This is a genomic window from Sphingobacterium sp. B29 (assembly GCF_001952815.1).
GTDB classification, from domain to species: Bacteria; Bacteroidota; Bacteroidia; order Sphingobacteriales; family Sphingobacteriaceae; genus Sphingobacterium; species Sphingobacterium siyangense.
On sequence record NZ_CP019158.1, the window covers coordinates 3,171,929 to 3,229,599 of the forward strand.

Sequence of the window (57,671 nt, forward strand, 5' to 3'; positions counted from 1 at the left end):
TGGGCGATAGCGAGATTAAGATAATTCCTGAGGAACGCAAGATTGTCGGGTATGTGCATAATGGGCGTTTTGTGCCCGAGCATATGAAAAATTATTTTGTGCTTACCTTCGATCAGGATTTTAAAGCTTACGGCACCTGGGAAAATGTCAAGAGCACAATCCAGGCCGGGCAGCGCTATGATGCCGGGAAAGGTAAAGGTGGATATCTGGAATTCCGCCCTGGGGCAAAAGTGGAAGTGAAGATTGCTTCATCCTATATCAGTCCGCAGCAGGCAGATCTTAATTTTAAACGCGAACTGGGCGGACACAATACTTTTGAGGTGAGTAAAAAGAAAGCTTTTGATACTTGGAATGCATTGCTGAACCGCGTGCGCGTAGAAGGGGGGACGGAAGCGGAGATGGCAACATTTTATTCCTGCATGTTCAGGGCCAATTTATTTTCACGTAAGTTCTATGAAATGGATCCGGAGGGCAGTCCCTATTATTTCAGCCCTTATGATGGTAAGATTCATAAAGGGTACATGTTTACGGATAATGGTTTTTGGGATACTTTTCGTGGTCAATTTCCGTTAAGCAATCTCCTGCATCCAATCATCAGGGACGTTATATGCAGTCCCTGCTGGATGCGCAAAAGCAGGCCGGATTTTTTCCGACCTGGTCCAATCCTGGAATGTCGGGCGTGATGATTGGCAATCATGCCATCTCGTTATTGGCAGATGCCTGGGTGAAGGGGATCCGAACCTTCGATGCCGACAGTGCTTTGGCAGCCTATTACCATGAGGCGACCAATAAAGGATTGTGGGGTGGATCAAATGGGCGCGAAGGGTGGAAGGAGTATTTTACCAAGGGGTATGTTCCTTATGGCGATATTCACGAAAGTACGGCAAAGACATTGGAATATGTCTACGATGACTTTTGTGCTTATCAGCTGGCAAAGGCGACGGGCAACAAATTCTATGAAAATATCTTTGCCCGGCAGATGTACAACTATAGGAATGTATTTGATCCTCAGGTAAACTTTATGCGCGGCCGACTGGACAATGGGCAATGGCGTGAACCCTTTGATCCTGTAGAATGGGGTGGACCTTTTACCGAAGCAAATGCCTGGCAATATACCTGGTCGGTGATGCACGATGTGAATGGCTTGATCAACCTGATCGGTGGGGTGGATAAGTTTAATGCAAAACTGGATACGTTCTTCACCATGGAGCAACGTGTCAACTACGGTAGCTATAAGCAGGAAATCCATGAAATGCGTGAAATGTTGTTGTCAAAAATGGGGCAGTATGCGCATGGCAACCAGCCGACGCAGCACGTCCCGTATCTGTATAATTTCAGCGGTCAACCCTGGAAAGCACAAAAATATGCTCGTATGGTGACATCGCGCCTTTATAATGCGACGGAAAAGGGGTATCCGGGTGATGAGGACCAAGGGCAGATGTCTTCCTGGTATGTACTGAGTGCTATGGGGATCTATAGTGTCTGTCCCGGAACCGATGAATATGTGTTTGGGAGTCCAGTATTCAAAAAAGTGACCATCAGTCTCGATAATGGGAAAACATTTACCATCAAGGCGGATAACAATAGTCTGGAACATGTCTATATTCAATCAGCTACACTCAATGGAGCAGCCTACGACAAAAATTTTATTCGTTATGAAGATCTGCTGAAAGGGGGCGAGCTTCATTTTGTCATGGGGGATAAACCCAATTATGAAAGGGGGATTTCTACGGCTTCGAGGCCATTTTCCCTAAGTTCGATCGATTAGATCTTTTGAAAAAATTAATGTCAGCGGGCTAGGCTCGCTGACATCATGATAGCATAACCAATTATTTTACTGTTTTACAAAAAATTATGAACAAAAGCCAATTGACATTTTGCGCACTGGCCTTCCTGGCCTTTGCGGCTTGTAGTAAACAGGGATTTTTAGATCAGACGCAATCATCAGATCTGAATGAAGAGGTCGTTTTTTCAGATAGTACGTATACCATTAACTTCCTGTCGGGAATATATGGTGATATTGGATTTGCGACTTGGCCTAAGCGCTTTGGTGGGGGTGGGCTTGATGCCAGTACAGATGAAGCGGAAGGCGCTGGACTCGGCAGTATCAATACCTTTATCCAGTTTGCCACGGGTACCGTCAACTCCAATATTATCACCAATGATGCCTGGGCAAAACCCTATACTAATATTCGTAGGGCAAATATTATGCTTAAAAACCTGCATAGGGCACGCTTCGGTACGAATATTAAGGTGCGGGTAAAAGCCGAAACCCGCTTTCTAAGAGCTTATTATTACTTTATTTTATTGGAACATTATGGTGGTGTGCCACTGATGGGAGACAGTGTTTACGCAGCAAGTGATGTTATCCCAGCTAAGCGTAATACGTTCGATGAATGTGTGAGCTATATTGCAGCTGAATGCGATGCTGCCGCACAGGATCTCCCATGGGAACATGCAGGCGAAGATTATGGACGGATCAGTAAAGCAGCTTGTTATGGGTTGAAATCTCGCTTACTGCTTTATGCAGCGAGCCCGCTATTCAATGGCAGCCCAGTGACAACAGAGGGGGCGTTGAAGGATGTCGTTGCCTATTCCGTCGTGGATGAAACACGCTGGCAGCGGGCCGAAGCGGCAGCAGCGCAGGTCATTGAATCTGGACATTACAGTTTGTATGTCAACAACGATCCCGAACCTGGATTTGGCTTCTATCAGCTGTTTCAGCTGCGTAAAAACTCAGAATATATCCTCGCCAAAATGCAAGATTCAAACCGGGATCTTGAAGGTATCTGGAATCCGCCAACTTTTGGCGTAAGCAACCCCGGCGCTTATCCGTATCTGGAAACGGTGGATGCTTTTGGAATGCGTAATGGTTTGCCTATTAACGATCCCAATGCTGGATATGATCCGAAAAATCCCTATAAAAACCGCGATCCCCGCTTAGCGAATACCGTAACTCGGGATCAGTCTCTGGTCATTCACCGCGATGGATTAGCCCGGAGGCCAGTCAATATCTATATCGATAAGTCCAATCCAAACAATGTGACTTCGGGGCAGGATGCCATTTACCGTGGCACGCCTACGGGGTATTATACCTATAAAATGGTCAATCGGGATGTAGCCGCGGATTGGTTCAATACCTACACGCCGCGCTGTCTGCCAATTATCCGATATGCGGAAATTTTGTTGAACTATGCTGAAGCACGCAACGAATCGCTCGGGATCCCGGATCTGAAGGTCTATGCAGCGGTGGAGGCTATCCGAGAAAGGGCAGGGTTGGATCCTTTTGTATTGCCGACTGGCCTAAACAAGGTCGCCATGCGTGAGATAATCCGGAATGAGCGACAAAAAGAACTGGCCTTTGAAGGACATCGTTTTTTTGACGTACGCCGTTGGAAGTTGGCTGAATCATTGGAAAATAAACAGCTGCACGGGACTGAACCCGTTCGTACAACAGCGGGAACAATCTACAATACCATCAACGTACGAAAACGTGTCTTTGACAAACGCATGTACCTCTGGCCCATCCCGCAATCTGAGGTAGCGAAGTCCTTAGACTTGATTCAAAATCCAGGATATTAAAAAAACTAAACGGATGAAAATATACAAGATACGCTCATGGTCCTTGATGCTGGTCCTATGTATGGGAATAAACTCCTGTAAGGATGAGCTGGGCAATATCCCCACCGAAGAGGCCGAAAAAGATATTACCGGAAAATGGCAAGTAACTCAGCTGACTCGAAACGGGGAAGACCTGAGTAAGCGTTTGAAATTGGAAGATTTTAAGATCGATTTCAATGCCGATGGAACCTATACCATTGCTGATAATCTACCTTTTGTAGTCAGCGGCTCGGGAAAGTACCGTCTGGATGATCCACAGTATCCCTTTAGTGTTGTGCTTAGTCCAACCGAGGGTAAAGAGGAGGTGGTCCTCAAATTTCAATTCCCTGTAGTCAAGGGCAAACGCCAGCTCAGCTTAGTGATGAGCCTGGGTTGCAGCAGCAACACCTATCAATATGATTGTGAACGTTTGAACGGTGGAATATGAAATATCTGGATATTCTATGTGGCCTTTAAAGAACAAATTATTTATACATGAAAAAGAACACACATTATTCGACATATATCTTCTGGGCAATGGGGCTATTTTTGGCCATATTCTTAGCTCAATGCGGTCTTAAAGCCATCTCAGTAGCTGTGCCTACATCTGCAAAAGCAAATGAAAGGGTGACGTTCACGATGAAGTGCGGGGCCGAGCCCCGTATCCAGGGGGGAGGTAATTATAGCACCCAGCTAGTCGCGGGTATAATGGTACCCAAGGGATGGAATGCGCGTAAAAACCTGACCATGTCCTTTACCAGTCCAAAGGGAGATGGCACCATGCGTATTATTCCGGACAGCGAACTCGAACCTGTATCGGGACTGAGCTGGCATCAGGCCGCCAAGAAAATGTTCGGTATAGGCCCCAATCTGGTGGATGATATGGAATGGATTGTTTTTAGAAGTACACAGGCCTATTCCTTTGTCAATAACGAAGATATCGATTTTACGGTGAAGGCCGAATGTAACGTGGGAGCCGAAAATATGTTGCTGTCTTTGGGATTCTATATCGGTTCTTCAATCGAAAATCTGCGTCCGGAGGATACAGATTATAAAAAGTTTACGTTCTCAAATGCTTTCGAGGTAACCGATGGTGAGGGCGATCTGATCGATTTTATCAACCCACAGTTGGGTACGGTACAACCGGTCAAAAGTCTGGACAATGATATCATTACATTGACTTTTGATGGTGGGGTTACCAATACGGTGCTGGATCATGAGCCTGCCATCTATCTACATGTCAGGGCAATGGATGAGTCAGGAAAGCTTATTGCTGAAATCAGGAAACAGACAGCAGATACCAAACTGACGGACGTCGGTGGTAAAAAGTACCTTATTGATATCTGGCCACGTGGATTTTTTAAGGTCGATAAAGATGTACATATCGCCCGGCTGGAATATTTCTATACGGACATTACGGGAACCAAAAGTGTCGGTTATGGCAATACGGATGAGCCTTTTAAATATACCTTCCGCTGTGAGTGATTGCTAACCTAATAAACGAATGACAAATGTTTAACCATTATATAAAATTAAGTGTTGTCGGTGTATTGTTGGTGATTGCCGATAAACAGACCGCGCAGGCCAGCTGGTATCCACGGCTCCGCGAGACAGCCTCAGGGAATGAGGAGCGGGCGATAGGGAAATTTCCGAAAATTGTAGATGAATATGGTAAGCCGATTTCAGGTGCTAAGGTCTATGACGCCGGGCGGCAGCTTGTCGGTGAGACTGATGAAAATGGAGATTTTTCCCCGTCAGGCCATCTTACGCATGAAGTCTTATGGGTGGAATATCCGGGATATTATAGAAAGAGGATAAAGGGAGGTGCCGAAAAACTGGTGTCTTTGGTGCCGGCCGTACTTCAAAGTGCAGACTCCTTGCGTATAGGCTATGAAAAAAAGAAAAGTTCGGAGCTCCTTGGATCCGTTTCGGTAGTCTATAACAGTCAGATCAAAGATGTACCGACATCCTTGTATTTGAATGCGCTTACAGGCCGGTTGCCGGGGCTGTTTACGCAGGAAGTCAGCGGATTTCGTTCACCGAGCATGACCGCAATTACCGCTAATGATCTGGCGGGATCTCTTCCCTCGGATGCCGTGAAATACCGTTCCAGCATCGGTGATAATACTGAAATCGGCTTCAACTTGAGGGGACAAAGTCCGGTGACTATGATCGACGGTGTACAGCGGGATATCTATTCCATTGATCCCGAAAACATCGAATCGGTGACCGTGGTCAAAGATGCACTTTCCAGCATTTTATTGGGACAACGGAGTTCCAGAGGGATATTGCAGGTAACGACGAAAAAGGGACAGGCAGGACCACCAAGGATCAGCTTTACAGCACAAACAGGAATTCAGCAATCGCTTAAAATGCCACAGCCGTTGAACGCCTATCAGTATGCCTATCTCCACAACGAAGCACTTCTCAATGCAGGGCGGCAACCCGTGTATAGTTCGGACGATTTTAAAGCCTTTAGGGATGGAACCAATCCACTGTTTTTCCCGGATGTCAACTGGTACGATGCCGTCGTAAGGGACAATAACCCGACCACCAAATATAACCTTGGTGTGAAGGGTGGAATCAAAAATGCACGGTATGCCCTTTCGCTAAATTACCTGAACCAATATGGTTTATTTAAATCGGATGATAAGTTTGACTATGAGACCAACGTACAGCATAAACGTTATCTCATCAATAGTGCCATTGATGTGGATGTAACTGATGACTTAACAATTGGACTACAGTTTTTTGGAAAGATACAGAATGGCAGACAGCCGGGGGCAAAAACAGGAACGATCTTATCAACCTTGTACAATACACCGAATAACGCGTATCCAATTTTTAATCCCGACCAATCTTATGGTGGTTCCTCCGTGTACCGGAGCAATTTGTACCAGCTTGCGACGGGATCGGGTTATCTGTTGGACAATACGAGGGACCTGCTGGCTAATCTGGATTTTAATTACAAGCTTGACAAATTTGTTCCCGGACTGTACGCAAAGGGTAAGCTAAATGTTTCATCAACTTCGTCGAGCCTCATTGACCGCAATCGCCAACAGCCGGTGTATGACTTAAGCTATAACGAGCAAAAAGAGCTCGTGTATGTACGGTATGGAACGATAGCTGACCAGCCTAATTCATTTGCAACCACATCGACAGCAAACTTTTTCTATTTCCAGGGGGCACTGGGGTATGATAGACAACTGAGTGGGAAACATCGTGTCGGCGCCAAACTGTTTATGGACAGGCAAACGGCCAATTATCAGTTTGACTTACCTGCGATCTACACCAACTTTGCGGCGACAGCAAACTATGTCTATCAGGATAAGTACTTTGCTGAAGTAGCCTTAAATTATTCAGGATTCAATCGTTTTATGCCGGGAAACCAATATGGCCTGTTTTATGCTTTTGGGTTGGGCTGGGATATGATGCAGGAAGACTTTCTGAAGGAAAAAGCGGATTGGCTTTCCCAACTGAAATGGCGCGCTACATTTGGGCGGACGGGAAATACCAACGAAGCCGCCCTAGGTTATTACAGCTGGCGAGCTTCTTATGGACAGGACGGAGCGAACGGCTATGATTTTGGCTCAGAATACGCTTACACCAATAGCTTGATTGAAAAAGGGCTTGCCAACATTGAAGGAACCTGGGAAAAGGGAAATAAATTTAACATCGGTTTGGATGCTGCCTTTTGGCATTCAACACTGAAATTGACAGCCGACTATTTTAGAGATACTTATTTTGACTTATTGCAACAGCGCGGATCGACCATTGACTTGATCGGTATTGGGTATCCGAATGAAAATATTGGTAAAAACCGTTATGAGGGGCAGGAAATCACTTTGACCTATCAAAATAATTTCGGTGAGTTTAACTATTTCATTACCGCTAATGCCTCAAGGATGAAGACCCAAGTGCTGTATATGAACGAGGTCTTTCAGCAATATAACTGGAACAGGCGCACGGGGATGCCCATAGGCCAGACATTTGGTTACCGTGCGGATGGGCTGATCCAGACACAGGATGAAGCCGATCATGCACCATTACTATCGGGGAATAAGGTGTATCCTGGTGATGTCAAACTAGTGGACCTGAATGGAGACGGTATCATCAACCAGTACGATCAAACGGCCATTGGCAATACAAAACCACTCGTATATTTTGGTACTACCGTAGGATTCAATGTTGCGGGGTTTGATTTCAGCGTATTGCTTCAGGGGGTATTGAACCGTAGTTACCAGCAGACGGATTATTCCTTTGGAAATACCGGCGACGGACAGGGATTTGATTATATGCTGGGACGCTGGACACCGGAGACCGGTACTGCTGCAACCTATCCAAGGCTGACGCTGGGACCCGATCCGACCAATACACAAAATATTTCTAGCTACTGGACCCGTTCGGGGGAATATCTTCGGGTAAGGAACCTGGATGTCGGCTATACATTGCCCTTCAATTGGACAAAGCGGGCGAAGCTATCCTCGGTACGCATCTTTGCAAACGCGCAAAACCTGTTCACTTTTACCCCCTATGGACGTCTGGATCCTGAAATCTCATCAGGTACAGCTTATCCAGCACAGCGGATCATAAGCTTTGGTGTAAAAGTGAAATTATAAACCTTAGAAATCGACAATGATGAAATATTCTTATTCAAACCACATACATGCTGAGGAGCGTGAGGTATCTTGCAGAGCGTCTGAAATTAAATCCGCGTCTGACATGGGCCGAGGCTTGCAGATGCCTTTTAAAGCACAGCTCATTCGTATAAAATATAATCGGCTTAAATGGATGTTCCTGGTTGGAGTCACACTTGGGATCTTCTCCTGTAAAAGCGACCTGGAGGAAGAGCCTATCGAGTTGCAGACACTGGATCAGGTGTTTGACCGAAGGGATTCGGCCGGCGTAAATGCAAACCGGTTTCTGACCGATTGCTACCGTTATCTGCCCAGCCTGGGCAATCGGGTTGGTGGAGATTTTCTCGACGCAGCTACGGATGATGCGGTTTCCTCCAATCCGACCAACACATCGGTGCAGCAGTTGGCAGCAGGTTCTTATACTTCGGATAATTATCAGGACAACCTGTGGGCATCTTGGTATCAGGGGATTCGAAAGACCAGCATTTTTATTCAAAATATTGATCGGGTACCAGTTAAAGGGAAACTGGAGAATGGTACGCCTATGCCGCGCGTATGGAAAGCCGAAGCAAAATTTATGCGTGCCTTATTTTATTTTGAATTGGTCAAGCGGTATGGCGGGGTGCCACTGATGGGCGATAAGGTATACCAGCTGAACGATGATATTGAGCTACCACGTGCGAGCTTCGAAGAATGCGTCAACTATATTGTGAAGGAATGTGACGCAATAAAGGATAGTTTACGTACTGATCCATTTAATCTGGCTTTTTATGGAAGGCCTACTAAGGCGGCAGCCATGGCGCTAAAATCCCGTGTGCTCCTGTATGCTGCCAGCCCATTGTTCAACGGTGGAAATATAGATGGGCAGAATATTCTTACTGGGTATACGGCATTTTCCGCTGGGCGATGGCAGTTGGCCGAGAACGCGGCCAAAGACTTAATGGATCTAAACCTGTTTAAACTTGAACCGCAGTTTAAAGATGTCTTTATCACACGCAACAATGAACGGATCTTTGCGAAACAAGGTGGCAACAATACCAGTTTTGAAAATAACAATGGTCCTGTGGGTTATGCCAATGGAGTGAACAATGGTCGAACTAGTCCGACCCAGGAACTTGTAGACGCCTTTGGGATGAGCAACGGTCTTAAAATTACGGACGAAAATTCAGGTTATGATCCAAACGATCCTTATGTAGGGCGCGACAGCCGCTTTTACGCAACTGTTTTTTATAATGGTGCCCCTTGGTTAAATCGACCTGTACAAACCTTTGAGGGTGGATCCGATAAGCCAGGTGGATCCAAGCAACAGACAAAAACGGGCTATTACCTCCGCAAGTTTATGGGAAATTTTGAATCCCTTGCAAACTATAGTAATGTAAACCATGACTTTATCCTGTTCCGTTATGCTGAAATATTGCTGAATTATGCGGAAGCACGAAATGAACGTCTGGACAGACCTGATGTCAATGTCTATCGTGCTGTTGAACAAATACGACAACGGGCAGGACTGAGTCCCTATCAACTTCCCGAGGCATTGACCAAAGCAGAAATGCGGGAGCTGATCTACCTCGAAAGGAGAAAGGAGCTGGCCTTTGAGGAGCATCGCTTTTACGATGTGCGAAGGTGGAAAATAGCCGAAGAGGAGTTTAATAAGGAGCTTCATGCCACCGTCATTTATCAAACGGGAACCGGGGTGATCAGGCAATCAGTTCCTATTCTGAAAATGACATTTGAAGCAAAAATGTATCTGGCTCCAATTCCATTCTCGGAAGTGATCAAAAACCCAAAAATGGTACAAAATCCAGGCTGGTAATTAGTCTATTTACGCAAACCGAAGCGGGCAGTGTGAATGGCTTTAATCATGAATAAATAAATATAAACGGATGAAAAATAGCATATATCTGTTAACAATAATGGTTTTGACGCCATTTATACTATTGGCGCAATCCATGGTGAATGGTATTGTCAAAAATAGTTCGGGTCCCTTGTTGGGGGTATCAGTGCAGGAGAAAGGCGGTGGAGCCACACAAACAGATCAAAATGGACGATTTAAATTGGCCTTACGTGGTACTAAGGTTTTGGTATTTACAAGTATAGGATATAATACCCAGCAACGTGATGTAAAGCAGGGGGAAAATATCGAAGTGATTATGCAATCAAGTAGCCAGGATATTGATGAAGTGGTGGTGGTGGGGTTTGGTACGACCAAAAAACTTACAAGTACAGGTGCAGTCAGTTCAATAAAAGGGGCGGATATCCGTCAGGTGCCAACGTCGAGTGTACAGAATGCATTGGCTGGAAGATTACCGGGATTTGTTTCGGTACAACGCTCCGGACAACCCGGTAAAGATGCTTCGGATTTTTATATCCGCGGTGTCAGTTCATTGAATCCAGAAGGAAACCAGCCCCTGATTATTGTTGATGATATTGAATATACATATGAACAACTTTCGCAGATCAACGTCAATGAAATCGAAAGTATTTCGATCTTAAAGGATGCATCGACGACGGCTGTTTTCGGTATCAAGGGGGCAAATGGTGTATTAGTTGTCAAAACGCGGCGGGGTGAATCGGGGCGGCCAAAGATCAATGCGCGTATCGAGTCAGGTATGCAGAGCCCAGTCACAAAATTGAAGTTTTTGAATGCCTATGAAAGTGCGCTCTTATGGAATGAAGCGATAGCAAATACGCTGGGCGACAATTCCAATCAACCTTTTAGTGAAGCAGATTTAGCACATTTCCGTTCCGGGGATGATCCTTATGGCCATCCGGATATCAATTGGTATGACCGGATCTTTAAACCGTCGAGCCAACAGTACAATACAAATATTGATATCACTGGTGGCGGCGAAAGTATTAAATATTTTGTATCAGGTGGGGCTTTCTCCCAAAATGGAAACCTTTACAATTTTGAGAATGAAGGTGACAAGGTCAACAATAACTATTATTATCGTCGTTTCAACTTGCGATCGAATCTAGATGTACAAGCAACGAAGACGCTCAAATTACGATTGGATTTCCGGGCAAACTTCAATCGTATCAATTCACCGCGGGCGGGAAATGTCGTTGGTGAGGTGTTCAATTTTAATAAGATAAGACCATGGTCGGCACCTTTTATAAACCCAGATGGTTCGTTCGCCTATGCCAGTGATACGCAGGAGTTGCTACCGACGATCAATGCACGCCTGGCAGCGTCTGGATATAGCTTGGATCGACGTAACGATATCAATATTTTATTTGGCGGGACTCAGGAACTGAATGCTTGGTTGAAGGGGCTTTCATTTTCTACCCGTGTAGCCTATGCCAGCGTGGAGTCGAATGGTCGAGAGCAGGCCCGCGATAAGATACCTGTGTATCGTTATGACCCGAGTTCGAACGGTTACCAGCTGAAAGGTGGGGCACCTTATGTGCTGGGCAATTATACCTTGCGGGCCTACCAGGGGGATTACAACAGTCGGGTGAATGTACAGGCCAATTTCAATTATGCGCGAACTTTTGGGGATCATGGGGTGACAGCACTCCTGCTGTATAATCGGGAATCCTATAAAACAAAGGGGGATAAGAAAACCAACTGGATTCCACAGAATTTTGAGGGCTATACCTTTCGCGCAGGGTACAACTTTAAAGAAAAGTTCTTATTGGATGCAACAGCAGCATACAATGGCTCGGATCGTTTTCAGGCGGCACAGCGTTATGGCCTTTTTCCGGCGGTGTCGGCAGGATACAATCTAGCAAAGGAATCGTTTTTCAAAGATGCATTTAACTTTGTAGAGTTATTCAAATTGCGGGCTTCCTATGGAATCGTGGGTTCTGACAAGGTCGCCGGTGACCGTTATCTTTACCAGCAGGTATACAACGAGGGTGGAAGCTATTCTTTTGGTGAAACCCATCAGCCTTCACTTATTATCACGGAAGGAAATCTGGGAAATAATAATGTCACTTGGGAAAAACAAAAGTCATTTGATGTAGGGCTTGATGTCAATCTATGGAAAAACAAATTTTCCATGACCTTTGACTATTTTAATAACCTGCGGTACGATCAGCTCGTCACTTCACAGTCACTTTTCCAGCACATCGGTGTAGGGGTCTCACCATCAAATATTGCGAAGGTACGGAACAGGGGTGTGGAGTTGGAACTGAATGTTAACAACAATATCGGTGCATTTAATTATAATATTAAAGGTGTATTGACGTATTTCAAAAATAAGATTTTGTTTCAGGATGAACCGGCACCAGCTTATCCTTGGTTGCGGCTGACAGGGCAGCAGATCAATCAACCATTGGGTTATCTGTACGATGGTTTTTATACCGAAGAAAATATCGGTGCAAGCCTAAAACCATCGGGAGGGTATGAGGTGCAGCCCGGCGATCTGCGGTATAAGGACCTCAATAACGATGGCGTGATTGATGACTATGATCGGACTGTGATCGGTAAACCCAATATACCGAATACCAGCTTTGGACTTACCTTGGGGGGAAGTTACAAAGGATTTAGTTTCAATGTGCTGCTACAGGGAACTACCGGGTACAGTTTTAGCGTTCAGGGAAGCGGTATTGAGCCCTTCCAGAGCCAGTTTCAACCGATCCATCAAGAGCGATGGACTGCGGAAACGGCCTCTACAGCTAAATTTCCACGCTTAACCACTAATCCGACAACGATTAATAGCCCGTCAACCTATATGTCTGACTTCTGGCTTATTGATGCGACCTATTTACGTTTGAAGACAATTGAACTGGGGTATCAATTACCCAATAAATGGCTGCCATTTAGGATTAACAATGCACGTTTATATCTGAGTGGGTATAATCTGCTGACCTGGACGAATTATTCCTTGTATCAGCAGGATCCTGAGGTGACGTCCAACAGTGCGGGCGATGCGTATCAGAATCAACGTGTTGTAAATCTCGGTATACAGATCGGACTTTAATCAGCCAGTGATGAGTTTTAAATAGTACAATTACAGGTTTAAATAATAAGCAGGGCCAAATCATTTGATCCTGCTTATTATTTTGAAGAAATTTGGACGATCCGTATCACTAGCTCAGTTTTTTGAGCAGTTAGATTATCGGTGGTAATTGATTGTACGGCGACAACGCATCGTTGGAGTTAGTATTCAGGAAATTGGCGAACTTGAATTGGCACTGATTGCAAATGCCAACTTGGAGCATGGCGGATAGCGGACTTTTACGTTACAAAGCGTAGTTAGAACATCAGGGGAATCCAGTTTGAATTTATAGTGGATTTCAACGATTCAAAACCCAAGAACAAGCGTCGTTAAATCGCTTATCCTAAGTTTCAATGTGAGGGTTACTTCTTTCGGCCGATTGAGGCTGCAGAATGGATATGTTGCCGTAAACAGGCGGCCGTTAGCGAGACAGTATCTTTGAGCAAATCGGCAACGGTACCTGTAAACACCACATTTCCGCCATACTTGCCCGCTCCGGGCCCAATATCGATAATCCAGTCTGCTTGGGCGATAACATCGAGGTTATGCTCGATAACGATCAATGTATTGCGGTTATCCACCAGGTTATTGATAAAGTTTAATAGCTTTTCGGTATCGTTTGGATGTAAGCCTGTGCTGGGTTCATCCAGCACGATAATCTTGTTGGAATTCTTAAGTTCTTTGGTCAGTTTGAGCCGTTGTCTTTCCCCACCCGAAAAACTGTCCGACCGTTGCCCCAAAGTAAGATAGCCCAGCCCCAGTTGGAGTAACATATCAAAAGACTGACGGTATAGTTTGTCCGGGAAAAAATCATAGGCTTCTGCTACAGTCATATCCATCACCGCAACAATATTTTTATCATGGTAATGATATGTTAAGACCGCTGGCTTAAAGCCAGAGCCGTCGCAGACCTCGCAGGTCTGTTCAATATCATCCATAAAGGCCAGATCAATTTTTTCGATACCGATACCTTTGCAGTTTTCACAGGCGCCGAGGCTATTTCGGCTAAAAAGCTTATCGGATACCTGATTTGCTTTTGAAAACAGGGTGCGTATCGCATCCGATAAACCCAGGTAGGTCAACAGATTGGAGCGTGCACCTGTTGAAAATAACGACTGGTCGATGATGGTGGCTTCGGGATAAAATTGGGGCAGCACTTTGTTGATCAGTGTACTCTTGCCCGAACCCGCCACGCCAGTAACCACGGTCATCACCTTTTGGGGAATGCTCACCTGGATGTCTTTCAGATTATGCAGATTAGCATGCTCGATTTCCAGGTAGCCCTTTGCCGATCGTGGTTTATGATTAATTTGAGGCCGTTTGGCAAAGTACAGGCCTGTTTTTCCTGTTGATGTTTTTAGTCCCGCAACCGTGCCGTTATAGACAATCTCGCCGCCGTTTTTTCCAGACGCTGGCCCCATATCGATTACATGGTCGGCTATGCGGATCAGATCGGGGTCGTGCTCAACAAGTAACACGGTATTGCCCTTATCGCGCAGCTGTTTAATAATTGCAGCGATATTTTGTAAATCAATGGGATGAAGTCCGATGCTGGGCTCGTCAAAAATATAGAGTAAATCCGTCAGGCTGCTCCCCAGGTTTCGGACCATTTTGATGCGTTGGCTTTCTCCGCCCGACAGCGTATCTGTCCTTCTGTCCAGGGTCAAATACTGTAAGCCGATGTTGACGATATGTTTAAGCTTATGTTTCAGTTCGGTCAGAATAACATCAAAAGCGTTGGATGGTAAAGAAGCAACAAATGCCAACAGCTCATCGATCGAAAGGGCCGTACAGTCGGCAATGTTTTTGCCCGCTATCTTACAGGACAGAATTGTATCATTCAACCGTTTTCCCTTACATACGGGACAAGTTTTGGTAACGATAATGGTATTTAAAGCCTCTTTTCGGCTCATGATTTCCTTAGACTGCTTTTTGAGGAATGCTTTTTCAATACGGGGGATAATGCCTTCATATTGGACCGTTTTTCCCCATTCCGGATCAGGACGTTTGGGTTTGTGTTCGGCTGCATACAAAAGGAGCTCCCATTCCTGTGGCGTATAGTCGTTCAGTTTTTTATTGTTGTCGAAATAGCCTGATTGGGTGTAGCGTGTCAGGCGCCAGCCCCCCGGTTGAAAGGTCGGAAATCGGATAGCCCCTTCGTTCAACGATTTTTGTCTGTCGATAAGGGAACCCACATCAATGGTCTGCACAATACCCAGCCCTTCACATGCCTTGCACATGCCCAAAGGATTATTGAATGAAAAAGCGCTTGAATAGCCTACAAAGGGTGTCCCCATGCGCGAGAAAAGCAGGCGCAGGGAAGCATATATGTCGGTAGCCGTTCCTACGGTCGAGCGTGCGTTACCGCCCAACCTTTTTTGATTGATAATAATAGGGACATTCAGGTTGTCGATTTTGTCCACATCGGGAACGCCGATGTGCTGCAGCCGGTTTCGGATAAAACTGCCCTGTGTTTCGCTGAACTGCCTTTGGGCTTCAGCACCTATCGTTTCAAAGACCAAAGACGACTTGCCCGATCCAGAGACCCCTGTAAAAACAGTAATCTTTTTCTTGGCGATCTGGAGAGAAATATTTTTGAGATTATTTTGTCGGGCATGTATGATGTGAATATGTTCCATAATCATTAACTTTGGTAATTATTAACTAAGTTAACTATTTTATTGGCGATGAACAAAACCGAACAGAAATTTTATGAAGTGTTTACCGATTTACAATGCTTCATCTTGGCAAATATGAATAGGGGCGACATCAATGGCGTTACGGCGACCCACTATAATATGATCGAATATATTTACCGCCACGATCATTGTATCGTCAAGCAGATTGCGCAGGCGTTTAATATAAGTCCGCCTGCTGTTTCCAAGCAGCTCAAATTTTTGATAGCGCATGATCTGGTCGAACAGCAACAGTCTGCTACCGACCGCAGGATTTTCAACCTAAGTGTAACGGAAAAAGGCCGTTTTATCATCGATAATTCGGAGAATTTTAGGGAAGCAGTGGCCAAAGAAGCTGCAAAAAGCTTGACGGAAGAGGATTTAAATAAGCTGACTGAATTGCTTAATAAGGTGTTGATGGCCTGCTCACCCCCCACATGCTGAGAAAATCATGAATCATTAACATCGTCTTTTTAACTTGCGTTTCAAGTATAGTCCCTTTTGAAGCGCTCTGTAGGTCAGGTATATTTTATGCTGTTTTAACTATTTTTTTTAACCACATCGACCATATGATCTAAATCAAATGGCTTTTCAATAAAGTCGTCGGCTTTACATTCTGCGGCGGTTTTTGCAATATCGCTATCTGTCGATGTCAGGACAGATGGAAGCTCTTCGGTATCTGGATCAGCTTTGAGTTCCTTGATCACTTCGGATCCTTTTTTACTTCCTTTAATATGGTCGTCCACAATAAGAATGTCGGGATCAATATCTGCAAGCTTTTCAATTGGTTCGGTCGTAAGCGATGGAATCACATCAAAACCCTCATCAACTAAGACCTCATCCATGATATTCAAGATATTTTCATTATCTTGAATAACTACAGCCTTCTTTTTTGTCATTTCTTTTGAAATTTATCGGATAAATATAGAAAAAAAAGCGAGTACAAAAAACAGGGGAACGCGCAATTTTCAGTTAGGAGAAACAGAACAAAAGACATGCTATCAGTGAGCTGATGGCAATGTAGGCTAGTAGTGGGCTTACGCCGTCATTTTTGCCTAATTTTTTAACAAAAAAAACAGATAACATGAATGTTATCTGCTGAACTTAACTTAATGAAGTTTTTAAACTTCCTACTTAATTATGCTATTCGCACATTAACTGCGTTAATGCCCTTTTTACCGTTCTCTAGATCGAATGTTACAGTATCGTTTTCACGTACATGATTGATTAAACCTGACGAGTGTACGAAAACATCTTGACCGCCATCTGTTGGTGTAATAAAACCAAAACCTTTGGTGTCATTAAAGAATTTTACTGTTCCTTGTTGCATTGTATATATGTATTAAATTATGTATTTATTAGAACGCTTTTGCAGCATACCTCTCCTTTAACCATACGCGTTGGTAAAGGATAAATCGATCTGTCAACAAAAAATGAAGTTTGTAATTTTTCGTATTGACACTATCAATCTGAAAAAAGGTAATTAACTTCATATGTTGATAACAAAATAGCAGCTGGAAAAACGAAGACTGAGAAGAAAGAGTAAACTCAAAAGTGTCAGAAGAAGTAATGGCAGAAGCCTGATTATTATTCAAATGTAGTTATAAATTATTGAAAAACAAAGTTTTTTATTTTCTTCTGCCAATGTCAGTAAGCGCTAGAGGGGAAAGAGTTGCCGTCGATGCGGAGGAGATGTTTTGCTGGCAGAGCCATTTCAACTTGATGATCGCAATGATTTAGTAGAGAAAGCGATCTAAGCTTAGTTTTGATTTTAAGGTTGAATCAAGCTACTAGGCGATTGAATGAGTTGGAAAAGCAGAAATAGGAAGCGGACCAAACTTAAGGATAGTTTGGTCCGCTAGGTTAAAAAAATATCATGCTTTAATAATTCTTACGCATGTTACACAGTAATCCTCTTTGTTATGCATTAGCTCACCTACTTTATGAAACAATACATGCTGCTGATTGTGCATGGGATGATGTATTAATCAAGCGCTATGAATGGCTTAGCTGTAACTTTCCGATGAAAGGGCGATTATCAATCGTCAGAATAGCTTCTTTAATGGAATAGCATAGCTGGTAGCTTTCGCTCAGCGCTTTTTTGCTAGCTTCTATTTTGTCGTTTTCAACTTTATCGACAATCCAGGTTGGGTTTAACGGATCTGAACTAAATTTGGTGATTAATACGGTAAATCCTTCTTTCTGAGCACTGATTAAAGTGTCTTTTGTGATGTCTACTATTTTCATAGTGAGATAATTTACAAAAAAAAATACGAAACAGGGTCTGCTTCGTTCAGTTGATGGCCTTGACAACCTCCTTACAATTGAACGAAAATAGACGCTCTTTAATGTATCCGGGCGGAAAATTGGCAGGTTCAGCGATCGGTTTAGCTGGCGTGAAGCCGATCGCAAAATAAATTAAAATGTAACAAAAGGCAGTCTATGGCTTGCATTCTTTTACATTAGAAAGTTTCTTCTTCTTACTCATCCCTCAGGCTGACAGCCGGGTTGATCAAGGCTGCTTTGATCGCATGATAGCTGATCGTGAGCAACGCTATTATTAGCGTACCCATGCCGGCAGCAATGAAGATATCCCAGGTGATTTTAATACGGTAAGTATAGGCGCTGAGCATGTCATCGGCGATATAATAGGCTATCGGAAATGCGATCAGGCATGAGAAAAGGACCAGTAGCACAAAATCTTGAGACAGCATCCTCATGATCTTAAAAGTAGAGGCTCCCAGTACTTTGTGGATACCGATTTCCTTCGTCCGGTTCTCGGCTATATAGGCTATCAGGCCATATAAGCCAAGGCATGAAATAAAAATTGTCAATAGTGCAAAAAGACTCGAAAGTGTACCCAATTGTTGAAAATCTTTAAATTTTTCGGCGTACTTGCTGTCTACAAAGGAATATTCAAAAGGATAGTCGGGATTATATTCTTTAAAAATCTGCTCCATGGCAGCAAGTGCTTCTGATGTTTTCATATGATCGTTTATGCGTATGTTCGTAACCTGAGTACCTGCATAAGCGCCCTGAATGACCATTGGAGTAATGGGACTGAAAGGCGATTCCTGAATAAAATCCTTGATGACTCCGACGATATGCCAATTCCTGCCATCGACAACCGTTTTGCCGATCGGATCATCAAAATTAAATGCCTTGGCGGCGGATTCATTAATAATCATCGCGGCAGAATCAGTTGGAAATTTAGCTAAATCAAAATCCCGCCCTGCAACTAATTGCAGCTCTGCCGTGTTGACCAAATTTTCATCGGCACCAATTCTGGCAAAAATGGTATTATTATCTTTGGGCTTCCCTGCCCAGTCCATGTAGTTGCTGCTTCTGTTCTCCGTAAGGGGGGACGAAGTCCTTGAAATCTGTGTGGCAATACCGGAAGACAATAATTTATTTTTTATGAGTAATCTATTTTTGCTGATTTCTCCCTGATCGATAATACTAACCAACCTTTCCTTGTTATATCCGATTTCTCTATTTTGAGCGTATCTGATTTGGCGCTGAATAGATAATGTTGTTATGGTCAGGATGATAGCAATACAGAATTGGGAAATAACGAGGATTTTCCGAGGGTTAAATTTCTGTTGAACATGAAGATATTTGCCTTTCAGTACTTTCGTCGGCAGGAAGGAAGACAGATAAAACGCAGGATAGCTCCCTGAAAGAATTCCGGTCACTAAAATAAATCCTGCAAACATTGCCCAGAAAAGGAGATCGTCAAATTGGATAGATAGCTTTCTGGAGACCAGATCATTAAAGTAGGGGAGCGCTATCAGTGTAATCAACAGGGATAATAGGCCAGAAATGCATGAAATCACCATGGATTCAGTCAGGAACTGACCGACCAACATGTTTTTATTTGCACCGACGACTTTTCTGACACCTACTTCCTTCGCCCGTTTTTCGCTCTGAGCCGTACTTAGATTCATGAAATTAATGCAGGCAATAATAAGAATAAAACAAGCAATGGCGATAAATGATCGTACCATGCCAATTCGTTGCGAGCTCGGCTTTCCCTGCTCAGTAAAGTTGCTATAAAGCCATTTATCGCCGATAGGTTGAATAAAATTGGCTACTTTTGTATCGGTATGCTTTCTTAGGAAATATTTTATATTTGTTTCAAATTGATCGACGTTCGCACTTTTATGCAGTTGTATGTAGGTCTGAACGGAATTATTTCCCCAATAGTCGTCTGAATAGCCTATTTTCTCCATTAATGTCCACGGTACGAGATAAGTGCCTCCTTTCATAAACGAATTATCTGGCAAGTCCTCAATAATCGCAGACACAGTTGAAATTTGGGAGCTGTCCAATCGGATGGTCTTGTTGATCGGGTCGGAATGCCCAAATAATCTTTCAGCCAAAGATTTCGTGAGAACGATCTGGTTGGGATTTTTTAATGCCTCGAGGGGATTGCCTGCTATAACCTTGTAATCAAATATTTTTAAGAATGTGCTGTCTACGAAAACACCTTGTTCTTTTGCAAGTTTTGTTTCTTGATGGGTTAAAAGAAATCCAGTGCCCTTATCCACTCTTGTAATCGTATTTATCTCAGGAAAGTCGGTTTTTAAAGCCGCAGCCATTGGCTTAGGCGTGTAAAAATGTTCGACGGCTTCGCCTTCCCACACATCTTTCATCCCGACTGCATAGATCTGATCGGTATTAGAATAAAAGCGGTCAAAGCTAAATTCGCTTTTTACCCATAGCATGATCAATATGGCAGCTGTCATTCCAGAAGCTAATCCTACAATGTTTATCGCTGTAAAACCTTTATTCTTTACTAAATGACGAAAGGCAATTTGAAAATAATTCGTAAGCATATGAAATTGTTATGGATTAACGCTTACTAATTCATTGCCAATATAATAAAGTACTGAAAATAAGTAGTTAAAGCGTTTTTTATCATCAAATGCATGTTCGAAATCGAACGATCTTTGTTCGAATGCGGACAATTGAGGAAAGATTATTGAACCTATTGATAAACTCAAAATTTTACTAACATACAGAAGCATCTTGATTGCGTTATTTTACACGTTTCATTAGAAATCCATCATAAATTGACTTTCCTAAAAATAAAGCCTAATTTTGACTGATCAACAATAACTAAACCAGCAGATGAGTGTTACACATGTCCGACAATTGTTTACCCAACTTTACGAAGAAAATTGGGTGAAGTTGTATGTGCATGTTTTCCGGATGTTAGACGATCGTGACGAAGCCCGTGATATTGTACAGGAAATTTTTACGAATCTCTGGGACCGCATGGAGCGGCTTGAAATTGAACATTCTTATCAGGCGTATCTTTTTCGTTCGGCCCGTAATCTGGTCATCAATCGTATCGCCAGCCAGGATGTGGGCCGAAAATATGAACATTACCTGGAGCATGCCGCATCAACCCCTGAAATTATGCCCGACGAGTTGCTGCGGCAGAAAGAATTGGCCAGGCAGATCGACGAGGCCATAGAAAAGCTACCGCGGAAAATGGCTTTGATCTTCAAAAAAAGTCGTTTCGAGCAGCGGAGTTATCGGGAGATCGCCGCAGAACTTGATATCTCTGAACAGACGGTCAAAAAGCAGATTTACAATGCGTTGACGGTTTTGAGAAAAAAAAATACGAACTATTTTCATTTTTTTCTACCACTAAAGGGGCACTATCCTGTCTTCTAAACGGTAAACAGGATAGAACCTATGAAACAACGATTATCGAAACAATTACTGCAGAAGTATCAGCAGGGGAATTGCAGCGCCGAGGAAATTGCACTTGTCGAAAGTTGGTACAATCAGCTCAGTCGGAAAAATAACGAAAAAGACATCCCGGAACTGGATCTCGCTGCCGAAGACGGCTATTTCCAACAGCATATATTTGGCCCCGAATTAAGGGCTAATCGCCACCGGAGTGCCTATTTGAAGGTGGCTGCCAGCATTGTATTCTTTTTGATGGCCGGTGCAGCGCTGTACTTCTTTTCCCAGCCCCAACAATCGCCACAGCCACTGCCTTTTAGTGTCGGTCAATTCCAGGCCGATCTACTGATCGGCAATGAAGTGGTTAGCCTGGACGAAAAGAAACCGTTTAGCCCGGCCTACATGGCGCAGGGGAAGGGGGATAACCTGGCGGTCAAGACCAAAAAGGGGCAAGAATTCAAAATGGAACTTCCCGATGGAACCACCGTATGGCTAAATGCAGACAGCAAACTGGAAATAGGACCGGGATACGACCTCAAGGAACGCTCGGTATTCCTGACGGGTGAAGCCTATTTTAAAGTGGCAAAAAATAAAGCCAAACCTTTTATTGTTCATGTCGGCAACACCAGCATTGAAGCCTTGGGAACCGCTTTCAACGTGAAGTTATACGCAAACGATAGTCAGCTCTTAACCACACAGCTCGACGAAGGTAAAATACGGGTCAGCAATGCGGGTCTTCAGGAGATTCTGCTACCGGGACAGTCGATCGAACTGAATGTGCTGAACGGTGCCTTCCAGCGAAAGCAGCAAAATACACAACAGGATGCTGCCAATTGGAAAGACGGTTACTTTGAATTTGACCAGACACCGCTTCCCGAGATTTTGGCCGATCTTTCCCGTTGGTACAATTTTACCTATAGCCTGGCGCCCGTCTATAAAAACAAAGTCCTTAGCGGGAAAATCAGCAAAAAAGAGTCCTTTGAAGAAGTACTCAAAATATTACGGTTCGCCGGCATAAACTATACCATCGACAAGGATCGACTTGTCCTTGTTCCCTAACCAAACCCAAACAAACGCATTTTCAATCTAAATACCCTATGAAACAATCCGTAAAAACACTGCTATTGATGCTGATGCATGTCAATGGCTATGCCTTTAGCCAGCAGGGAGACAAGGCATCTGACCATGTTCAATTTAAACAGCTCGTTAAAGCCATTGAGCAGCGCAGCGATTACCGCTTTGTGTATGATCCCCATGAAATTAACCCCGACCTGAATATTGATGTCAATTTAAACAATGCCAATATCCCCGAGCTACTTAAACAGGCATTCTCGGCTAAGGGCATCCGCTATCAAATTGTCAAAAACACCATCGTGCTCCAGGGGAAGGGGGTAGCAAAGGCGCTGCAGATGACCGTCTCTGGTCGGGTCAGCAATGCTACCGGTGCAGCGCTTGAAGGGGTTAGTGTACGGGTTAAAAATAAGGTAGCCAGTACAGTGACCGATGCTAACGGTCGTTTTAGTTTAAATGGCCTGCAGCAGGATGATATCTTACTTTTGAGTTATGTGGGCTACCGCAGCAAGGAAGTGAAGGTGGCCGACAAGGCCCTCATGGAAATAAGCCTTGAGCTAGATCCGGGTAACCTGGATGAAGTGGTGGTGATCGGTTACGGTACGTCTTCGATACGCAAAAATACGGGTTCGGTATCCAGTGTAACCGGCAGGGAAATAGAGACCCAACCGGTACTCGATCCCCTGGCTGCATTGCAGGGCCGCGTTGCCGGACTTAGTATCGCTTCTAATTCGGGCTTGCCGGGCAGTTCTTTTCAGGTGCAACTGCGGGGTGTAAACTCCCTGAGTAATGGCAGCAGCCCCCTTTACATTATCGACGGTATTCCATTTTCGGACGAAAGCATGAATCAGTTTACCGCGGCCAATGGCAATCAAAGCCCGCTCAGCCTGATCAACCCCAAGGATATTGAACGCATCGATGTGCTTAAAGATGCCGATGCGACAGCCATTTATGGCTCCCGGGGTGGGAATGGGGTGATCCTGATCACAACAAAAAAAGGAAATAAGGGCGGACTTAAAATAGACTTTAATGCCAATGTGGGCTCGGGTAAGTCCATCCGCAACTTAAAGATGCTTAACACGGCGCAATATTTGGAAATCCGGAAGGAGGGATTTAAAAATGATAACTGGACAGCGACAGCAGATAATGCGCCGGATCTGCTCACCTGGGATCAGTCCGCCTACAGCGACTGGCAAAAGGAGTTTTATGGTGCATCGGCCCCTTTCTCTACCTATCAGCTGTCATTTTCCGGGGGAAACGAAAATACCCAATACCTGGCCAGTGCCAATTTCAATCGTCAGGGTGATCCCTTGCCCGGTAATCAAAATTATCAGCGCGGTGGTGCGCTGTTGAACTTGTCTACGCAGTCCAAAGATCAGCGATTTAAACTAAACAGCAGCTTCAATCTCAACCTGGACCGTAACAATACCGTGCCGACAGATATCGCACAGTTTTACAACCTGGCGCCCAACTATCCGTTATATGATGAAAAGGGCGACTATTATTGGTTTCAGCAGAGCTTACAGAACCCCGCCGCCTATATGGAGCGCTCGAGTGTTTCGAAATCAAAATCCCTGCTGGCCAACTTTTCTGCCGAATACGCGATCTTACCCGAACTGGTCGCAAAAGTCAATGTGGGCTACAACCTCAAAAGCATGGACCAGACGCGCTTGCTGCCCAATGCGGGATTTAATCCATTGACGAGCACGGGTTCCATGGCCTCTTACGGGAATTCGGATTATCAGTCCTATATCATTGAACCGCAATTAAACTACAGCAAAACAATTGGTAAACATGATTTTAAACTGCTTTTAGGCGGAACCTGGCAGCAGAGGGTCAGCGAAGGGAAATACTTCGATGGCAGCAGTTACCCGAGTGATTCGCAGCTAAACAATATCGGTGCTGCAGGTATCCTTGTGAACCGCAACAATCAGTATGCAGATTACCGTTACCAGTCTGCATTTGGTCGTATCAATTATGCCTATGCCGATAAATATCTGTTGAATTTCAGTTACCGAAGAGATGGTTCGTCCCGCTTCGGTCCCAACAATAAGTACGGTAATTTTGGGTCGATCGGTGCAGCCTGGGTATTTAGTAGTGAAGAATTTTTACAGGATCAGTCTATCTTGAGCTTCGGGAAGCTTCGTGCGAGCTGGGGAGTGACGGGCAACGACCAGATCGGCGATTACCAATATCTGGATACCTGGGGCACAGGATTTGCCTACCAAGGCATCACGGGGCTTTATCCGACACGGGTGTTTAACCCCAATTTTGGATGGGAAGAAATTAAAAAGAAAGAACTGGGGCTCGACCTTGGTTTTTTCAGGGACCGTATCTTCCTTACTGCCAATTATTACAACAATAGATCGGATAATCAGCTGATCAATATCGTGCTCGCACCGCAGACGGGCTATAATTCTTATTTTGGTAATACCCCCGCACTGATCGAAAATAAGGGCTTGGAGTTAGAGCTGAGCAGCGTGAATATCCAAAAGGAAAAGTTCAGCTGGAAAACCAATTTCAATATCACTTTTCCATCCAATACCCTGCTGGAATATCCGGGGCTTGCAAGTAGCAGTGATGCGAGGCGATACATCATTGGCGAGTCTACCCGTATCGTCCGTGGATTTCAGTTTACGGGAGTGGACCCGCAAACTGGGGTTGCTCAATTCCGGGATGTGGATGGTGACGGGAAAATTACGGATTTCAACGATTACGTAACCTTGGGATCCCTGCTGCCCAAGTACTATGGTGGTATCGGCAATAATCTGAATTATGGCGATGTGAGCCTTGGATTCCTATTTCAGTTTGTCAAACAGGAGGGACCATCCATTGGTTACGGCCCACAGGCAACAACCATTGGCGGATTGGGCAATCTGGATGAATATATGTTGAGCCGTTGGCAGCAGCCCGGAGATGTGACCGATGTGCCACGCGCTACCGCCAATAGCGCCAACGAAGCCAACGTGGCCTTCCGCAATTACTACCGCTATTCTTCGGCCGTATGGGACGATGCTTCTTTTATCCGTTTGAAAAATATATCGCTTAGTTATGATATTTCCAAATGGACCAAGAAGATCAATATCAGCCGGGCGCTGGTACAGTTCAATGCCCAGAACCTCTTTACCTGGACAAGCTTCAGGGGAATGGATCCCGAGATGCCTGGTTTTGACCGTACCTATCTCTCGGATGTCAATCCCTTTGGTTCGGTACGGAACAGCGCCACACCATCCATGCGTACCTATACATTTGCGGTTCAGCTCACTTTTTAATGATCATAACACTAAAGACTTATCCCATGAACAAATATATCATCTACAGCCTTTTTGCGACACCACTGCTTAACATCTCCTGCAATAAATTTTTGGCCGTGGACCCACCCAAGACGGAAGTGGCGGCAGCGTCGGCTTTCAGTGATGAAAAGACGGCCACAGCAACCGTAGGTGGGCTCTATACCAGCATGAACAATTACAACAACCAATTCGCCAGTGGATTGATGAGCATTGTATTGTCCAGTCTGGCCGACGATTATAACTCGGCTTTTACAAGCTACGACGAGTACAAATACAATAAACTGAGCCCGGCGACTTCTTACCTCGATAGGCTCTGGTCGCAACCCTATAGCTATATCAACCACAGCAATAAGATTATCGAGGGTGTTGAAGCCTCGGCGCTCAGCAGTACGGTAAAGGCACAGCTTTCGGCCGAGGCCCGTTTTACGCGGGTATTCAATTACTTTTACCTGAGCAACCTCTTCAATAAAGTGCCCCTCATCACCGATACCAAAGATCTGGAAGCCAACAACCGAAAAGGTCCGGCCTCCAGGGACGAGCTCTATGCGTTTATGGTGGACGATCTGCAGAAAGCTGCTGTCGATATTGCGGATGCCTATCAGGGCAATGAGCGTACCCGCCCCAATAGAAAAGCGGTTGATGCGCTATTGGCCAGGGTCTATCTGTATCATGGCGACTGGGCCAATGCCGAAGCAATGGCCGACAAAGTTATCGCCGATAATCGGTACGAACTGTCGCGCGACCTCAATACCGTTTTTTTGAAAACGAGCAAAGAGGCGATCTGGCAGCTGCAGAGCGTTAATCTTTCTACTGCCGGGGTCAACACCTGGGAAGGTTTCAGCATCGTTCCGGCAGTAGCTACAGCTCGGAGTTACTATCAGGTGTATGATGCCACGGTAGCGGCCTATGAAGAGAACGATTTACGCAAAACGATGTGGTTAAAGCCTTATGTGGTAAGTAATAAGACGCTTTATATGCCGTATAAGTATAAGCTGCGCACGGGCGCACCTGTGACCGAATACAATACTGTGCTGCGCCTTGCCGAGCAGTATCTGATCCGTGCAGAAGCGCGGCTAAACCAGAATAAGTTGCCGGCGGCACTACAGGATATCAATCAGATACGCGAACGTGCAGGCCTTGCTGCGCTGCCACAAACAATGGACAAGGCGGGCATTGCCCTGGCCCTCGAAAAAGAACGCCAGCTGGAGCTGCTCGGTGAATGGGGACATCGTTGGTTTGACCTGGTGCGCACAAACAGGGCCCTGCCTGTACTTTCAAAGGTCAAAACAGACTTTAGTGAAAGCGATATTAAAATACCGATCGCCAGTGCTATTTTAATTACCAATGCTAACCTCCAACAGAATGATTAAGCTATTCAAATACGCATTGCTGCTGTGCCTGCTACAGGCAAACCTGCTGTTGCAGGCACAAGTGAGCATTTTGCCGCACAAAGCAACGGCCGGTGATACCGTGACCATCAGCTTTGATCCAAGTAAATCTGCTGCTTCCCAGACGGAAGGGCCATTTTTCGTGGATTTCAACTATTCAAATTTTTACGAGTTCCCGAGCCGCATGCCCATGCAACAAGAAGGTGGAGTCTGGCGTGTGCGTTTTAAACTGCCCCCCTACGCCAACTTTTCCTGCTTTACGATCGCCGACAAAGACAAGAAATTCGTACAGCAAGAAAGCGATAGCAGTCAGTATGAGATCTACGTCTATAAGCAGGGGAAACTGATTGCCGGCAATTACCTTGGGAAATCATACAGTGTACCGGTTCAGGATAAAACCTCGGATCATATCCTTGCTACCCAGGAATATTACCTCAAAAAAGAGCTGAGTCTGTATCCCGACAATTACGAGGCACGGCTCCGGCTGATTGTGCTACAGATGAAAAACGCTGGTCCGGCCCAGCAGGGGCGGCTGTTGAACAAAGGCTTGGCCGTAGTGGAAAAGAAATTCAGAAGCAATCCGCTCTTTGAAGGAAACCTCAACAAGGTGACCATGGGCTATCTGATACTTGGCCAGAACCAAAAAGTGGATTCGATCCGCCAGGTGGTGATCAACGAGTTTCCCAACAAGAAGATCGGGATTAGTTATCGGCTCAATAAGCTGTTCCGCGAGCAGGATTCTACTGCCGTGGTCGCGAAAATAGGGCAGCTTCTTTCGTTAAAAACAGCCGATAATGAAGCGGCCTATGCCAGCGCTTACGAATATCTTTTTACCTACTATGTGCAGCACGGCGACAGCATACAGGCCAAGAAATACCTGCCGCTAATTACCCGTTGGGAGCAGGATCCCTACAAATGGCGTGCATACAATCAGTATGTGCAGCTGCTCTTGAATCATAAGCTGATGCTGGAGGAGGCATCCAAACTCAATTTGTATCTACTCGACAGTGTTGCGGCCTATCCCGTGAGTTTAATACGCTATTTCCCCGAAACGGGCTATCTGGTGGCCCATGATCCAGCCAAGGCCGACAAGCTTGCTGCGGTAAAAGCAGAAATTATGGCCAATCAGGGACTTATCGCCGCTCAGTTAAACCAGCCCGAAGCGGCCCGAGACTGGTTTGCCAAAAGCATCCCTACACTCAAATCGGCGGTATTGCTCCGGTCAGTGGCCATGCAGTATCAGCAGTGGAATGATCCAAACAGCGCTCTACCCGTATTGGAGGCAGCCTATCGGTATGCTCCTTTTGACCCAGCGATCAGGCAGCTTCTCGACAAAGTGATCCTTAAAAACGGAATGGACAATGCTGCCGAACGGCAGGCTTATTTTAGCAAGCTTGACACGCAATGGAAACAAGGGTATTACCAGGAGTTTCAGAAAATCATCGGCAATACGCCATTTCCAGAAGACATCAGCATCGTCGATATGGACAAAAAACCTTTGCTCAAAGCGGATCTCCAGGACAAGATTGTCATCATTGATTTTTGGGCAACCTGGTGTAAGCCCTGCATCGCTTCATTTCCCTATTTGCATCAGGTGTACAAAAAATATGCGGATGATCCGCAGGTGAAGTTCGTGATGCTCAATTCGGGCAGTGGAAACAGCTGGGACGATGCGTACAAATGGGCAAAGGCCAATCCCGAATTTGACTTTCCATTTTATTACAACCAAGATAAAAAGCTCAGTAGTAAACTGGATATCACATCCATTCCGACAACATTGATCCTGGACAAAAAAGGGAACATCCGTTTTCGAAAGGTGGGATTTGAAGGTGAAAAGCTACTGCAGAGCCTCGATGCCATGATCGAATACCTGAAAGAACTGGAGCACTAATTTGTTGGATTCCATGTAGCTGTTCGCAAATGTGCTGTTTCATTGAGATAGTAATACGACAACATCAATGAAACAGCAATTGCTTATATCATATCGATCACAACCCCATAAATTTAAAAGGTTGTACTTTTTTTAGGTGTTCATTGCTCAATCCAGTATAGGTTTTGTTTTGTTCCACATCAAGTTTAAGAACCTGACCTTTTTCGCTCAGATCCAGATCTTTTAGATTGATCCAAAAAGTACCCGGTGTGGTTACTGTTTCAAAATAGTAAACCAAATCTTTATGATCTGCAACAGAACGCCAACGTGTCGTCGAGATATTGGGTTCTTCCTTGGAGGAAATTCCATAAGGAACAGAACAGTTGCGAATTACGCTAAACACACTTGCAACGGATTTCCTCACGTCATCGGTCTGTGGAATTGCATCAATATAAAAGGAAGCACGCACAAATCGGTCTGCCGCACGGTTGGTACCAGGCAACATGATGGTACCTGGAATTCCCCGCCAATAATTATTGAGTGCCAGCTGCTCTTCAAAGATCGGCGAGTTTGTCATCACGACGTATTTCGGGTCGTGGTGTATCACAAGCTTTCCGTTGATATATTCAAATATGGCGTTGTCGCCAGATTTATCGGATAATGATAAATGGAGTGTCGTAAACCGTTGTGTACCCGGAATATAGTCGCTGACTAAGACGAAAGGTTCGCTTTTAAGAGCATCTACCGCCTCTGCTACCGAAGCATAGTTATCTAATATATACTGTGCCCAAGCGGCAATGGTCAATCCGGGCTTCTGTCCTTTTGGATCGAATTTAGGATATTGGGATTCGGCTAGCCAAAGGACATTGGCTACAAGGCCAGCCTCATTCAAGCCATCTGTAGTGGCGATGTCCCAGGCACTCGCAATGACACTGCCATATTTTGAAGTCCATTTGACGGAAAGGGGACCCACTTCTCCATTTCGTTTCATCCCTTTTGGAAACACCCATAGATTAACGGGTATTTCATCCCGCCAGTCCATACTTCGGGCGGTAAGGACAGTTTGATTGGGCCCTTTATATACAACGCGTGTGCATGCATCGGTTTTGCGATAGACAAAACAAAAAAACAGCACTAAAACAATTAAGATTCTTTTCATTTTCTTAAATTTATATAATTAAAATATATTCCTATGTTGGTCCATAATCCCGTAGCTCAATTCGCCTGCTGCTACATTTAACTTATTTAAGTCTATTTTTGTTAATTAGGATAATTATCATTGCCATAATAACTAATTTTCCCCTCTTTTTGTTTGTCCTAACCGTCAAATTTTGGGTAGCTTAATATTAAATTAACACTGGAGAATAATAATCTTCGTAATTGTACTCTTGGCTGCCATTCGCGACGATAATAGGGCATGCCGAAGAAAATATAATCCTTTATTCGCCCGCTACAGCTTAAGTATATTTAATTTCATGTGGCTGGTCCTGAATGTGGAAGCACTCAATGGGATAGAAAACAGCAGTGGGATAAGAATTCTTAAGCAAATGAGCGATACAGCGTGGTTTTAAAGGAGGTGTGCAATTTCAACAAGGGGTTCTTTTGCCCCTAGGCGAATAAATTTAATAAAAAAATCGAAGTTTGAAAAGTATTGTCTTGGTAGTCACTTTGTTAATTTAGCTTAATTTTTGTTAAATCGAATCTTCCTGTAAGCTAACATAGTTAAATAATTCGTTATTTAGGTATAAAAGGAAACAGGATGATGTCCGATTTTAAAAAAAATATACACCTGGCAAATCGCGCCGGATTTGGGATGAGCCTAAAGCAGATTACCGTTTTTGAACAGCATTCTACCGCAGTCCTCTGGAAGCAATATGCCCAGGAACATGAATTTCATCCCATCAGTTTCAATACGGAGCAGACCAACGTCAACTACACGGCGCTTTCCAAGTTGAATGCCGCAGACAAAAAGCAGGTACAACAGCTCAATCGAAAGCGTAATATTGAGATCAACCTTAATTTCCTGAATGAAATGGTGCATAGCGAAGATCAGCTCAGGGAGAAGATGGCCTTTTTTTGGCACGGACATTTTGCTAGCCGGGTTATCAACTCCAATTTTAGCGCCCATATCCTCAACGAAATCAGAAAAAATGCGCTTGGAAGTTTCCGGGATCTGCTGTTCGCCGTTTCTAAAACTCCGGCTATGCTCAATTTCCTCAACAACCAGCAGAATAAAAAAGACCATCCCAATGAAAACTTTGCCCGGGAAGTGATGGAGCTCTTTACGATGGGGCGTGGCAACTATACGGAATCGGATGTGAAGGAAGCTGCGCGTGCATTTACGGGCTGGTCATACGATAAGGATGGCCAGTTCTTGGTGCGTAAAAAGTATCATGATTCGGGAAGCAAAACATTTTTGGGGAAAACCGGAAGTTTCGACGGCAATGCTATCCTGGATATTATCTTGGAGCGGCCCGCTACGGCCCGTTTTATCACCGAAAAGCTCTACCGTTTTCTGGTCAACGAACAAGTGGATCAGGATATCGTCGACACGCTGAGTAAAGATTTCTTCGATTCAGGATATGATATCAGTCGGTTGCTAGACCGAGTATTTACTTCAGCCTGGTTTTACGACTCCAAAAATGTAGGCAACAAAATAAAGTCACCGGTGGAACTCATGGCCGGTATTATGCGCATGCTGCCCATGGAGATCGCGAACCCTGAAAACCTGATTGTTTATCAAAAATTACTGGGGCAGGTGCTTTTGTATCCGCCGAATGTGGCGGGATGGCCATCGGGAAAAGCCTGGATTGACAGCTCTACCTTGTTGCTCCGGATGCAGATACCGCAGATATGGACCGGCCTGCGGCCGCTGGACCTTGATGCGCAGAATGACGACGACCTTGATATGGGGATGAAGCAGTCGCGGGCCATGGCTAAAGCCTATAAAAACCCCAAAATTTCCATTGACTGGGCTGGTGTCGAGGCTGTATTTGCCGACCGGGATCCCTTTGAGCTCCTGCTGCTGCAGCAACCTTCCTTTGGTAAGGCACTGCGCGATAGCTACGCTGGCGGAAGCCGCCGTAGGACTATTATTGAAGTAATGAGTATCCCCGAATATCAACTCTGTTAATCGTAATAAGAAAGCCATGATCATCAAAAGACGCCAATTTCTCAAAGCAGGTTCACTTGCAACAGCATCGCTGCTGCTGCCCAATTTCTTAAAAGCCATGTCCTTGCCCGAAGCACTGGAAAGGGGACATAAGGTGTTGGTCATCTTGCAGCTCAGTGGTGGCAATGATGGGCTAAATACCATTGTTCCGATGCGCAATGATATCTATTTTCGGGAACGGCAGACGATTGCGGTCGATAATGCACTAACGCTCACAGATGAAGCGGGCATTCATCCGGCTTTACCTTTTTTTAAGACACTTTATGATCGTGGCGAACTGGCTGTACTCAACAATGTCGGCTATCCCGATCCCAATAAATCGCATTTCCGCAGCATGGATATATGGCATAGTGCGAGCCGAAGCGACGAGTACCTGGAGAGCGGCTGGATAGGCCGCTATCTCGACCAGGCCTGTTACGACTGCGGTCATCCGACGCAAGCGCTCGAAGTGAATGATATGCTGAGCCTTGCCCTCAAAGGAAAACAGAAAAAAGCGTTCGCGTTTAAAGACCCCAAGAAGCTTTATCAGACCAGCCGTGAAGAATACTTTAATACACTCTATCAGGAACATAAGCATCAGCATGAAGAAGAAACAGTAGCCTATCTGTATCAGACCCTGGGTGATACGATCAACAATGCCGACTATATTGTTGAACAGAGTAAAGCCAGGAAGACCGCAGCAGCGTACCCCGATTCGGTGCTTGGAAAGGATCTGAAGACGGTATCCTCGTTGATTAAATCAGATATCAATACAAAGGTATATTATCTGCAGATCGGTAGTTTTGATACGCATATCAATCAGCAGCAGCGGCAGGAGAGCCTATTCCACACCATCAACGATGCCGTGGAGGCTTTTGTGGACGACCTCAAGAAAAATGGCCTTTTTCAGCATGTCATGCTGATGACCTTTTCGGAGTTTGGTCGCAGGGTGGCCCAGAATGCCAGCAATGGTACTGACCATGGTACAGCCAACCAACTTTTCTTTCTATCCGGAGGCTTGAAAAAACAGGGCCTGCTCAACGCGCTGCCCGACCTGACCCAACTCAATGAGGGAGACCTCCAGTATACGGAAGATTTTCGAAAAGTATATGCTACATTATTGAAAAAATGGCTCGATGCAGATTCAGCCAAAATATTGGGTTGGAAAAATGGGATTTATGATTTTATTTAAAAAGCGCAGACTTATGGATAGGTATTTTATACGCTTTTTTTTCTGATAAGCAGTTTTTTACCTGAATTGTGTGATGGGCTTTGATTTTCAGGATTTATTAGAGATATTAGTTCTATAAACTTAAAATTTGAGTCCATTACACAACCTTTCGGAAGAAACATTGATTCTTTTGCTTAAGAAAAAGAACCAGCAGGCCTTTAGCTATCTCTACGATAACTATGCGGACGCCTTGTATGGCGTAGTTTGCCGGATTGTAACTTCTGTTGAGCACGCAGAGGAAGTTATTCAGGATGTTTTTGTTAAGATCTGGAAACATGTTGATCATTTCGATGCAGAAAAAGGAAGGTTATATACATGGATGATCAATATTGCGCGTAACGCCGCACTGGATTACCGTAAATCAAAGGGTGCAAAGAATGAATTGAAAAACCAACCGCTCTCCAATATCGTAAATAGAGAAGAGGAGCTAGATGGAAGTCAGAATGAACAGAATGCACGGGTAGATTTTATTGGATTTAAGAATGTTTTAGATAACTTAAAGCCCGAATGCCGCATTTTGATTGAAATGGCCTACTATGAAGGATACACCCAACAGGAAATCGCGCAACAGCTCGATATTCCTTTGGGGACCATAAAAACACGGACTAAAGCTGCGTTTTTACTGTTAAAAAAAATATTAAAGGAATATCGTTAATTTTGGATATCGAAGCTTACATATCATCTGGGATTATTGAATCGTATGTATTAGGACTCGCTTCCGAAGAGGAAGTCAGTATCCTGAACTGTATTCGTAAAAATAATTCCGCAGTGGATGAAGCAGTAATCGAAGCTGAAAAAATGCTCGAGAACTTGGCTGAGATCCAGGCGGTGGCAATGCCTATTTCCCTGAAGGAAAAGATCTGGGCTAGGCTTGAAGATGAAAACCTCGTTGGGAAGAATGATGCAGCAGATCTTCCTCCCACGGTGATTATTTCATCGGATGAATATGATACGTCACTACCAAATTCCAGCACTGAAGAGCAGACGGCTCAGATGGCATCGCTAAGATCTTATGGGTGGGCAATCGCAGCAAGTGTTTTGCTTGCGCTTAGTGCTGGCGCAAATCTATTCTTTTATCAGCAGCAACAACAGGATAGACAGATGCTTGCTCAAACTAATACACAACTAAATTCGGAGCAAACTGCGTTAGCTGTATTGCAGGACAAATGGGCACTCATTCAGAATCCGGCCATTAAAACGATTTCTTTAAAAGGGGTTGAGACCAAACCAGATTTGCACGCACTAGTTTACTGGGACCAGCAATCTAAAGCAGTATACTTGAGTCTTGAACATATGCCCGTTCCTCCCAAGGGTAAACAGTATCAGCTGTGGGCCATGGTAGACGGACAGCCGGTCAGTGCTGGTGTATTTCCGGTGGCTGCCAGCAATCAGATGGCCAGTAAAATGCTTGATGTTGCCAAAGCGCAGGCCTTCGCCATTACGTTGGAGGATGAAGGTGGGAAACCTAGCCCTACGCTAACTGAGCTCTGCGTGATGGGAAATATTTAGCACCTTATTCTCTTAAATTTTTTACTGTCGGTCATGTTTTAATAGCACGAAAAAGCCCCAATTTGTAAACCAAATCGGGGCCGTTTTCACAGGTAGATTAAGACTTTTGTTAAGCTTTGATAAATAAACCTGCAATATTAAGTACAGCTTCTGCGGTTAATGGCTCATCAAAAGATTGTGTTGCTGCACTAGTTGAGATTTTGCCCATGGAGCCAGACAGCGAAGTTATGTCAACGCCTGCTTGCTTTACATTATCTTCACCTGCATAAATAGGATCTACGACGGCACCGATACCCGTATCGTTGGACCCCGTAATCCAAGGCTTTTGATTTGCAGCACCACCGCCGCGTGCGCGGCGCATTTGTCGGATATGGGAGGCATGCCTCGCTTCGACAGAGTGGATCTGTAATGCTGCAGTAAGAACAACGCGGTTGCCAAGCAAGATGCCTGCCTGTCCCTTATATGCTCTCACTCCGGTATCTTCAAATGCCTGAGCAACCGCTAAAAATGTATCATAATCGCTGAAGACATTTCCAAATGTGCCGCCAGCGGTGAAATCAAATGTCGGCTTTGAAACAGCCTTACTACCCAATACCTGCTTTAGAAAGTTCACGTGAGCTACCTCATGATCCCGTATGGTCGTAATGGCTCCAAGCGGTTTGCCCGAGGGGATGAGTCCAGCTTTGGCAACTCCTATAGAATAATATTCTGCTTCTAAATATTCGAGAGTCAATGCATAATTTAGGACACCATTTACATCCGTTGGAGCTGTGGCACCATAAGCTTTTTTGAAAAGTTCACTAACGAAAAAGGGTAGTGCTGCCAGCGTTACTTTTTTACTCATGGAAGCTAGATTTTTAATTGCTTCGCGACGTGGGCTGATGCGATCGCTGAACTCAGGATCTACAGCATTTATTTGTTCAAAAACGTTTAAAAGATTCATGATAATTGAGTTTTGGGTGATTAATAAGTGGGTAGATCCGATACATCGATTTTCGATTTGATAAACGGTGCCGCAGCGCTCAGTACAACACTGGGGCTTTTGGCAACATCGAGACCATTGGAATCGACAACTTCCATATTGGCAAAACTGCCATTGTCTATCATGTCACGTACCCAAGCAGCATGCCGCGCTTCGACCGAAACGATCTTGCCTGCCAATAATAGGTAATTAGGATCTTTAATAAGCCATCCTGCACCGTTATACGCCGAAACGCCCAGGTCTTCAAATGTTTTGGCCGTTGCCAGAACATTTTCCCGGCTATTGAAATTAATACCCGAAAGATTTAAATCAAGGCTGGAGATTGCTTTGGCACCCAGTGCAACTTTAAAAAATTCGCGATGGGCAATCTCATGATCACGGATATCGGTAAAGAATGCCTTTTCCATATCTGTCATGCCAGCGTAGGGGTTATTGACCAATTGAATATAAAAGGCGGCTTCAAGCTGTTCGAGTGCGTATGCGTAGTTGAGAATAGCAATATCGCCACTTCCAAAATATAGACCCTTACCACCATTATCCATATCGTCATCATGATCTTTTTTACAACTGGACATACCAAGGATGGCTAATGATGCAGCGCTAGCGCCTGCAAATTTTAGGAAATCCCTTCTGCGAAGATCCCTTTTTTCAATTTCGCTATTGGAATGCAATAGTGAATCATTGTGGGGCTTTGTTGTCTTTTCCATAACAAAAGTCTTTAAGTCTTATAATTTTCTGTACTTATAACCATTTACGACTTTTTGGATAGCTTGGATTTCATCATTCTATTTTTTTTTAATTTTTTTTTTTATGGAGGTTTTAGCTGTTGTAAATAACGATCGTTTCACATGTAAGCCGATCGCTTATTACGGTACTGCTCGGGATAGCAGCGCACAAAAAAACTGATGCAGACTTGCATCAGTTTTTGCTAAGAGCCATTTATGCCATACCATTTACTTCTTGGCTAGCAAGGGCAAATATTTTCCATAACCCTTGGCTTTCATTTCTTCTTTAGGCACAAATTGGAGAGAGGCACTATTGATGCAATAGCGCAGCCCCCCTTTGTCAGCAGGGCCGTCATCAAAGACATGTCCTAAGTGAGCGTCGCCAGTTTTACTACGTACTTCCGTGCGGCGCATGCCGTGAGAATTATCCGCTAATTCTTCGACTAAATCTGGATTGATCGGTTTGGAAAAGCTGGGCCATCCACAACCTGATTCAAACTTGTCGGTCGAGACAAATAGTGGTTCACCGGTAGTAATGTCTACATAAATGCCATCTCTGAACTCATCATTGTATGCATTATCAAAGGCACGCTCGGTTGCCTGATTTTGGGTTACATCATATTGTAGTGGTGTAAGTTCTTTTTTTAATGTGCTTTGGTCTTTCCTTTTATAAGTTTGCTGCGAGGCTGAATCTTTGGCGGGAGAAGGATTGGCTTTTCGTGCCAACTCGAATAATTCCGGATCAATATGGCAGTAGCCGCCTGGATTTTTGTCGAGATATTTTTGATGGTATGTCTCAGCGTCGTAGTAATTTTGTAAGGGTTCCAGTTCAACAACTATTTTTGCCGGATATTTTTTGGCCAGTTCGGCAAGGCTTTCCTTGATAACCGGAATGGCTGAATCGCTTGTATAGTATATGCCGGTACGATATTGTGTTCCGATATCGTTTCCTTGCTTATTGAGCGAGGTCGGGTCAATAGTCTTTAGGAATAAATCTACGAGCAGCTTTAAGTCAACGACTTGTGGATCGTAAGTGACTTTGACAGTCTCCGCAAAGCCCGTTTTTCCTGTGGAAACCTGCTCATAGCTTGGGTTTTTTAGATTGCCATTGGCATAACCAACTTCGGTAGCGGTCACCCCACGGACCTGCTTAAGAAAATGCTCCGTACCCCAAAAACATCCCCCTGCAAAATAAATAACCTGATCTTTCTCGCCAGTAGGGTTCATAGCTTGTTTTTTAATTATTTTGGAATCATTAGTTTTCTGTGAAAAGCCAAATTTGCTGAGCATAAATAAGCCTAATCCTAGTAATAATAATAAAAATACCTGTTTCATAGCGTTTCTCCATTCTTGTTTTTTAATATACGATGTAAAGGTCCGAATTGGTTTTAATCAATTTAAAATTGAGGATATTTGCTTCGTTATTGGTAAGATATGTCTAGAGATGGAATTCCATAAACATCGATAGAGAATTTTTAGACAGAGGTACTTTTTTACCTGAAGCAGACAATACAATATAGTTACCGAAAGAAATCTATTGTTAAACTTAATTGGACGGTTATTGTTTCCTATTCGAGGTAATGCCCTTGGCGGATTAGCAGTGCCCGGTATTTATTTAATACACTAGATTTGGATACAAAGCCCAGATATTTTTGCTCAGGTCCAAGCACCGGAAGGATCCAGGTGTCTTTTTTGTTCATTTTTGACATCACAGATTCCATACTTTCATGAATAACAACGATATCATTGGGCTTTTGAGCCAATTTTTCAAATGCTGTATCCAGACCATCCAATTCACCAAGTAGAATCGAGAATAAATATTCGCTGTTGACTAGTCCGATGAATTTGCCATCATGGCTCACAATGGGAAATATATTTCTTTTGCTATGAATAATATCGTGCTGCCTAGATTTAGGGGTTTCATCGGGACGCAAAATCACAAAGTTCGTTTCCAAAACGTATTTGATGCGCATCATGCTTAATACGGAACGATCTTTATCTTCATAAGAGATCAAATCACCTGATTCTGCGAGCACCTTGGTATAGATCGAATGCTTGAGCATTGTTCTATTGATGAGGTAAGATATCGAACAGACAAGCATCAAAGTGACCATCAATGTGTAGCCACCGGTCACCTCTGCAATAAGGAACATACCGGTCAAAGGCGCATGCATAATGCCGCTCAGGGCGCCGGCCATACCAGCTACAACAAAATTAGGAACGTTCAGCTCTGCAAGCGTATCCAAAACGTTTGCAGCCCAGAACCAGCAGCAGTATTGGCGATGATCAATGATAAAATGACACAAATAAATATTAGAATGCCGCCAGCGATACTTGACTTGAAAAAATTTTTGAATACGGTAAGATTAATCAATTGGCTCATCGTGTTGCGTGTTCTTTTTGGACCATAGGTCCATGTTCGGAAATTGAAATTTGGAATTGTCGAATACAGGGTCTTTCTTGGACTTCTGCTGCTCCCGGTAATCTGCATAGATGGCGACAACTTTTTTGTGAAGCAGGAGTATTGCAATCAGGTTGAGCCAAGCCATGAGACCGACACCAATGTCGCCCAGGGTCCAGGCAGATTTGGCTGTACTGATACATCCGACATAGGTAGATCCTAATATGAGCAGTCGCAGAATCCAGATAAGTACGGTTTTATGTTGTTTTTTTCGGCTAACAAAGCTGATGTTGGTTTCGGCGATATAGTAATAAGCCATAATAGTCGTGAACGCAAAAAAGGCCAGTGCCAGCGCGACGAAAGCATTTCCAATGCTGGGGAAATGATGTGACACGGCCTGTTGGGTGAACGCTGGTCCCATTTCCGTAGCCGGAAGATGTTGAACGAGAAATCCTCCGGCTGGATTTTCAACATTGTACTGGCCGGTAAAGAGAATCATTAAAGCTGTAGCAGTACATACAAACATGGTATCCACATACACCGAAAATCCTTGGACCAGGCCTTGCTTGATCGGATGTGATACTTCTGCGGCTGCTGCCGCATGTGGAGCTGTGCCCTGACCGGCCTCGTTGCTATAAATACCGCGCTTGACACCCCACGAAATTGCCATGCCGGCGATAGCGCCGAAAGTAGCTTCCATGTTCAAAGCCGATTTTACAATCAGGGCGATAACGCCAGGAATCTCTGTGAAGTTGAGGGCAATAATAACTAGAGCCATAAGAATATAGGCGCCCGCCATAAACGGCACAACATATTCGGCAACGGTGCTGATCCGCTTTACTCCACCGATGATAATAATCGCTAATAGCCCGGCAATAGCCAATCCGGTGATACTCGGCGACACATGGAAAGCGGACTCGACCGCTGCGCTGATACTGTTGCTCTGCACACCTGGCAATAAAAATCCGGTACTGATGATCGTCACGATTGCAAAGGTCCAGGCAAAAGTCTTGGATCGTAATCCTTTCAGGATGTAGAATGCAGGTCCGCCCCGATATTCGCCATCGTTTACCTCCTTGTACATCTGACCAAGGGTAGCTTCGACAATGGCCGACGCACTGCCTAAAAACGCAATTACCCACATCCAAAAAATAGCGCCCGGCCCGCCCATAGCAATCGCTGTAGCGACGCCAGCGATATTGCCTGTGCCAACGCGCCCCGAAATAGCAAGCGAAAAGGCCTGAAACGAAGAGATGCCTTTGTCGGAACTATTTCCATTAAAAAGCAATCGCACCATTTCTCTTATCTGCATAAGCTGCGGGCAGCGAAATCGCACCGTAAAGTAGATGCCCGTCAGTAGACAGAGGTAGACAAGTGCATCACTCCAGATGATATCATAAATTTTATTGATTAATTCTTCCATATTGTTTAATTGCATTGGTAGGCTGTTTAAAAATAGGGAAATCCTGCTAAGGCTGCTCTAATAATTGAATAGATTTTGTTTATATATTTTGTATTTATTATAGACTTGTGACATATAGCCATTGAGACGCGAGTTTTCAATTCCATAGGTCCGCATTTTTTTCGAGAGATAAATATCCTTGTACTATCATCGATTTTATTTGCAGCTTTATTATCGTCCCATACTTTAATTGTATATCCCATGATCAGCACCTTGGGAGAGCAAAAAAATCTGCCGTCAATATTACAGTCGGAGGGACGATGATTACAGAGGTGCTTACACTTTTGGTATTGGCAATCATTGTGGGGCTATCTGAAGGAGATGTAGGCGTTGCTTTTTGGTTACGGTTGAGTATTGCGTAGATAGACAGTTCGTTTTTACTCAGGTTTTAAAGTGAATGGTGCAAGTTTCGATAGGTCAGATTAATTTTGTAAATTAGTAACCATATGATAGCATTGATGGAGGACAGGACTGTTGATTTTACCATATTTTTATTTAATATATCAGTAGCTTTATGCGTGAAATTAATTGTCATGAGGAAAAAATTCACCTGTGTGGAAATATACAGTCTTTTGGGTATCTGTTTATTTTTGAAGACGATAAGTGTATCGGAGTAAGCGAAAACTGTGCCGCTATTGCAGGTGAAGAATACTCCGCAATGCTGGGCATGACTGTAGATGATGTTCTTCATCGGATAGTTCCTTCATTTGAACTTCGAGGAGAGAACATTGAACAGGCAGTTTCCGACAGCATGTTTGCCAGGTATTCCGATCGGGTGACTATCCTTCAAAACGATTATTTTTTAAGTCTCTATAGATATGATGGCAAAATTTATCTTGAAATAGAGGCCTGCAATCCTCTCGCTGTCAAAACGACCAAATTATATTATTATGCAAAGCATTTAGATGACCGGAGTGGCGGAAACTCTTGCTGGCAGGCATTGACTGAATTGATTAAGGACATTATTCACTATGATCGGGTGATGGTGTATCGCTTTTTGGAAGATAATAGTGGACAGGTTATTGCAGAGAGCAAGACTGCTGAGCTGGAATCGTTGATGAATTATCGTTATCCGGAATTTGATATTCCCGCACAGGCGCGCGAGCTTTACCGTATTTTTCATGCCCGCCATACGGCGGATGTGAATGAGGAAGCGATTCCGCTGATGGGGCGGAGTACCGATGATCTCGATCTTACACGCTGCAGCCTTCGGGCGCTTTCACCCATGCATTTACAATACCTTAAAAATGCCGGCGTAAAGGCGAGTGCAAGCTTTAGCATTATCGTAGATGATGAGCTTTGGGGGCTTGTTGCCTGTCAGAATCGGGAGCCAATGCACGTCGATCTTTCACAACGCCATCTATGTACTTTTCTTACACAATACGCTGTAAACAATTATCTGGCAGATTTTCAGAAGAAACAGGTGAACGTTCAGAAAAATCTATCGCAGCTGAAGCATGATCTAAAAAGTGATTTGTTGGTCAAGCGCGACTTGTACGACGTGTTGGAAAAGTATGCCGTGCGTATTATGGAGGTAATGAATGGGCAGGGTCTAATCATTAAACGTGATCGCGCGATCATGATGGTGGGTGAGGTGCCTGATAAAAAAATGCTCCGAGAAATTGATGAAAAAATAGCCACTGCGGAGTTTTTTGTGACAGATAGATTTAAGTGCGATGGTCCTTCCGAAGATGTTGAAATGTATCCCGGTGTACTACGCATCAATATTCTGCCCGCAAATAACTGGTACGTATATGTTTTTAGGAAAGAACGTCTAATAGAAGAGACCTGGGCAGGGAAGCCGGAAAAAGTGATGCAGGTTGACGAAGATAGAAAGATTACCTTTCCCTCGCCACGATCTTCTTTCGAGGCATGGAAAAAAATTACAAAAGGAAAAGCCGAAAAATGGCAATCTTCTGAACTTACTTTTATTGAAAATATTACACAGATTATTCAGCAAGCGGTAGCACAGCGTGGGGGAGAGATTGATGAATTGAACAAGAAACTGGTGCGCTCTAATAACGCGCTTGATACGTTTGGCTATACGCTGACCCATGATCTTAAAAATCCGCTGACGACGATACAGCTCACTGCACAAATGTTGCTCCATAAAAAAGACATCTCTGAAGAACTGCTTGCAAAGTCAATGAAAAATATCTTGGAGGGGACGCAGCTGATGCGGGATATGATGGATAGAGTCTACCAAATGTCAAAGGTAAATCATGTAGACTTTGTGTTCGAACCAATTAATCCAGAGTCCAAGATTGTCAATATCGTTGAAAATTGCAAACAGCAATACCAGGTCCCTCATTTAGAATTTATAATGGGCGAAACACTGCCTGTATTGGGGGAGAGAACATTGATCTATCAATTATTTCTGAACCTTGTTGGCAATGCCATAAAATACAGCAGCAAGAGAAAAAACCCGCAGGTATCCATTGAGAGCATGCGGCAGGGAAATACGGTCCGGTATAATATCAAGGATAATGGAATAGGAATTGATTTGAAGGAGGGCGACAAAATTTTTGAAATCTTTGCCCGAATGGCTAATTCAGAAGGCTTTGAAGGTTCGGGAGTTGGCCTTTCCATTGTTAAACAAATTGCGAATAAGCTCAACGCAGCTATTCACGTGGAAAGCGAATTAGATGTCGGTACTACATTTTCAGTCGTCTTCAAAGATGTACCTGAAGCAGATCGTATGCATTTAGTATCTTAATAAAAGGAACGTAAACTTTTATCCAATAAATTGTCTATCTTGTAAAATCTCAAAGAAAGATTATATAAACGGTTTGGTAACCAACTATCTGCCCAGCTTAGGTCTATATTTTAAATCCCCCCACAAGACCATATTTTTCAATCATTGCGGTGTTTTTAAACAATCAAAAAATGAAAAAGAAAATTGTTGTTTGTGATGATGATGCCACCATCCTTCACGTTTTGGAGCTGGCTCTAAAGAATGAATTTAGAGAGGTTTATTTAGTGTCAAAAAGCATAGAACTTATTGCTTCTGTCGAAGAAATTGACCCTGATATTATACTATTGGATATTGAAATGCCATGGCTGTCAGGTGGCGATATCCTTCGTGAACTCCGAAGTTCGGAAAAACATCAAAATATTCCGGTGATCATGATGTCTGCGAGTTCGCGTGGGAAGCAGCTTGCTTCTGCGTGTGGAGCCGACGCTTTTTTGGCCAAACCATTTGAACTGGACGATCTATTACTTCTCGTGGACAAATTGGACCAAGCCTAGGCGATTGTTTTGAAATGATCACATCAGCTGCATAAAAGCACTTTCCATTAAAAAGTGCTTTTATGTGTGTCTAGTCAGCGTGTACTCGCAGACTTAGTTTTTTAGTATGCTATTAATTTTATCCGTGATATCGGTTAAATCAAAGGGTTTGGCGACAAAGCCATTTGCTCCTAGGTTCCCCGCGATTTCAGGTCCATCAACGCTTGCAGATAGCACAATGATCGGAGTTTCTTTGATTTCGGGTGTGCTGCGGATAATTTTAATCAGCTGGTCACCAGAAATTATGGGCATCCAGAGGTCTAGCAGCAAGAGGTCCGGCTTATGCGAAATTAATTGCTTTGTCAGGTGTGTGCTATTTATTTCACATATGACATTATATCCTTCTAGTTCTAAAAATAGCTCCAGCATCTCGAGTATTCCTCGGTCGTCATCACAGATCATTATCTTTTTAGACTGCATATTTTTTATTTGTTGATTACAATGGGTAATGTGAAATTAAATGTGGATCCTTCTCCTGGCTCGCTTTCGACCCACAGTGTTCCCTTGTGGTGTAAGATAATCTCATGCGAAACATAGAGCCCAATGCCTAAACCCGGAAACTTTTTCTGTATATGGCTGACGCGAAAAAATCGCTCGAAAATTTTGAGTCTATCCTGATAGCTTATGCCCATGCCATAATCACGTACGGAGATTTTAACAAAGTTGGCTACCTTGTGGATACTAACTTCAACTTTTTTCGACTCGGGTGAATATTTAATAGCATTGGATAGCAGATTGTTCAGGACTTGGATAATCTGTAGCTCGTCGCCCTCGACGATACTACCTGTATTTCCTGTAAGGTGGATGTCAGAATCAGGTGCCGCCAACCGCATGCTTTCAACGGCATCTTGGATGGTCTTATCGATCTCAAAAGGGTCCATGTGCAATTCAAGATTGCCAGATTGAATTTTAGACGTATCCAAGAGTTTTGAAATCAACAGGTTCAAGCGATCGATGTAAGCTGTGATTTTATCTAAAGTTGAGACATACTTCGGATCGGTGTTTTCGGCACTCAATCGCTGCAAGATCTGGAAGAGACCTTTGATTGTTGTGAGCGGTGTCTTAAGTTCGTGGCTCGCAATCGACAGGAAATCATCTTTACGCCGATCCTGCTCCTTCTTTTCTGTAATATCTTCGATGGCAATCAGGATTCGGTCTTTGTACTGGCCCTCGAATTCAATACGATAAGCATTTAGCAGCATGACTTTTCGACCAATATGAGGAAAGATATGGTCTACCTCATAATCGATAACCGGGTTATTGGTGGGCAGTATCCGAGTGAGCATCTCTTTTAAGGAAGAAATATCCCACTGCTGATTACCGAGGTCAAATAATAGTTTTCCTACTGTTTCCTCTGTGGTGACTTTAAACGAGTTTAAAAAATGCCTATTGGCGCTCAGGACGATATAATTGGCATCGAGAACCAAGAGACTTTCTCGTACGGTTTCAATAATACTGGACAGAAAGCTTTCTTTATCTTGCAGTTCTTTGGTTCTTTGCTGTATTTTGAGCTCCACATGTGACTTCTCTTCCCGAAGATCATGCTCCGCTTTTTTTCGATCACTGATGTCATTTTGAACACCAATAAAATGAGTTACCTGGCCTTCATCATTCTTCACTGGTGAAATAAAAAGTTCGTTCCAAAAAAGCGTTCCATCCTTACGATAATTTCGGATTTCAATCTTACATTCTTCGCCACGCTCAATAGCTTCTTTGATAATCTTACGTTCGGCTTGCGAACGGTCCTGAGCCTGTAAAAATCGGCAGTTGTGGCCAATAATTTCGTCGTGGGCATACCCACTGATGGTTTCGAAAGCTTTATTGCAATAAATGATGGGATTATCATACTGCAGATTGTCTGTAATTATAATACCCGAATAGGCAGAATTCAATGCTTTTAGATAAAGATCTAGATCATTGTTCTTGTTTTCAATACGTTGCTTTGAATTGTTTATGCCGGAAGCATTTTTTTTCATATATTTTAAACTCCCATATTAATTAAGGTGTCCCAATTTAGTCGATAATTTTGAAATTGAAGCGGATTTTGGCATGTCTAAATTCAAAACCCGTATAAATCCCTACCGAAAATATAAGAAAATATAATCAGTGCAAATGATATCAGGACACCTATTTTTGATCTGACTGAACCGATGTAACTGGAACGCGGAACTGCGGGCATTTATTGTCGCGGTTCAGCGCTGTATACTGACCTTGGGCACTTTTTCAGCTTTCGAAATCGCTTAAACTTCAAATATTTCCGTATCACTGCCTTATTGATGTCTATTGCCTTTATGGTAATACGCAATGTGTTTGTTGATCCCTTGCGCCGCATCATTTCTGTCGGGCGATACCATGACGGGGGCATATTGCAATGACACAATATCGATGCTGTCGATGTCGGGCATTTTAAGCGGGCGGTACCATGAAGGTGGGTTCGCTAAATTGCCCGTCTCTTTGTGATCTGTTTTTTCTGTTGATTCCTGGACAGAACGTTGTTTCCAGCGTCTGTATATGAGCAGTGCCGCTCCGGCAACTGCCGTGATAACGAGTCCGATTTGTGCTTTCATAGTTTTTTCTTTAAAAATTGAACCATATTCATTTTAAAATGAACAATACTCTTTTCAAATTGAACAATACTCAAATCAAAAAGTTCAATAAAAAACGAATCGACGACTTTTGGTCCCCTTTATTAGAACGAACACAATGATCGATAAAAAAATCTACTATTTTAGTATACATTATTTTATTTTAATGCTTACATTTGTTTTATCGTAGTTTCAATTGGCGTTGGCGACGATTTAATCACTATCTAAACAAAGTAAAAATGAAACAGCATTATCTAAACCACCTTTTCAAAGTAAGTAATCTATCTTTTCCAAAAGCTTATAGGGCGTTCTCTGCGCCTCGAATGTGTAGCTAGTAAAATTCTCCAACTCTTGATAATAAGGGCAATAATTCTAGTATTGCTCACTATCCTTTTGCTATAAACATGTTTATGGCCAGGACATCTATTTTTTAAACTAAACGATTCTACCTATGAATAAGAGAAGAATACTACACTATTCGGCGTACCTGTTATTGGCAGGCCTGGCAGAACAGCCATTGGTAACTTACGCACAGGAAACTCCAAAAACGATTATAAATGCATCCTTCCGGGGGCAGGTGATTGATGCCGAAAATGGCCAGCCTATTGAAGGTGCTACGGTCAAGCTTTATGGTGTTACGCATGCTGTGACCACAGACCGAAAGGGCAATTTTGCTTTTGTCACTGGACAAAAGCTACCTGCACGAGTCGTCGTCTCATCCGTCGGCTATAAAGAGCAAATCGCCCTTATTGAAGAGCCGGGGGATACTGTACGCTTGGTTCGCGAGGACCGTACGCTGGAAGAAGTCGTCGTCGTGGGCTATGGAACCCAAAAACGAAAAGACTTTACGGGTGCAGCATCAACGATCTCAGCAGAAGCAATCAAAGATATCCCCGTACAAAGTTTTGACCAGGCCCTGGCGGGTAAGGCCTCGGGCGTAAGTATATCTTTGCCGAATGGATTGCTCAATAATCCACCTGTTATACGGGTGCGGGGCCTGAATTCGATATCCCTCAGTTCGTATCCTTTGATCGTCATCGATGGTATTCCCGTCAATACGGGTAATATTGGCACATCTAATGTGGCCAATAATCCGCTCGCAGATATCAATCCCTCGGATATCGAATCGATAGATGTCTTGAAAGATGCGGCTTCTACTTCAATCTATGGTTCGAGGGCAGCAGGGGGTGTATTGATCGTAACAACCAAAAAAGGCAAACAAGGCCGCGCAAAAGTTACCTACGACGTCTGGGGTTCTGCCGTATCCGCGACACGTTTGCCTAAGCTGCTGAATGCCAGTCAGTATATCGATATCAAAAATGAAGCTGTATTGAACAACAAGATCTTGTCAGGAAACGCCAGTAACGATAAGGTGGTGAGTGCGCTTTTCTTCCCGCAGTATGATGCCAATGGTAAGCTGGTTGAAACGAATTGGTACGATCATGTCTATAACACCGGCTATAGCCACAACCATAGCCTCGCCGTAAGCGGAGCCAACGCAAATACACAGTATTATTTTTCGGGAAATTACTCGGACCAGGAAGGCTTTTTTGCAAAAAACAGCTTCGACCGCAAAGGCCTGCGGTTTAATATAGAGCATAAAGTTAACGATTGGTTTTCGCTTGGTAGCAACCTGACTTACAACAATACCTTCAACGACGCCAAAAATTCGGGCTCCTTGCCCAGCAGCCAGCTGCTGTTGATCGGTGGCGCTCGATTGGCGCTGGTATTGCCGCCAAATGTCTCTGCATATAAAGATGACGGCAGCTACAATTTAAGTAGCACGGGTTTATTAGGTCCCGGAGCCAACTTGTTTACGAACACACTTTACAATCCTGAAGCATTATTTGCCAACAGCAAATACACGACTGGCAACGATCATATCTTGGGAAATCTACATGCCTCACTCCATTTGTTGAAAAACTTAAAATTCACCACAACCTATGCGGTAGACCGTAACCTATCGACTACCAAAACGTATTTGAGTCCCAATCTGGGCTCATCGGGCTATACCAATGGTGGATCGGTCACCAATGTGAGCAGCCTGCGCAACAACTGGAATTTTACCAACAGCCTAAGCTATGATCAGGTGTTTGCCGAAAAGCATGCCCTGACGCTGTTAGTGGGCTACGATATCCAGAAATATGACAACGATAGCTGGAATGCCTCGCAAAACAACGCCTCTGATCCGTTTTTTGAAAACTTTCAGGGCAATTGGACAACACTATCCGGGGCTGGCGGGAGCGTTACGGAGCGTTTCTATCGCTCCACCTTTGTCCGTGCTACCTACAACTACAATAAGCGTTATTTCCTGACGGCCAATTTTAGAAGGGATGGTAATTCGGCTTTGGGAGCAAACAGCAAGTATGGTGATTTTGGTGGCGTGTCGCTGGGCTGGTCTGTTTTTGAAGAAGATTTCTATAAGAATAGCAGCTTGGCAAACCTACTGGGCGACTTGCGTTTCCGGGGGAGCTGGGGTAAGGTCGGCAATGGAAATCTTTCGGCTTATGAATCACTCAATCTCTATAGCTCATCGCTCTATGGAACAGTGCCTACCTGGAGCATTTCGCAGGCGGGTGATCCGGATCTGGGCTGGGAGACTTCCGAACAGACTAATTTGGGGCTGAGCTTGGACTTAGCCCAAAAGCGCCTGCATGTGGATGTCGATTACTTTAGAAACAATGTGAATGGACTTATTCTGGATGTACCGCAGTCACCATCAAAAGGTATTCCAGGTAACAGTATTCTTAAAAATGTCGGCAGCATGTATAACCGCGGGATCGAATTTGCTATCAGTGGCGATATCGTCAAAAAAAGGGATTTTACCTGGAACTCATCGCTTAATTTTACGCATGTAAAGAATAAAGTCACATCGCTGTCTGCCGGCAATGCCGATATCATTGGCTATACGCACACCACCACTGAAGCCAACAACATTACACGTGTGGGGTACGCGGTGGGTAGCCTGTACGGTGCCGTCACCGATGGTGTAAATCCTGAAAATGGGCAGCGGATATTTATAAATAAAAATGGCGAGCGTGTGCAATATAGTGCTGCGGTAGCTTCAGGCCAGAGCAATTGGACCTATTTGGACGGCCGCGTTGCTAATCCGATCACGGTAGCCGACTATCAGGTCTTGGGGACGGCACTGCCAACTTATTACGGCGGCTTTAATAATTCATTCCGCTATAAAGCTTTTGATGCTGCGGTCAATTTCACCTTTGCAGGTGGTAATAAAGTCATGAACGGTACAAGAGGTACGCTATTGGATCAGCGTTTTTACAACAATTCGGTCGAAGTGCTCAATCGATGGACTACAGCAGGGCAGCAGACTGACATACCTCGACTGGTCTATAACGATGTGATTTCAAACGGTTCCGCTGGATTTTCCATCGATCAAAATGCCGAGAAAGCTGATTTCCTACGTTTGCAACAGTTAACGCTGGGCTATACATTCCGTGGTAATCTGTTTAATAAGATCGGTCTTTCCAGTATCCGGATCTATGGTCAGGCGTCGAATCTTTTCTTGATCACGGGGTATTCGGGTACAGATCCTGAGTCTTCTTCCAACGGAAATTCTAATACCTCCATCGGCGTGGAAAAGAACTCGATCGGACAGGGGCGTACCTGGACAGCTGGTTTAAATGTCTCATTCTAAAAATCTGAAAACATGAAAATTAACACAAAAAGAAATCTGTACTTAGTCAGCGCATTATTACTGGTATCTACCCTGAACTCCTGCAAAAGGGATGAGGGATTGTTTCCTGTGCCGACTACCTCTATATCGGATAAAAACGTCTTTGATACGCCTGCTCGGATCGAGGGGGTCGTCAATGGCATTTATAAAAGCTTAAAATCGGCCAGTTTGTATGGCGGACGTTATCTCCTTTACCAGGATGTCCGCGGCGAGGATTTTATCAATGTGACGGCCAATAGCTATACAGCCTATGAAAGCTGGAACAATTCCTACAGTTCGGGATCCAATGATATCAACAACCTCTGGTCTGCGGCCTATACTACGATTAACGGCGCGAATATCCTGATTGCTGCCCTCAGTCCCGGGACTGAAGTCATCGGCACTGAACTTTCCAAAGCTTATATTGCAGAAGCAAAGTTCCTGCGTGCAGTATCTTATTTTAGCTTGGTGACGGTATTTGCGCAACCCTACAACAAAGATCAGGGGGCCTCGCCGGGACTACCTTTACGCCTGCAGGCCGAGGTGGACGGAAACAACAATGATCTCGCCCGCAGTACGGTTGCACAGGTGTACAAACAGATCTTGAGCGATCTCGATGAGGCTGAAAAGGATTTGCCAGAAAACTATTCAACCGCGCTGCTCAATACGACGCGGGCGCATAAAAATACAGCCCGGGCATTCAAAACCAGGGTTTACCTGACGATCAATAATTATGCAAAGGTACTGGAGGAAGCAAAAAAGATCGTCCCGCAGCAAATTGCACCATTTAAGGCGCAGCAAGGCGTTGCGAATGAGTTACAGACAGATATTACGACGATTTTTGGGGGCAATTACACCACGCCGGAATCTATTTTAAGTATGCCGGCGAGCACAACGGATGCACTTTCGGGGCAGTCTGCGGTAGGATATATCTATCTTGTCAATAAAGAATATTATCTTAATCCAAATGGCATTTTAAACGACACGCAGTGGCGTCAGGCAGATAAACGACGTAACCTCCTTCAGGCCAATGGCGACAAACAATACCTGAAAAAATATGCAAAGGCTTCTCCTTACGTAGACTATATTCCGGTTATTCGCTATGCTGAGGTCTTGTTAAATTATGCAGAAGCTGCTGCGCAGGCCGAACAGCTAACGATTGCAGGCGCACTCTTAAAGGCTGTGCACCAACGGTCTGATGCGAGTTTTGAATTTCCTGTGGCCGCTCTGGCAAGCAAAACGGCCATCTTGGAAGCCATTGCCAAAGAACGACGAATAGAATTGCTAGGTGAGGGCTTGCGGGGGCACGATTTGCTCCGTCAATTGAAAGAGCTGCCCGCAAAAGGTGATGCGAATATACAGACACCTTCGGTACCTACAACAGCCCAGAACTATATTTTTCCAGCGCCTAACACCGAATTGGCGGCTAATAAACTTTTTAACTAAACTAGTCAAACATGAATAAGACAAGTAAATTCCTTATTCCTTTACTGCTGGTCAGTGCAGGATCCTTACACGCACAACAACAGACCCTGTCACTCAAAGGAACAGTCAAGAATAGCGATGCTACTGTGGTGTATCTGCAACGTTTTGAAAATAAAATATTTACAGTGATTGATTCTGCTCAGGTGAAAAAGGGCTCCTTTGTTTTCCGGAAGCAACTTCCGTTGCCTGACCTGTATGGCATTTCTACAGAGCGGGATGTGGTTCCGAGCTATGTTTTTCTGGATGTAGGGGATAATAAAGTGACGATCGATGCAAAAGATGACAACAGACAGTCGGTATCATTATCTGGGTCGAAAAGCCAGGAACTCTTTGAAGAATATCGGGCGCAGCGCAAACCCGATATACGATCCTTCATCCAAAAATATCCGGATAATATCGTTTCAAGCTACCTGCTTTATAGGGAATGGTCCTATCGATTGTCTCCGGAAGAACTGGAAGCGCATATCGCCCTGCTCTCCGGGCCTCAGCAGCAATCGCGTTATATACAGGATCTTCGCAAAATCATCGCCGTGACGCGGCAGGTAGCCGTAGGCAAGAAAGCGCCGGCCATTGTCGCCAATGACCCTGATGGCAACCCGCAGGCGCTCTACGATCATTTGGGGAAATATACATTGATTGATTTTTGGGCTTCATGGTGTCCTCCCTGCAGGAAGGAAAATCCCAATATTGTGGCCAATTATCAAAAATATAAATCCCAGGGCTTTGAAATTTATGCTATTTCACTGGACAAGAAGAAAGAAGCTTGGCTCAAAGGTATTGCCGACGATCACCTGACCTGGCAGCATGTCTCCGAATTAAAATACTGGAACAGCGAAATTGCCGCTACTTATGCTGTTCGGGCAATTCCCGCCAATTTTTTGGTGGATGATAAGGGGACAATCATTGCCAAGAATGTCCGTGGCGAAGAACTGGGAAAGGTTTTGGACAGTTTGTTTAATCAAGGGAAAACCGAGATTGGCGGACTGAAAAAAGATTTTAAAGGGCAGAATCCGATTAGCTATGAATCGACCAAATCCCAAGCTATCGTCAAACAGGAACGCGGCACTTTCACCGTGGATCAACGGGTCTTTTTTAGCAATGATTACGATGGTGCCCGACTGAATGGACTCACAAAATCCAGTGAAGGCGTATACCACCTGCAGGTCGCGCCGGAACGCACGCCGATCAATCCTAGTCCCTGGTATGGTTTTCAGGTCTGGTCCGCCCGCGATACGACGATAAAAATCCAGCTTGACTATCCTTCCGGCGTGCGTCATCGTTACGACCCGAAAGTGAGTATAGACGGAACGAACTGGAATAAGATCAACGGTGCTTCTTTTGACCTGCCGATCTCCAGTAAGAGAACATGGATCTCGGCACAAGCAAATATTCCGTCGAAAGCAGTATATAGCTGGATTGAACAGGTAAATCCTGCTGTTCAAATACAAAAACAGGAAGTGGGTAAAACGGCCCTTGGCAAACCAATTAATGTATATGTGGCGGGCAATCCGCAAAGTAAAAAGGCTATTGCGGTCCTCGGGAGACAGCATCCACCCGAAATTACAGGACATTATGCATATGCCAGCTTTGTCGAATACCTCTTGGGTAATAGCGACGATGCAAAGCGGTTTCGTGAGAAATATCGTATTTACCTGACCCCCATCGTTAATCCAGATGGAGTGGATCTAGGACATTGGCGTGCCAATGCCAATGGTGTTGACCTCAATCGTGACTGGGCCGAATTTAACCAGCCCGAAACTGTTGCGCTGCGCGATTATTTTAAACGAGAAATCGAGCAGCAGGGCCGCGAGCTTTATTTTGCCATCGATTTTCATTCTACGGGAAGCGATATTTACTACACGGTGGATCCTGCCTTGCCAAGTCGGTTTCCTGGCTTTATTCCCATCTGGATAGCCGCGGTCAAGGAAGCTATTCCAGGGTATGAACCACTGGTGAAGCCCCTGTATTTGGGTGGCTCGACCTTTACGGCTTATAGCTATTTGTATAAAACGTATAATACCGAAGCATTGGTCTATGAAATTGGCGACAATACCGACGCTGATTTTATACAGCGCAAAGCCCGTATTTCTGCACAAAAATTAATCGAAAAACTCAATGAAAGCTAGTGAATACAAAGGTTGGAAGTGCTACCTAATTTGTCTGCTGCTGGGGAGTGTTTCTCCAGCTTTTGCCGGGGCACCGGCGACGGATAGTTTGATCGTGGCGAGTGATCTGGTTCGAATAAAAAATATCGTTGACCTGCAGGTGAAACCGGACGGAAGTGAACTGGCTTATGCCGTGCGCGGCATAGTTGCAGATACGACCAAGCATGCCGGTTTTCGCTATGAAACGATCTGGTATGTAAACAGGACGGCATCGACAGCAAAGGTTGATACGCAGAAGGTTGATCCGCAGTTTACGCAAATCTTATACAGTCCGGATGGACGCAGATGGGCTGTTGGCAAGGGAAGCAACAAACGTTCGCAGCTTTTTTTATTTCCATCAGACGGTCAGCAACCTCAACAGCTAACCGAGCTCGAGCAGGGGCTGGGTACTGTACGATTCAGTCCAGATGGTTCAAAGGTACTTTTATCAAGTAGCTTTACGCTTGGCGAGCTGGTAAAAAGTAAAGATTTCAATCCTGCTGGCTATGTGCCACCATGGTCGACGGAAAAACCGGCGGATAGCCATAATGTATCCTTATTAGCTGAACCTGCGCAAGAAGATCGTGACGGCGGCCTAGCAGAAATAATTGCTTATCTCAAACATGATGAACAGCAGGGTATCGCCAAAGTGACCAACAAGCTGCAGTTTCAGACAGAAAATTCAACGACGGGCGAAATCCGCTTTACGCATTGGTACATATTGGATCTTGCAGCCCAAACACAGCCTGTTCCTTTAACCCAAGGCTTTCGAAGCTATACAGGAGCGGAATTTTTAGGGAACAACAAGGTACTTTTAAGCGTGGAGACCGAAAATGGCCTTCATCCGGACCGCGTAGCATCGACGGATCTGATCTTATTTGACCTGCCTAGTAAAAAAAGGCAGGTAATTTTGGGGGATAACATACATCGCTTTCAGGTGGCTGCGGTATCGGCATCAGGAAAATGGGTTGCCGTGAATCGAGGCCGGCAGAATTCATTGACAGTCGGTGAATTGTTTATCTATGATACCCAAAACTGGAAAGGTAATAGCCTGGCTGTAGACCGTAGCCTAAGTAATATACAGTTTTCAGCAGATGAAAAATCAGTCTACTTTATTGCGTCTGATAGAGGCGGACGTACCATAAATCGCGCGGATATAAAATCTGGCGATATACGCACCTTGAGTTCGGTGGAAGAGGGGATCGGTGACTATTGGGTAAATGGTCAGAAAGCTTTCTACACAAAAACTACTTTCGCAAATCCATCAGAGCTGTACCGTGCGGACGCCAATTTTAAAAATAGTGCTGTCATTAGTGAGATCAATTCAGGATGGCTATCGGGAAAAAATATTGGTATTGCACAAAAAAGCAGTTTTCGAAATGAAAAGGGACTGGAGGTCGACTATTGGCTCTTGAAGCCTGCAAATTACCAGACGGACAAACGTTATCCGCTTCTGGTAGAGATTCATGGCGGGCCAGCTTCGATGTTCGGTCCTGCGGATGCCAGTATGTGGCACGAGTACCAATACTTTCGCGCACGTGGTTATGCTGTGTTGTTTTCAAATCCACGCGGTTCGAGCGGCTATGGGGAGAGTTTTTTAAAAGCTAATTTTAAAGATTGGGGCCCTGGACCATCACGTGATGTCCTTAAGGCCGTAGATCTGTCGCTTGCAACCGGTATCGTCGATAGCACGCAGCTGTTTATAACTGGCGGATCTTATGGTGCGTATCTAACCACCTGGATATTGGCGCATGAGCGTAGGTTCCGCGCTGCATCCAGTCAGCGAGGGGTGTACGATCTCTATGTCTTTTTTGGTAGCGCCAATGTGTGGCCCATGTTGAAACGCTATTTTGACGGATTTCCATGGGAAAAGGGGATGCGGGATATTCTTTTGGCGCAATCGCCAACAACCTATGCCGAAAAGATAAAAACACCATTACTTATTTTTCATGGGGAGCAGGACAACCGTACAGGTCCTGTGCAGAGTGATTTTCTGTACAAGCAGCTCAAATATTTGGGACGTGATACAGAATATGTCAGACACCCGCACGCCGATCATGAGATCACACGCTCCGGAGATGTAGGCCAACGCCTCGATCAGCTGTTGCGCACTTATGAATTCTTTGAACGTTATCGGCACTGATTCTTATGCTTAACGATGATGATGGAGCATCCAAACTTTTATATTGAAGTCCAAAAGGCTTTAGCAGCGGTTGCTTAGTTTGGTTGATTGCCAAGTCTATTTTCTCGGCAATCAACCAAAATTCAATCCACGAGCTCCATAAACATATCCGCTAATTTTTTCGGCTCTGTGAGCATGGCATCGTGCCCCGTAGCGATCTCCCGATACTGCCAGTTGAGCTTGTGGTCGGCGCGTACTTTTTCACTCATCTCCTTCATGATGGGCAGTTGGGGATCCGTGCATGCGATATAGACCAAGGGTAATCCATTACCATATGGATTTTTTAAGTGCAGCCGCTGGGCGAATGTGCCAAAGGGTTGTGGACTGAGCCTATCCTTGACCCAGGCGACCATGCTGGGTGCTGTAACACCAAACAAAGTAACATCAAAAGGAGCAAAATTTTCTTTCCGCTGAATGTTTTTGAGCTGAACTTCTTGCACAGCCTTGGGTTGCAAAGAAATGGGACTCTGACCATCTTCAATAATCATAGCGTCCAGAAAAATCAATTTGTGCAATCGTGACGGAATGCGATCGGCAACTCCGGCAATCACGGCACCGGCATAGCTGTGCCCCACCAGATACACATCATGCAAATCTTCCATCTCGATCAGGTTGACAATGTCCTGGATATGGGTGTCGATATCTATCGATGGATCGATCAGATGTTTACGCTCGCCAAGTCCGGTTAGCGTAGGGGCGTAGACTTTGTAATGCGCATCAGTTAGCATCTGTCCGACGGCCTGCCAGCACCAGCCGCCATGCCAAGCGCCATGCACCAGCACATAGGTCGGACGACGATCTTGGTTTTGAGCGTAACCGGATAACATACTTCCTAATAGCAGGAGAAGCAGAAATAAAGTTCTCAGTTGTTTCATTTTTTTATAATTTTATACTGTTTTTTAATACCTGACAAAGGTATAGGCAAGCTTTTGTCCGCACAATAACTCATCCTGAAGTGAGTAGCTATAAATTGATATTTAGAATGGCAACACCCCGAAAAGAACAATCGACCAACACGGAGAATCTGCAGACGTTGGCACAGGCATGCGATGTGAACGAAGTATTGCTGCAAATATCATTGCGTTGGAAAATGCAGATTTTATATTGTATTGCAGAAGATGTATCGCAGTTCAGTACATTGAAAAAAATGTTTCCAACACTTTCCGATCAGGTACTGAGTAAACGTTTAAAGGAGCTGAAAGAAGAAGCGCTTGTCATCACCGAAGATATTGAAAATACAATACCGCCTCAGATTCGTTATAGCCCCACGGAAAAGGGTAGAGAACTGCTGAAAATTATCCTTGACCTGCATCACTGGGGGCTAAAATGGAAAATTACTGGCAATGACTATTGCCAGCTAAATGTGGTAAGCGGAACGCGCTAAGGATCATTCTTGTTAACGCTATTTAAATCTCATGGAATCACTCTTTCGCGCATGGAAAACGAGCCGGATGGCTTACCTCAAATTCTTTGAAAACTATTCTTTGGAACAGCTCAATCGCATTCCTGACGGCTTCAGCAACAACCTGATCTGGAATATCGGGCACATCATTGCCACACAGCATAAATTAATCTATATCGGATCTGAGGTAGAAGGACATATCCCTGAGGAAATCTTCAACAGCTACCAGTCCGGAACAAGACCTTCAGCAGCGGTATCGCAGCAGGAA

At 44.4% G+C, this 57,671-nt stretch carries 39 protein-coding genes and 1 pseudogene (2 of these 40 running past the window's edge); 25 read left to right on the top strand and 15 right to left on the bottom strand.

The window, feature by feature from the left end; genetic code table 11:
- The 7 genes and pseudogenes from BV902_RS13280 to BV902_RS13310 all read left to right on the top strand — a co-directional run.
- Window positions 1-1,768: pseudogene (locus BV902_RS13280) on the top strand (GH92 family glycosyl hydrolase) (it extends 466 nt beyond the left edge of the window).
- Window positions 1,769-1,854: 86 nt separating this feature from the next.
- A complete protein-coding gene (locus tag BV902_RS13285; protein ID WP_083663598.1) occupies window positions 1,855-3,582 on the top strand; it encodes a RagB/SusD family nutrient uptake outer membrane protein in 1,728 nt (575 codons plus the stop codon).
- A gap of 13 nt (window positions 3,583-3,595) precedes the next feature.
- Window positions 3,596-4,048 carry a DUF5004 domain-containing protein gene (locus tag BV902_RS13290; protein ID WP_157626062.1) on the top strand — a complete coding sequence of 151 codons (453 nt, stop codon included), beginning with the start codon at window positions 3,596-3,598 and terminating at the stop codon, window positions 4,046-4,048.
- Between the two features lie 47 nt (window positions 4,049-4,095).
- On the top strand, window positions 4,096-5,085 hold the full coding sequence (locus BV902_RS13295) for a DUF4961 domain-containing protein (protein ID WP_075992357.1): 990 nt from the start codon (window positions 4,096-4,098) through the stop codon (window positions 5,083-5,085).
- 26 nt (window positions 5,086-5,111) lie between these two features.
- Window positions 5,112-8,219 (top strand): SusC/RagA family TonB-linked outer membrane protein, encoded by a 3,108-nt coding sequence (locus tag BV902_RS13300; protein WP_083663599.1) that lies wholly within the window; start codon window positions 5,112-5,114, stop codon window positions 8,217-8,219.
- 16 nt (window positions 8,220-8,235) lie between these two features.
- The gene (locus tag BV902_RS13305) at window positions 8,236-10,050 is read left to right on the top strand and encodes a RagB/SusD family nutrient uptake outer membrane protein (protein WP_237241624.1); all 1,815 of its coding nucleotides are present in this window, start codon (window positions 8,236-8,238) and stop codon (window positions 10,048-10,050) included.
- A 70-nt stretch (window positions 10,051-10,120) separates the two neighbouring features.
- A complete protein-coding gene (locus BV902_RS13310; protein WP_075992358.1) occupies window positions 10,121-13,165 on the top strand; it encodes a SusC/RagA family TonB-linked outer membrane protein in 3,045 nt (1,014 codons plus the stop codon).
- A 380-nt stretch (window positions 13,166-13,545) separates the two neighbouring features.
- On the opposite strand, the gene BV902_RS13315 is transcribed toward BV902_RS13310, so the two are convergent.
- Window positions 13,546-15,822: an ATP-binding cassette domain-containing protein gene (locus BV902_RS13315; protein ID WP_157626065.1), complete on the bottom strand. Its 2,277-nt coding sequence runs from the start codon at window positions 15,820-15,822 to the stop codon at window positions 13,546-13,548.
- Window positions 15,823-15,870: 48 nt separating this feature from the next.
- Here BV902_RS13315 and BV902_RS13320 point away from each other — a divergent pair, with 48 nt between their 5' ends.
- Window positions 15,871-16,302: a MarR family winged helix-turn-helix transcriptional regulator gene (locus tag BV902_RS13320; protein WP_075992360.1), complete on the top strand. Its 432-nt coding sequence runs from the start codon at window positions 15,871-15,873 to the stop codon at window positions 16,300-16,302.
- A 95-nt stretch (window positions 16,303-16,397) separates the two neighbouring features.
- Here BV902_RS13320 and BV902_RS13325 read toward each other — a convergent pair whose 3' ends face one another.
- From BV902_RS13325 to BV902_RS13345, 4 genes are all read right to left on the bottom strand, one after another.
- The gene (locus tag BV902_RS13325; protein ID WP_075992361.1) at window positions 16,398-16,757 is read right to left on the bottom strand and encodes a response regulator; all 360 of its coding nucleotides are present in this window, start codon (window positions 16,755-16,757) and stop codon (window positions 16,398-16,400) included.
- A gap of 239 nt (window positions 16,758-16,996) precedes the next feature.
- Window positions 16,997-17,188: a cold-shock protein gene (locus BV902_RS13330; RefSeq protein WP_070566563.1), complete on the bottom strand. Its 192-nt coding sequence runs from the start codon at window positions 17,186-17,188 to the stop codon at window positions 16,997-16,999.
- A gap of 665 nt (window positions 17,189-17,853) precedes the next feature.
- Window positions 17,854-18,105 carry a hypothetical protein gene (locus BV902_RS13340; protein WP_075992363.1) on the bottom strand — a complete coding sequence of 84 codons (252 nt, stop codon included), beginning with the start codon at window positions 18,103-18,105 and terminating at the stop codon, window positions 17,854-17,856.
- Window positions 18,106-18,338: 233 nt separating this feature from the next.
- On the bottom strand, window positions 18,339-20,696 hold the full coding sequence (locus BV902_RS13345; protein ID WP_075992364.1) for an ABC transporter permease: 2,358 nt from the start codon (window positions 20,694-20,696) through the stop codon (window positions 18,339-18,341).
- Window positions 20,697-20,991: 295 nt separating this feature from the next.
- Here BV902_RS13345 and BV902_RS13350 point away from each other — a divergent pair, with 295 nt between their 5' ends.
- The 5 genes from BV902_RS13350 to BV902_RS13370 are packed head-to-tail and all read left to right on the top strand — an operon-like array spanning window position 20,992 to window position 29,201.
- Window positions 20,992-21,543, top strand: a complete 552-nt coding sequence (locus BV902_RS13350) for an RNA polymerase sigma-70 factor (protein WP_075992365.1) — start codon at window positions 20,992-20,994, stop codon at window positions 21,541-21,543.
- A gap of 21 nt (window positions 21,544-21,564) precedes the next feature.
- Window positions 21,565-22,617, top strand: coding sequence for a FecR family protein (locus tag BV902_RS13355; RefSeq protein ID WP_075992366.1), 1,053 nt, complete (start codon window positions 21,565-21,567; stop codon window positions 22,615-22,617).
- Between the two features lie 38 nt (window positions 22,618-22,655).
- Window positions 22,656-25,901 (top strand): TonB-dependent receptor, encoded by a 3,246-nt coding sequence (locus tag BV902_RS13360; RefSeq protein WP_075992367.1) that lies wholly within the window; start codon window positions 22,656-22,658, stop codon window positions 25,899-25,901.
- Window positions 25,901-27,292: a RagB/SusD family nutrient uptake outer membrane protein gene (locus BV902_RS13365; RefSeq protein WP_083663600.1), complete on the top strand. Its 1,392-nt coding sequence runs from the start codon at window positions 25,901-25,903 to the stop codon at window positions 27,290-27,292. Before BV902_RS13360 ends, BV902_RS13365 begins: the two co-directional genes overlap by 1 nt.
- The gene (locus tag BV902_RS13370) at window positions 27,285-29,201 is read left to right on the top strand and encodes a TlpA disulfide reductase family protein (protein WP_075992368.1); all 1,917 of its coding nucleotides are present in this window, start codon (window positions 27,285-27,287) and stop codon (window positions 29,199-29,201) included. Before BV902_RS13365 ends, BV902_RS13370 begins: the two co-directional genes overlap by 8 nt.
- Before the next feature lie 97 nt (window positions 29,202-29,298).
- Here BV902_RS13370 and BV902_RS13375 read toward each other — a convergent pair whose 3' ends face one another.
- A complete protein-coding gene (locus BV902_RS13375; RefSeq protein WP_075992369.1) occupies window positions 29,299-30,339 on the bottom strand; it encodes a linear amide C-N hydrolase in 1,041 nt (346 codons plus the stop codon).
- 600 nt (window positions 30,340-30,939) lie between these two features.
- On the opposite strand from BV902_RS13375, the gene BV902_RS13380 reads away from it, so the two are divergent.
- The 4 genes from BV902_RS13380 (at window position 30,940) to BV902_RS13395 (ending at window position 35,071) form a co-directional block, all read left to right on the top strand.
- On the top strand, window positions 30,940-32,313 hold the full coding sequence (locus BV902_RS13380; RefSeq protein ID WP_075992370.1) for a DUF1800 domain-containing protein: 1,374 nt from the start codon (window positions 30,940-30,942) through the stop codon (window positions 32,311-32,313).
- A 16-nt stretch (window positions 32,314-32,329) separates the two neighbouring features.
- Window positions 32,330-33,523, top strand: a complete 1,194-nt coding sequence (locus tag BV902_RS13385; protein ID WP_075992371.1) for a DUF1501 domain-containing protein — start codon at window positions 32,330-32,332, stop codon at window positions 33,521-33,523.
- Between the two features lie 127 nt (window positions 33,524-33,650).
- A complete protein-coding gene (locus BV902_RS13390; protein WP_075992372.1) occupies window positions 33,651-34,217 on the top strand; it encodes an RNA polymerase sigma factor in 567 nt (188 codons plus the stop codon).
- A 143-nt stretch (window positions 34,218-34,360) separates the two neighbouring features.
- Window positions 34,361-35,071, top strand: a complete 711-nt coding sequence (locus BV902_RS13395) for an anti-sigma factor (RefSeq protein WP_157626067.1) — start codon at window positions 34,361-34,363, stop codon at window positions 35,069-35,071.
- Between the two features lie 109 nt (window positions 35,072-35,180).
- On the opposite strand, the gene BV902_RS13400 is transcribed toward BV902_RS13395, so the two are convergent.
- The 5 genes from BV902_RS13400 to BV902_RS13420 all read right to left on the bottom strand — a co-directional run bounded on the left by BV902_RS13400 (window position 35,181) and on the right by BV902_RS13420 (window position 40,617).
- Complete coding sequence (locus BV902_RS13400; protein WP_075992374.1) at window positions 35,181-36,014, bottom strand: ferritin-like domain-containing protein; 834 nt, start codon at window positions 36,012-36,014, stop codon at window positions 35,181-35,183.
- A 20-nt stretch (window positions 36,015-36,034) separates the two neighbouring features.
- Entirely contained in the window at window positions 36,035-36,760 is a 726-nt protein-coding gene (locus BV902_RS13405) for a ferritin-like domain-containing protein (protein WP_075992375.1), read from the bottom strand.
- Between the two features lie 246 nt (window positions 36,761-37,006).
- On the bottom strand, window positions 37,007-38,005 hold the full coding sequence (msrB, locus tag BV902_RS13410) for a peptide-methionine (R)-S-oxide reductase MsrB (protein ID WP_236582864.1): 999 nt from the start codon (window positions 38,003-38,005) through the stop codon (window positions 37,007-37,009).
- 341 nt (window positions 38,006-38,346) lie between these two features.
- Window positions 38,347-39,024, bottom strand: a complete 678-nt coding sequence (locus BV902_RS13415) for a CBS domain-containing protein (RefSeq protein WP_237241625.1) — start codon at window positions 39,022-39,024, stop codon at window positions 38,347-38,349.
- Window positions 39,025-39,144: 120 nt separating this feature from the next.
- Entirely contained in the window at window positions 39,145-40,617 is a 1,473-nt protein-coding gene (locus tag BV902_RS13420; protein WP_236590306.1) for an alanine/glycine:cation symporter family protein, read from the bottom strand.
- 538 nt (window positions 40,618-41,155) lie between these two features.
- Here BV902_RS13420 and BV902_RS13430 point away from each other — a divergent pair.
- Complete coding sequence (locus BV902_RS13430; protein WP_075992378.1) at window positions 41,156-43,357, top strand: ATP-binding protein; 2,202 nt, start codon at window positions 41,156-41,158, stop codon at window positions 43,355-43,357.
- Between the two features lie 170 nt (window positions 43,358-43,527).
- Complete coding sequence (locus BV902_RS13435; RefSeq protein ID WP_075992379.1) at window positions 43,528-43,890, top strand: response regulator; 363 nt, start codon at window positions 43,528-43,530, stop codon at window positions 43,888-43,890.
- 93 nt (window positions 43,891-43,983) lie between these two features.
- Here BV902_RS13435 and BV902_RS13440 read toward each other — a convergent pair whose 3' ends face one another.
- The 3 genes from BV902_RS13440 to BV902_RS13450 form a co-directional block, all read right to left on the bottom strand.
- Window positions 43,984-44,349: a response regulator gene (locus tag BV902_RS13440; RefSeq protein WP_075992380.1), complete on the bottom strand. Its 366-nt coding sequence runs from the start codon at window positions 44,347-44,349 to the stop codon at window positions 43,984-43,986.
- Window positions 44,350-44,354: 5 nt separating this feature from the next.
- On the bottom strand, window positions 44,355-45,905 hold the full coding sequence (locus tag BV902_RS13445) for a PAS domain-containing sensor histidine kinase (RefSeq protein ID WP_075992381.1): 1,551 nt from the start codon (window positions 45,903-45,905) through the stop codon (window positions 44,355-44,357).
- A 294-nt stretch (window positions 45,906-46,199) separates the two neighbouring features.
- A complete protein-coding gene (locus BV902_RS13450) occupies window positions 46,200-46,496 on the bottom strand; it encodes a hypothetical protein (RefSeq protein ID WP_075992382.1) in 297 nt (98 codons plus the stop codon).
- Window positions 46,497-46,965: 469 nt separating this feature from the next.
- Between BV902_RS13450 and BV902_RS13455 the strand changes: the two genes are divergently transcribed.
- The 4 genes from BV902_RS13455 to BV902_RS13470 are packed head-to-tail and all read left to right on the top strand — an operon-like array spanning window position 46,966 to window position 55,962.
- On the top strand, window positions 46,966-50,172 hold the full coding sequence (locus BV902_RS13455) for a SusC/RagA family TonB-linked outer membrane protein (protein WP_075992383.1): 3,207 nt from the start codon (window positions 46,966-46,968) through the stop codon (window positions 50,170-50,172).
- 12 nt (window positions 50,173-50,184) lie between these two features.
- On the top strand, window positions 50,185-51,636 hold the full coding sequence (locus tag BV902_RS13460; protein ID WP_075992384.1) for a RagB/SusD family nutrient uptake outer membrane protein: 1,452 nt from the start codon (window positions 50,185-50,187) through the stop codon (window positions 51,634-51,636).
- Between the two features lie 11 nt (window positions 51,637-51,647).
- Window positions 51,648-53,801, top strand: coding sequence for a M14 family zinc carboxypeptidase (locus BV902_RS27560; RefSeq protein WP_075992385.1), 2,154 nt, complete (start codon window positions 51,648-51,650; stop codon window positions 53,799-53,801).
- Window positions 53,791-55,962 carry a S9 family peptidase gene (locus BV902_RS13470; RefSeq protein WP_075992386.1) on the top strand — a complete coding sequence of 724 codons (2,172 nt, stop codon included), beginning with the start codon at window positions 53,791-53,793 and terminating at the stop codon, window positions 55,960-55,962. The genes BV902_RS27560 and BV902_RS13470 overlap by 11 nt, the downstream gene beginning before the upstream one ends.
- 122 nt (window positions 55,963-56,084) lie before the next feature.
- Here the strand turns inward: BV902_RS13470 and BV902_RS13475 are convergent, their stop codons facing one another.
- Complete coding sequence (locus BV902_RS13475) at window positions 56,085-56,876, bottom strand: alpha/beta hydrolase (protein WP_083663602.1); 792 nt, start codon at window positions 56,874-56,876, stop codon at window positions 56,085-56,087.
- A gap of 107 nt (window positions 56,877-56,983) precedes the next feature.
- Here BV902_RS13475 and BV902_RS13480 point away from each other — a divergent pair, with 107 nt between their 5' ends.
- Complete coding sequence (locus tag BV902_RS13480) at window positions 56,984-57,385, top strand: winged helix-turn-helix transcriptional regulator (RefSeq protein WP_083663603.1); 402 nt, start codon at window positions 56,984-56,986, stop codon at window positions 57,383-57,385.
- 31 nt (window positions 57,386-57,416) lie between these two features.
- Window positions 57,417-57,671, top strand: the 5' portion of a protein-coding gene (locus tag BV902_RS13485; protein ID WP_075992387.1) for a DinB family protein. Its footprint extends 216 nt past the window's final position; 255 of the gene's 471 nt are visible here — the first part of the coding sequence; it begins with the start codon at window positions 57,417-57,419; its stop codon lies beyond the right edge, outside the window.

Bases quoted from the DNA above. Each gene is read 5' to 3' on its own strand.
- BV902_RS13480 (WP_083663603.1), top strand. From the start codon at position 56,984: ATGGCAACACCCCGAAAAGAACAATCGACCAACACGGAGAATCTGCAG.
- BV902_RS13450 (WP_075992382.1), bottom strand. From the start codon at position 46,496: ATGAAAGCACAAATCGGACTCGTTATCACGGCAGTTGCCGGAGCGGCA.
- BV902_RS13350 (WP_075992365.1), top strand. From the start codon at position 20,992: ATGAGTGTTACACATGTCCGACAATTGTTTACCCAACTTTACGAAGAA.
- BV902_RS13315 (WP_157626065.1), bottom strand. From the start codon at position 15,822: ATGGAACATATTCACATCATACATGCCCGACAAAATAATCTCAAAAAT.
- BV902_RS13365 (WP_083663600.1), top strand. From the start codon at position 25,901: ATGATCATAACACTAAAGACTTATCCCATGAACAAATATATCATCTAC.
- BV902_RS13285 (WP_083663598.1), top strand. From the start codon at position 1,855: ATGAACAAAAGCCAATTGACATTTTGCGCACTGGCCTTCCTGGCCTTT.
- BV902_RS13455 (WP_075992383.1), top strand. From the start codon at position 46,966: ATGAATAAGAGAAGAATACTACACTATTCGGCGTACCTGTTATTGGCA.
- BV902_RS27560 (WP_075992385.1), top strand. From the start codon at position 51,648: ATGAATAAGACAAGTAAATTCCTTATTCCTTTACTGCTGGTCAGTGCA.
- BV902_RS13360 (WP_075992367.1), top strand. From the start codon at position 22,656: ATGAAACAATCCGTAAAAACACTGCTATTGATGCTGATGCATGTCAAT.
- BV902_RS13470 (WP_075992386.1), top strand. From the start codon at position 53,791: ATGAAAGCTAGTGAATACAAAGGTTGGAAGTGCTACCTAATTTGTCTG.
- BV902_RS13420 (WP_236590306.1), bottom strand. From the start codon at position 40,617: ATGCAATTAAACAATATGGAAGAATTAATCAATAAAATTTATGATATC.
- BV902_RS13460 (WP_075992384.1), top strand. From the start codon at position 50,185: ATGAAAATTAACACAAAAAGAAATCTGTACTTAGTCAGCGCATTATTA.
- BV902_RS13310 (WP_075992358.1), top strand. From the start codon at position 10,121: ATGAAAAATAGCATATATCTGTTAACAATAATGGTTTTGACGCCATTT.
- msrB (WP_236582864.1), bottom strand. From the start codon at position 38,005: ATGAACCCTACTGGCGAGAAAGATCAGGTTATTTATTTTGCAGGGGGA.
- BV902_RS13445 (WP_075992381.1), bottom strand. From the start codon at position 45,905: ATGAAAAAAAATGCTTCCGGCATAAACAATTCAAAGCAACGTATTGAA.
- BV902_RS13370 (WP_075992368.1), top strand. From the start codon at position 27,285: ATGATTAAGCTATTCAAATACGCATTGCTGCTGTGCCTGCTACAGGCA.
- BV902_RS13295 (WP_075992357.1), top strand. From the start codon at position 4,096: ATGAAAAAGAACACACATTATTCGACATATATCTTCTGGGCAATGGGG.
- BV902_RS13405 (WP_075992375.1), bottom strand. From the start codon at position 36,760: ATGGAAAAGACAACAAAGCCCCACAATGATTCACTATTGCATTCCAAT.
- BV902_RS13320 (WP_075992360.1), top strand. From the start codon at position 15,871: ATGAACAAAACCGAACAGAAATTTTATGAAGTGTTTACCGATTTACAA.
- BV902_RS13375 (WP_075992369.1), bottom strand. From the start codon at position 30,339: ATGAAAAGAATCTTAATTGTTTTAGTGCTGTTTTTTTGTTTTGTCTAT.
- BV902_RS13430 (WP_075992378.1), top strand. From the start codon at position 41,156: ATGCGTGAAATTAATTGTCATGAGGAAAAAATTCACCTGTGTGGAAAT.
- BV902_RS13355 (WP_075992366.1), top strand. From the start codon at position 21,565: ATGAAACAACGATTATCGAAACAATTACTGCAGAAGTATCAGCAGGGG.
- BV902_RS13385 (WP_075992371.1), top strand. From the start codon at position 32,330: ATGATCATCAAAAGACGCCAATTTCTCAAAGCAGGTTCACTTGCAACA.
- BV902_RS13345 (WP_075992364.1), bottom strand. From the start codon at position 20,696: ATGCTTACGAATTATTTTCAAATTGCCTTTCGTCATTTAGTAAAGAAT.
- BV902_RS13325 (WP_075992361.1), bottom strand. From the start codon at position 16,757: ATGACAAAAAAGAAGGCTGTAGTTATTCAAGATAATGAAAATATCTTG.
- BV902_RS13435 (WP_075992379.1), top strand. From the start codon at position 43,528: ATGAAAAAGAAAATTGTTGTTTGTGATGATGATGCCACCATCCTTCAC.
- BV902_RS13440 (WP_075992380.1), bottom strand. From the start codon at position 44,349: ATGCAGTCTAAAAAGATAATGATCTGTGATGACGACCGAGGAATACTC.
- BV902_RS13400 (WP_075992374.1), bottom strand. From the start codon at position 36,014: ATGAATCTTTTAAACGTTTTTGAACAAATAAATGCTGTAGATCCTGAG.
- BV902_RS13330 (WP_070566563.1), bottom strand. From the start codon at position 17,188: ATGCAACAAGGAACAGTAAAATTCTTTAATGACACCAAAGGTTTTGGT.
- BV902_RS13290 (WP_157626062.1), top strand. From the start codon at position 3,596: ATGAAAATATACAAGATACGCTCATGGTCCTTGATGCTGGTCCTATGT.
- BV902_RS13340 (WP_075992363.1), bottom strand. From the start codon at position 18,105: ATGAAAATAGTAGACATCACAAAAGACACTTTAATCAGTGCTCAGAAA.
- BV902_RS13305 (WP_237241624.1), top strand. From the start codon at position 8,236: ATGATGAAATATTCTTATTCAAACCACATACATGCTGAGGAGCGTGAG.
- BV902_RS13300 (WP_083663599.1), top strand. From the start codon at position 5,112: ATGTTTAACCATTATATAAAATTAAGTGTTGTCGGTGTATTGTTGGTG.
- BV902_RS13395 (WP_157626067.1), top strand. From the start codon at position 34,361: ATGCTCGAGAACTTGGCTGAGATCCAGGCGGTGGCAATGCCTATTTCC.
- BV902_RS13380 (WP_075992370.1), top strand. From the start codon at position 30,940: ATGATGTCCGATTTTAAAAAAAATATACACCTGGCAAATCGCGCCGGA.
- BV902_RS13475 (WP_083663602.1), bottom strand. From the start codon at position 56,876: ATGAAACAACTGAGAACTTTATTTCTGCTTCTCCTGCTATTAGGAAGT.